General features: G+C 72.3%; 58 protein-coding genes (1 of these 58 only partly in view). 29 read left to right on the forward strand and 29 right to left on the reverse strand.

What is annotated here, in order from left to right:
• From ABZ939_RS30880 to ABZ939_RS30900, 5 genes are all read right to left on the reverse strand, one after another.
• Positions 1-951 (reverse strand): hypothetical protein (locus tag ABZ939_RS30880; protein WP_361862399.1); only part of this gene is annotated, 951 nt, incomplete at its 3' end.
• A gap of 87 nt (positions 952-1,038) precedes the next feature.
• Positions 1,039-2,010 (reverse strand): BadF/BadG/BcrA/BcrD ATPase family protein, encoded by a 972-nt coding sequence (locus tag ABZ939_RS30885; protein WP_361862402.1) that lies wholly within the window; start codon positions 2,008-2,010, stop codon positions 1,039-1,041.
• Positions 2,007-2,684: a uracil-DNA glycosylase gene (locus ABZ939_RS30890; protein WP_361862405.1), complete on the reverse strand. Its 678-nt coding sequence runs from the start codon at positions 2,682-2,684 to the stop codon at positions 2,007-2,009. Before ABZ939_RS30890 ends, ABZ939_RS30885 begins: the two co-directional genes overlap by 4 nt.
• Before the next feature lie 34 nt (positions 2,685-2,718).
• Positions 2,719-3,804 (reverse strand): exo-alpha-sialidase, encoded by a 1,086-nt coding sequence (locus ABZ939_RS30895; protein ID WP_361862408.1) that lies wholly within the window; start codon positions 3,802-3,804, stop codon positions 2,719-2,721.
• 157 nt (positions 3,805-3,961) lie between these two features.
• Positions 3,962-5,044, reverse strand: coding sequence for an NADH:flavin oxidoreductase/NADH oxidase (locus ABZ939_RS30900; protein ID WP_361862411.1), 1,083 nt, complete (start codon positions 5,042-5,044; stop codon positions 3,962-3,964).
• Between the two features lie 124 nt (positions 5,045-5,168).
• Here ABZ939_RS30900 and ABZ939_RS30905 point away from each other — a divergent pair, with 124 nt between their 5' ends.
• Entirely contained in the window at positions 5,169-5,516 is a 348-nt protein-coding gene (locus ABZ939_RS30905; protein ID WP_361862414.1) for a helix-turn-helix transcriptional regulator, read from the forward strand.
• 44 nt (positions 5,517-5,560) lie between these two features.
• On the opposite strand, the gene ABZ939_RS30910 is transcribed toward ABZ939_RS30905, so the two are convergent.
• Positions 5,561-6,955 (reverse strand): FAD-dependent oxidoreductase, encoded by a 1,395-nt coding sequence (locus tag ABZ939_RS30910; protein WP_361862417.1) that lies wholly within the window; start codon positions 6,953-6,955, stop codon positions 5,561-5,563.
• 93 nt (positions 6,956-7,048) lie between these two features.
• A complete protein-coding gene (locus ABZ939_RS30915) occupies positions 7,049-7,666 on the reverse strand; it encodes a DUF305 domain-containing protein (protein WP_361862420.1) in 618 nt (205 codons plus the stop codon).
• Positions 7,667-7,906: 240 nt separating this feature from the next.
• Here ABZ939_RS30915 and ABZ939_RS30920 point away from each other — a divergent pair, with 240 nt between their 5' ends.
• Entirely contained in the window at positions 7,907-9,436 is a 1,530-nt protein-coding gene (locus ABZ939_RS30920) for a hypothetical protein (RefSeq protein ID WP_361862423.1), read from the forward strand.
• Here the strand turns inward: ABZ939_RS30920 and ABZ939_RS30925 are convergent.
• The 4 genes from ABZ939_RS30925 to ABZ939_RS30940 form a co-directional block, all read right to left on the reverse strand.
• Positions 9,412-10,086 (reverse strand): helix-turn-helix domain-containing protein, encoded by a 675-nt coding sequence (locus ABZ939_RS30925; RefSeq protein ID WP_361862426.1) that lies wholly within the window; start codon positions 10,084-10,086, stop codon positions 9,412-9,414. The genes ABZ939_RS30920 and ABZ939_RS30925 overlap by 25 nt on opposite strands.
• Before the next feature lie 129 nt (positions 10,087-10,215).
• On the reverse strand, positions 10,216-10,893 hold the full coding sequence (locus tag ABZ939_RS30930) for a phosphatase PAP2 family protein (protein ID WP_361862429.1): 678 nt from the start codon (positions 10,891-10,893) through the stop codon (positions 10,216-10,218).
• A 46-nt stretch (positions 10,894-10,939) separates the two neighbouring features.
• The gene (locus tag ABZ939_RS30935; RefSeq protein ID WP_361862432.1) at positions 10,940-11,875 is read right to left on the reverse strand and encodes a M56 family metallopeptidase; all 936 of its coding nucleotides are present in this window, start codon (positions 11,873-11,875) and stop codon (positions 10,940-10,942) included.
• 93 nt (positions 11,876-11,968) lie between these two features.
• The gene (locus tag ABZ939_RS30940; RefSeq protein ID WP_361862435.1) at positions 11,969-12,538 is read right to left on the reverse strand and encodes a DUF5134 domain-containing protein; all 570 of its coding nucleotides are present in this window, start codon (positions 12,536-12,538) and stop codon (positions 11,969-11,971) included.
• Between the two features lie 145 nt (positions 12,539-12,683).
• Here ABZ939_RS30940 and ABZ939_RS30945 point away from each other — a divergent pair, with 145 nt between their 5' ends.
• Positions 12,684-13,235, forward strand: a complete 552-nt coding sequence (locus ABZ939_RS30945; protein WP_361862437.1) for a GNAT family N-acetyltransferase — start codon at positions 12,684-12,686, stop codon at positions 13,233-13,235.
• An 87-nt stretch (positions 13,236-13,322) separates the two neighbouring features.
• On the opposite strand, the gene ABZ939_RS30950 is transcribed toward ABZ939_RS30945, so the two are convergent.
• Positions 13,323-14,006, reverse strand: a complete 684-nt coding sequence (locus tag ABZ939_RS30950) for a glycerophosphodiester phosphodiesterase family protein (RefSeq protein ID WP_361862440.1) — start codon at positions 14,004-14,006, stop codon at positions 13,323-13,325.
• 140 nt (positions 14,007-14,146) lie between these two features.
• The gene (locus ABZ939_RS30955; RefSeq protein ID WP_361862443.1) at positions 14,147-14,854 is read right to left on the reverse strand and encodes a helix-turn-helix transcriptional regulator; all 708 of its coding nucleotides are present in this window, start codon (positions 14,852-14,854) and stop codon (positions 14,147-14,149) included.
• 83 nt (positions 14,855-14,937) lie between these two features.
• Here ABZ939_RS30955 and ABZ939_RS30960 point away from each other — a divergent pair, with 83 nt between their 5' ends.
• From ABZ939_RS30960 to ABZ939_RS30985, 6 genes are all read left to right on the forward strand, one after another.
• A complete protein-coding gene (locus tag ABZ939_RS30960; RefSeq protein ID WP_361862446.1) occupies positions 14,938-16,071 on the forward strand; it encodes an LLM class flavin-dependent oxidoreductase in 1,134 nt (377 codons plus the stop codon).
• A gap of 157 nt (positions 16,072-16,228) precedes the next feature.
• A complete protein-coding gene (locus ABZ939_RS30965) occupies positions 16,229-17,635 on the forward strand; it encodes a DUF6421 family protein (RefSeq protein ID WP_361862449.1) in 1,407 nt (468 codons plus the stop codon).
• A 29-nt stretch (positions 17,636-17,664) separates the two neighbouring features.
• Positions 17,665-18,423 (forward strand): SDR family oxidoreductase, encoded by a 759-nt coding sequence (locus ABZ939_RS30970; RefSeq protein WP_361862452.1) that lies wholly within the window; start codon positions 17,665-17,667, stop codon positions 18,421-18,423.
• Positions 18,420-19,505 (forward strand): low specificity L-threonine aldolase, encoded by a 1,086-nt coding sequence (locus tag ABZ939_RS30975; protein ID WP_361862655.1) that lies wholly within the window; start codon positions 18,420-18,422, stop codon positions 19,503-19,505. The genes ABZ939_RS30970 and ABZ939_RS30975 overlap by 4 nt, the downstream gene beginning before the upstream one ends.
• 68 nt (positions 19,506-19,573) lie before the next feature.
• The gene (locus ABZ939_RS30980) at positions 19,574-20,173 is read left to right on the forward strand and encodes a transglutaminase family protein (protein WP_361862455.1); all 600 of its coding nucleotides are present in this window, start codon (positions 19,574-19,576) and stop codon (positions 20,171-20,173) included.
• Between the two features lie 25 nt (positions 20,174-20,198).
• Positions 20,199-20,891 carry a phenylalanine--tRNA ligase beta subunit-related protein gene (locus ABZ939_RS30985; RefSeq protein WP_361862458.1) on the forward strand — a complete coding sequence of 231 codons (693 nt, stop codon included), beginning with the start codon at positions 20,199-20,201 and terminating at the stop codon, positions 20,889-20,891.
• A gap of 39 nt (positions 20,892-20,930) precedes the next feature.
• Here ABZ939_RS30985 and ABZ939_RS30990 read toward each other — a convergent pair whose 3' ends face one another.
• Positions 20,931-21,653 (reverse strand): lysophospholipid acyltransferase family protein, encoded by a 723-nt coding sequence (locus ABZ939_RS30990; protein ID WP_361862461.1) that lies wholly within the window; start codon positions 21,651-21,653, stop codon positions 20,931-20,933.
• 208 nt (positions 21,654-21,861) lie between these two features.
• Here ABZ939_RS30990 and ABZ939_RS30995 point away from each other — a divergent pair, with 208 nt between their 5' ends.
• From ABZ939_RS30995 to ABZ939_RS31020, 6 genes are all read left to right on the forward strand, one after another.
• Positions 21,862-22,188: a thioredoxin family protein gene (locus ABZ939_RS30995; RefSeq protein ID WP_361862463.1), complete on the forward strand. Its 327-nt coding sequence runs from the start codon at positions 21,862-21,864 to the stop codon at positions 22,186-22,188.
• 197 nt (positions 22,189-22,385) lie between these two features.
• Positions 22,386-22,901, forward strand: a complete 516-nt coding sequence (locus ABZ939_RS31000; protein ID WP_361862466.1) for a flavin reductase family protein — start codon at positions 22,386-22,388, stop codon at positions 22,899-22,901.
• 200 nt (positions 22,902-23,101) lie between these two features.
• On the forward strand, positions 23,102-23,887 hold the full coding sequence (locus ABZ939_RS31005) for an electron transfer flavoprotein subunit beta/FixA family protein (protein WP_361862469.1): 786 nt from the start codon (positions 23,102-23,104) through the stop codon (positions 23,885-23,887).
• A gap of 105 nt (positions 23,888-23,992) precedes the next feature.
• On the forward strand, positions 23,993-24,955 hold the full coding sequence (locus ABZ939_RS31010; protein WP_361862472.1) for an electron transfer flavoprotein subunit alpha/FixB family protein: 963 nt from the start codon (positions 23,993-23,995) through the stop codon (positions 24,953-24,955).
• Between the two features lie 152 nt (positions 24,956-25,107).
• Entirely contained in the window at positions 25,108-26,397 is a 1,290-nt protein-coding gene (locus ABZ939_RS31015) for an aldolase/citrate lyase family protein (RefSeq protein ID WP_361862475.1), read from the forward strand.
• 85 nt (positions 26,398-26,482) lie between these two features.
• Entirely contained in the window at positions 26,483-28,483 is a 2,001-nt protein-coding gene (locus tag ABZ939_RS31020; protein ID WP_361862477.1) for a protein kinase, read from the forward strand.
• A gap of 48 nt (positions 28,484-28,531) precedes the next feature.
• Here the strand turns inward: ABZ939_RS31020 and ABZ939_RS31025 are convergent, their stop codons facing one another.
• The gene (locus ABZ939_RS31025) at positions 28,532-29,566 is read right to left on the reverse strand and encodes a LacI family DNA-binding transcriptional regulator (RefSeq protein ID WP_361862480.1); all 1,035 of its coding nucleotides are present in this window, start codon (positions 29,564-29,566) and stop codon (positions 28,532-28,534) included.
• Positions 29,567-29,695: 129 nt separating this feature from the next.
• On the opposite strand from ABZ939_RS31025, the gene ABZ939_RS31030 reads away from it, so the two are divergent.
• Complete coding sequence (locus ABZ939_RS31030; protein ID WP_361862483.1) at positions 29,696-30,631, forward strand: ROK family protein; 936 nt, start codon at positions 29,696-29,698, stop codon at positions 30,629-30,631.
• A 175-nt stretch (positions 30,632-30,806) separates the two neighbouring features.
• Here the strand turns inward: ABZ939_RS31030 and ABZ939_RS31035 are convergent, their stop codons facing one another.
• On the reverse strand, positions 30,807-30,986 hold the full coding sequence (locus ABZ939_RS31035) for a hypothetical protein (protein ID WP_361862486.1): 180 nt from the start codon (positions 30,984-30,986) through the stop codon (positions 30,807-30,809).
• A gap of 203 nt (positions 30,987-31,189) precedes the next feature.
• On the opposite strand from ABZ939_RS31035, the gene ABZ939_RS31040 reads away from it, so the two are divergent.
• The gene (locus ABZ939_RS31040; protein WP_361862658.1) at positions 31,190-32,233 is read left to right on the forward strand and encodes an NUDIX domain-containing protein; all 1,044 of its coding nucleotides are present in this window, start codon (positions 31,190-31,192) and stop codon (positions 32,231-32,233) included.
• A gap of 195 nt (positions 32,234-32,428) precedes the next feature.
• Here the strand turns inward: ABZ939_RS31040 and ABZ939_RS31045 are convergent, their stop codons facing one another.
• Positions 32,429-33,109 (reverse strand): MBL fold metallo-hydrolase, encoded by a 681-nt coding sequence (locus ABZ939_RS31045; RefSeq protein WP_361862489.1) that lies wholly within the window; start codon positions 33,107-33,109, stop codon positions 32,429-32,431.
• A gap of 81 nt (positions 33,110-33,190) precedes the next feature.
• Positions 33,191-34,555: a dipeptidase gene (locus ABZ939_RS31050; RefSeq protein WP_361862492.1), complete on the reverse strand. Its 1,365-nt coding sequence runs from the start codon at positions 34,553-34,555 to the stop codon at positions 33,191-33,193.
• A 158-nt stretch (positions 34,556-34,713) separates the two neighbouring features.
• Between ABZ939_RS31050 and ABZ939_RS31055 the strand changes: the two genes are divergently transcribed.
• Positions 34,714-36,132, forward strand: coding sequence for a geranylgeranyl reductase family protein (locus ABZ939_RS31055; RefSeq protein ID WP_361862495.1), 1,419 nt, complete (start codon positions 34,714-34,716; stop codon positions 36,130-36,132).
• 61 nt (positions 36,133-36,193) lie between these two features.
• On the opposite strand, the gene ABZ939_RS31060 is transcribed toward ABZ939_RS31055, so the two are convergent.
• Entirely contained in the window at positions 36,194-36,655 is a 462-nt protein-coding gene (locus ABZ939_RS31060) for a nitroreductase family deazaflavin-dependent oxidoreductase (RefSeq protein ID WP_361862498.1), read from the reverse strand.
• 129 nt (positions 36,656-36,784) lie between these two features.
• Here ABZ939_RS31060 and ABZ939_RS31065 point away from each other — a divergent pair, with 129 nt between their 5' ends.
• Complete coding sequence (locus ABZ939_RS31065; protein ID WP_361862501.1) at positions 36,785-37,495, forward strand: TetR/AcrR family transcriptional regulator; 711 nt, start codon at positions 36,785-36,787, stop codon at positions 37,493-37,495.
• Here ABZ939_RS31065 and ABZ939_RS31070 read toward each other — a convergent pair.
• Entirely contained in the window at positions 37,440-37,910 is a 471-nt protein-coding gene (locus tag ABZ939_RS31070; RefSeq protein ID WP_361862504.1) for a BTAD domain-containing putative transcriptional regulator, read from the reverse strand. The genes ABZ939_RS31065 and ABZ939_RS31070 overlap by 56 nt on opposite strands.
• A gap of 128 nt (positions 37,911-38,038) precedes the next feature.
• Here ABZ939_RS31070 and ABZ939_RS31075 point away from each other — a divergent pair, with 128 nt between their 5' ends.
• From ABZ939_RS31075 to ABZ939_RS31085, 3 genes are all read left to right on the forward strand, one after another.
• Positions 38,039-38,938, forward strand: a complete 900-nt coding sequence (locus ABZ939_RS31075) for an MMPL family transporter (RefSeq protein ID WP_361862507.1) — start codon at positions 38,039-38,041, stop codon at positions 38,936-38,938.
• A 290-nt stretch (positions 38,939-39,228) separates the two neighbouring features.
• Complete coding sequence (locus ABZ939_RS31080; RefSeq protein WP_361862661.1) at positions 39,229-40,320, forward strand: sensor histidine kinase; 1,092 nt, start codon at positions 39,229-39,231, stop codon at positions 40,318-40,320.
• Complete coding sequence (locus ABZ939_RS31085; RefSeq protein WP_361862510.1) at positions 40,317-40,982, forward strand: response regulator transcription factor; 666 nt, start codon at positions 40,317-40,319, stop codon at positions 40,980-40,982. The genes ABZ939_RS31080 and ABZ939_RS31085 overlap by 4 nt, the downstream gene beginning before the upstream one ends.
• 29 nt (positions 40,983-41,011) lie before the next feature.
• Here the strand turns inward: ABZ939_RS31085 and ABZ939_RS31090 are convergent, their stop codons facing one another.
• Both ABZ939_RS31090 and ABZ939_RS31095 read right to left on the reverse strand, forming a co-directional pair.
• A complete protein-coding gene (locus tag ABZ939_RS31090) occupies positions 41,012-41,758 on the reverse strand; it encodes a maleylpyruvate isomerase family mycothiol-dependent enzyme (protein ID WP_361862664.1) in 747 nt (248 codons plus the stop codon).
• A gap of 220 nt (positions 41,759-41,978) precedes the next feature.
• Complete coding sequence (locus ABZ939_RS31095; RefSeq protein ID WP_361862513.1) at positions 41,979-43,205, reverse strand: MFS transporter; 1,227 nt, start codon at positions 43,203-43,205, stop codon at positions 41,979-41,981.
• Between the two features lie 128 nt (positions 43,206-43,333).
• Here ABZ939_RS31095 and ABZ939_RS31100 point away from each other — a divergent pair, with 128 nt between their 5' ends.
• Together ABZ939_RS31100 and ABZ939_RS31105 are read left to right on the forward strand one after the other, a co-directional pair.
• Positions 43,334-44,560 carry an ROK family protein gene (locus tag ABZ939_RS31100; RefSeq protein ID WP_361862516.1) on the forward strand — a complete coding sequence of 409 codons (1,227 nt, stop codon included), beginning with the start codon at positions 43,334-43,336 and terminating at the stop codon, positions 44,558-44,560.
• Between the two features lie 88 nt (positions 44,561-44,648).
• Positions 44,649-45,413 carry a class I SAM-dependent methyltransferase gene (locus ABZ939_RS31105; RefSeq protein ID WP_361862519.1) on the forward strand — a complete coding sequence of 255 codons (765 nt, stop codon included), beginning with the start codon at positions 44,649-44,651 and terminating at the stop codon, positions 45,411-45,413.
• Here ABZ939_RS31105 and ABZ939_RS31110 read toward each other — a convergent pair.
• Together ABZ939_RS31110 and ABZ939_RS31115 are read right to left on the reverse strand one after the other, a co-directional pair.
• Positions 45,386-45,985, reverse strand: coding sequence for a DUF4865 family protein (locus ABZ939_RS31110; RefSeq protein ID WP_361862522.1), 600 nt, complete (start codon positions 45,983-45,985; stop codon positions 45,386-45,388). The genes ABZ939_RS31105 and ABZ939_RS31110 overlap by 28 nt on opposite strands.
• 29 nt (positions 45,986-46,014) lie before the next feature.
• Positions 46,015-46,593 carry a TetR/AcrR family transcriptional regulator gene (locus ABZ939_RS31115; protein ID WP_361862525.1) on the reverse strand — a complete coding sequence of 193 codons (579 nt, stop codon included), beginning with the start codon at positions 46,591-46,593 and terminating at the stop codon, positions 46,015-46,017.
• Positions 46,594-46,751: 158 nt separating this feature from the next.
• Between ABZ939_RS31115 and ABZ939_RS31120 the strand changes: the two genes are divergently transcribed.
• The 3 genes from ABZ939_RS31120 to ABZ939_RS31130 are packed head-to-tail and all read left to right on the forward strand — an operon-like array spanning position 46,752 to position 50,370.
• Positions 46,752-47,033 (forward strand): SHOCT domain-containing protein, encoded by a 282-nt coding sequence (locus ABZ939_RS31120; protein WP_361862528.1) that lies wholly within the window; start codon positions 46,752-46,754, stop codon positions 47,031-47,033.
• Positions 47,030-47,812: an ABC transporter ATP-binding protein gene (locus ABZ939_RS31125; RefSeq protein ID WP_361862531.1), complete on the forward strand. Its 783-nt coding sequence runs from the start codon at positions 47,030-47,032 to the stop codon at positions 47,810-47,812. The genes ABZ939_RS31120 and ABZ939_RS31125 overlap by 4 nt, the downstream gene beginning before the upstream one ends.
• On the forward strand, positions 47,809-50,370 hold the full coding sequence (locus ABZ939_RS31130) for an ABC transporter permease (RefSeq protein WP_361862534.1): 2,562 nt from the start codon (positions 47,809-47,811) through the stop codon (positions 50,368-50,370). The genes ABZ939_RS31125 and ABZ939_RS31130 overlap by 4 nt, the downstream gene beginning before the upstream one ends.
• A gap of 147 nt (positions 50,371-50,517) precedes the next feature.
• Here ABZ939_RS31130 and ABZ939_RS31135 read toward each other — a convergent pair whose 3' ends face one another.
• On the reverse strand, positions 50,518-51,129 hold the full coding sequence (locus ABZ939_RS31135) for an ATP-binding protein (RefSeq protein ID WP_361862537.1): 612 nt from the start codon (positions 51,127-51,129) through the stop codon (positions 50,518-50,520).
• Positions 51,130-51,333: 204 nt separating this feature from the next.
• Positions 51,334-51,639, reverse strand: a complete 306-nt coding sequence (locus ABZ939_RS31140) for a hypothetical protein (protein ID WP_361862540.1) — start codon at positions 51,637-51,639, stop codon at positions 51,334-51,336.
• Between the two features lie 176 nt (positions 51,640-51,815).
• On the opposite strand from ABZ939_RS31140, the gene ABZ939_RS31145 reads away from it, so the two are divergent.
• Positions 51,816-52,946, forward strand: coding sequence for a PLP-dependent cysteine synthase family protein (locus ABZ939_RS31145; RefSeq protein ID WP_361862543.1), 1,131 nt, complete (start codon positions 51,816-51,818; stop codon positions 52,944-52,946).
• Here the strand turns inward: ABZ939_RS31145 and ABZ939_RS31150 are convergent.
• The 3 genes from ABZ939_RS31150 to ABZ939_RS31160 form a co-directional block, all read right to left on the reverse strand.
• On the reverse strand, positions 52,906-53,406 hold the full coding sequence (locus tag ABZ939_RS31150; RefSeq protein WP_361862546.1) for an SRPBCC family protein: 501 nt from the start codon (positions 53,404-53,406) through the stop codon (positions 52,906-52,908). The two genes, ABZ939_RS31145 and ABZ939_RS31150, sit on opposite strands and share 41 nt — an antisense overlap.
• A 91-nt stretch (positions 53,407-53,497) precedes the next feature.
• Positions 53,498-53,935 carry an SRPBCC family protein gene (locus ABZ939_RS31155; protein ID WP_361862549.1) on the reverse strand — a complete coding sequence of 146 codons (438 nt, stop codon included), beginning with the start codon at positions 53,933-53,935 and terminating at the stop codon, positions 53,498-53,500.
• On the reverse strand, positions 53,932-54,777 hold the full coding sequence (locus tag ABZ939_RS31160; protein WP_361862552.1) for a DeoR/GlpR family DNA-binding transcription regulator: 846 nt from the start codon (positions 54,775-54,777) through the stop codon (positions 53,932-53,934). The genes ABZ939_RS31155 and ABZ939_RS31160 overlap by 4 nt, the downstream gene beginning before the upstream one ends.
• Before the next feature lie 135 nt (positions 54,778-54,912).
• Between ABZ939_RS31160 and ABZ939_RS31165 the strand changes: the two genes are divergently transcribed.
• A protein-coding gene (locus ABZ939_RS31165) for a hypothetical protein (RefSeq protein ID WP_361862555.1) crosses the window boundary here: on the forward strand, positions 54,913-55,317 show its start. It continues 2,058 nt past the right edge of the window; only the first 405 of its 2,463 coding nucleotides appear in the window; the start codon lies at positions 54,913-54,915; its stop codon lies off the right edge, out of view.

Raw genomic sequence — 55,317 nt, forward strand, 5'->3', positions numbered from 1 at the left:
TTGTCCCCCGTGATGCGGTACTTTCCGCCCATTCCGGGGGGTGTGAGCATGCTCATGGACGCAGCGTAATGCCGCTGGTCGAGGTTGCCTACTGGCCAGCTTGCCGATCGCCGGGTAGGCGCCCAGCGGCTCGGCGGCGGCGCAGCCGGCCTCCTTGGCGGCCGCGTCGAGCAGGCCGTCGGCCAGCTCCGGACCGATCAGGTACGGGGCGAGCGCCAGCTGCACCGAGCCGGAGCCGCGCAGCTGCTCGGCGATCGCGGTGATGGAGCCCTCCTGGTCCAGCGCGGCGGCCATCACCGGGACGGCCAGCCGGGCGGCCAGGAGCATGCCGGTGATGCCGGCGGCCTGGACCGCCTCCTCGCCGCCGACCGTGGCCAGGACGATGCCGTCGGCGGCCGTGGCCACCGTGAAGAGCCGGGCGCGGTCGGCGCGGGCCAGACCGGCCTCCGAGAGGCGCACGTGCAGGGCCTCGGCGAGCAGCGGGTGCGGGCCGAGGACGTCCGTCAGCTCGGCGACGTTGCCGCTGTCCATCACGGCCTGGCGGATGCGTCGCATCAGGGCGCTGTCCGGGCCGGCGAGCAGCGGCACCACGACGGCGGCCGGGCCCTCGGGGGCGCTGACCTCGCGGCCGGCGGCCATGGCCAGCTCGTACCGCTCGGTGCGCAGCGTCTCGGCCCGCGTCAGCACGGTTCCGAGGGTCGGGTACTCGGCGTCGTCACCGTCCAGGTAGCCGATCACGGCCTCCAGGCCGGGCAGCTCGGAACGGGCGATGCTCACGACCTCCTCGGCCAGCGAGCGTATGGCGGCCGACGGCGTGCCGGGGACGGCGAGGACGAGTGCGGGAGCGCCCTCGGGAGCCGCCACGGGTTCGGGGCGACGGTGCCGTCCGGGCTGACGGGGTCGCGGCATTCGTACAGGCAGGCCGGAAGCAGGCCCAGTGGGGGAGCTCATGGCGCCGCATGTTACTGGTTTTGTCCGGCGCGCAGTGCGGTGAGGTGCAGCAGAGCGTTATCTGCCCCTCTTTGTCCGAACCGTCGTTTACCGGGTCAATTGCAGCAACTGAGGCTCCGTGGGCAGGCGGAGCGTGTCCATGGCGAGCCAGCCGGCGAGGGCGAGCGACCCGGCGAGCGGATCCCCGGCCGCCGGCGTCCGGCGGGCGTGCGGCAGTTGCTCGGCCAGCTCCGCGCGCAGCGGCACGAGGAGCGGGTCGCCCATCTTGAACAGACCGCCCGTCAGAGCCACTTCGGAAGCCTCTCCGGCCGGGCACACGGCGGCCGCGGCCTCGGCCACATGCACGGCTGCCTGTCGCAGGATCCCCGTCGACACCGGGTCGCCGGCCGTGGCGCAGTCGGCCACGTCGGGGGCGAAGGAGGCCAGCACGGCGGGCCGGTCGGGTCGCGGATACAGCACCCCCGGCAGTCCGGCGGCGGGACCGAACCGCTCCTCGGCCCGTGCGAGCAGCGCCGGCGAACCGCCGCGCCGCCCGTCGAAGGCCCGCATCGCCGCCTCAAGACCGGCCCGGCCGATCCAGGCGCCGCTGCCGCAGTCGCCGAGCAGATGGCCCCAGCCGTCGGCCCGGCGCCACGTCGTCAGATCCGTGCCGAGCGCGATCAGACCCGTGCCGCCCGCGACCACCGCCCCGGGCCGCTGCCCGAGGGCTCCCGCGTACGCGGTGACGGCGTCGGCGGCCAGCGCCAGGCGTCGTACCCCGAGCGCCTGGTCCAGAGCGCCGGGCAGGACGGCGCGCAACTCGTCGCCGAGCGTCGCCATTCCGGCGGCACCGACCGCCAGGGCGACCACGGGCCCGGCCCCGGAGCGGTCCCGCATCGCCTCGACGGCGGGCAGCACCTGCGCGAGAAGATGGGCCGCCTCGATCCCCCTGGGACCGGTCCGCACGGGCTCACGGGACGTCACGGTCTCCACGGCGATCCCGTCCGCCGGCCGCCCCAGGGCGATCCGCAGCCCGGACCCGCCCGAGTCGACCCCGACGACCCAGGCCCCGTCGGTCACGGCAGCCGCCAGTCCACCTCCTGCGCCCCCTGGCGCAGGAGCAGTTCGTTGGTCCGGCTGAACGGCCGCGACCCGAAGAAACCGCGGTCCGCCGACATCGGCGAGGGGTGCGAGGACTCGATCGCCGGCAGGTTGCCGAGCAGGGGACGCAGATTGCGCGCGTCACGCCCCCACAGCACGGACACCAGCGGCTTCCCGCGGGCGGCCAGCGCCCTGATGGCCTGTTCGGTCACGGCCTCCCACCCCTTGTCGCGGTGGGCGCCCGGCTTGCGCGGAGCCGTGGTGAGCGCCCTGTTGAGCAGGAGCACCCCCTGACGGGTCCAGGGCGTCAGATCGCCGTTCGAGGGCCGGGGCAGCCCCAGATCGGTGTGCATCTCCCGGAAGATGTTGTCCAGGCTCGGGGGTACGGGATTCACCTCCGGCGCCACGGAGAAGCTCAGGCCCACCGCGTGCCCCGGCGTCGGATACGGGTCCTGGCCGACGATCAGGACCCTCACCTCGTCGAAGGGCTGCTGGAACGCCCGCAGGACGTTCGCTCCGGCAGGCAGGTAGGTCCGCCCGGCGGCGATCTCCTGACGCAGGAAATCGCCCATAGCGGCGATGCGTTCGGCCACGGGCGCGAGCGCGTGCGCCCACCCCGGCTCGACGATCTCATTCAACGGTCGTGCTGCCACGGGCGTCACTCTACTGGCGCAACCCCTCGGCCTCTCACGCGATCACCGCCGCGCGCACGCACAGCACGTCCGGCAGATGCTCCGCCAGCAGCTGCCAGCTGTCTCCGTCGTCCGCGCTGGCGTACACCTCGCCGTTGCGGTTGCCGAAGTAGACACCCGAAGGGTCCCCGTCGTCCGTGCACATCGCGTCCCGCAGCACCGTGCCGTAGTGGTCGCCCTCGGGCAGTCCGGCCGTCAGCGGCTCCCAGCTGCTCCCCGCGTCACTCGTACGGTAGACACGGCAACGGTGCCCGGCGGGCACCCGGTCCTCGTCCGCGTTGATGGGGAACACATAGGCCACATCGGGCCGGTGGGGGTGCGCGGCGACGGTGAAGCCGAAGTCGGAGGGGAGACCGGCACCGATGTCGGTCCACTTGGCCCCCGCGTCGTCGCTGCGGTACACACCCCAGTGGTTCTGCAGATAGAGCCGGTCCAGATCGCCCGCATCCTGCGCGATCTTGTGCACGCACTGCCCGAACTCCGGGTTCGGATCGGGCAGGAAGACCGCCGACACACCCTGGTTGGACGGGTTCCAGCTCGCCCCGCCGTCCCGGGAGCGGAACACCCCGGCCGTCGACACCGCGACCGTCACCGCCTCCGGATCGCGCCGGTCGGTCAGGATCGTGTGCACGGCCTCGCCGCCCCCACCGGGCACCCAGCGGGACCGCGTGGGGTGCTCCCACAAGGGGCGGACCAGCTCGAACGACTCCCCGCCGTCGACGGACCTGAACAGGGCGGCGGGCTCCGTGCCCGCGTAGACGACGTCCGGGGAGTGCTCGGGCGCGGGGTGCAGCTGCCAGACCCGCTCCAGCGAAGCCCCCGTGTCCTTGGGGAACTTGACCGCGGGCTTCGGGGGCTCGGTCCAGGTGGCGCCGAGGTCGTCGGAGCGGAAGACCGACGGGCCCCAGTGGGAGCTGTCGCCGCCGACGAGGAGCCGGGGCGTGGACGGCCGGGTGTCGATGGCGACCGAGTAGATCGCCTGCGCGTTGAAGTGGGGATCGTCGAACTCCCACCGGCCGTCGCGCCTTCGGCCGATGAACAGACCCTTGCGTGTGCCTACGGTCAGTACTACGTCGGGCATGGCCGACACCTCCAGGACGCCGTTGTCGCGGATACGGGCCAGTCTGCACCCGACCACTGACAGCGGCCCCCGGAACGGGCTTCTCCCCAGGTCGGAGGCGTGTTCCGCGTCAACCTGGGGAGATGTCCGAAGGGAGGGGCGAGCGCTGAGCGGGGGCTCAGATCGCCCAGGCGTACTGACTCGGCGCATGGGTCTCGGCGCCCAGTTCGCGCGCCGCCCGGCGCGCCCAGGAGGCGTCGCGGAGCAGCTCGCGCCCGAGCAGCACGGCGTCCGCCTCCCCGTTGGCGACGATCTTCTCCGCCTGCTCGGCCTCCGTGATCAGCCCGACGGCGGCGACGGGCAGACCCGTCTCGGCCTTCACGCGGGCCGCGAACGGCACCTGGTAGCCCGGGCCGACCGGGATCTCGGCGGGGCCGCCGTTGCCGCCGCTTGAGACGTCGAGGAGGTCGACCCCGTGCTCCTTGAGGAGGGTGGCGAAGCGGACGGTCTCGTCGATGGTCCAGCCCTGCTCCGCCAGCCAGTCGGTGGCCGAGATCCGGAAGAAGACCGGAAGCTCCTCGGGCCACACCGCCCGTACGGCGTCGACGACTTCGAGGGCCAGGCGGGTCCGGTTCTCGAAGGAGCCGCCGTACGCGTCGGTGCGGCGGTTGCTGTGCGGGGAGAGGAACTCGCCGATGAGGTAGCCGTGGGCGCCGTGCACCTCGACGACCTCGAAACCGGCCGCCAGGGCGCGACGGGCCGCGTCCGCGAACCGGCCGACGATCTCCTGGATCTGTTCGGTCGTCAGCTCGGTCGGGACGGGGTAGCCGTCGGCGAACTCCACGGGGCTGGGCGCGACCGGCTGCCAGCCGTGGTCACCGGGAGCGACCGGACCGCGGCCGTGCCAGGGGCGCTTGGTGGCCGCCTTGCGGCCGGCGTGACCGATCTGGATGCCGGGCACCGTGCCGTGCTCCTTGAGGAAGGCGGCGATGCGGCGGAGCGCCTCGACCTGGGTGTCGTTCCAGATGCCGAGGTCGGCGGGGCTGATCCGGCCCTCGGGGGCGACGGCGGTCGCCTCGACGAGGACGAGGCCGGTACCTCCGGTGGCGCGGGAGGCGTAGTGGGCGAAGTGCCAGTCGTTCGCGACGCCGGCGTTCGGGCCGACCACCTCTGCCGAGTACTGGCACATCGGAGCCATCCACACCCGGTTCGGGATGGTCAGCGACCGAAGGGTGTAGGGCTCGAACAGGGCGACGCTCATGACGGACTCCGTTTCGGGGGACCTCGCTGGTGCTCGTACGATACCTTTCGTAGTACGGCATCTGTCAAACTACGAGGGCTCTCGTACAATGGGCGCGAACCCCTGATGAAGTGGAGCCGCCGCCGTGACGACCGCGACCAACCCTCGGGTCCTGGACCATCCCGCGCGGGAGGAGATCCGCCTGGAGGGGGTCCTGCACGCGCTGTCGGACGCGGTGAGGCTGCGGATCGTCAGCGACATGGCGCGCGAGGGCACCGAGTTGAGCTGCTCCTTCTTCGACCTTCCGGTGACCAAGTCGACGACGACGCACCACTTCCGCGTGCTGCGCGAGAGCGGCGTCATCCAGCAGATCTACCGGGGGACCGCCAAGCTGAACGCACTGCGCCGGGAGGACCTGGACGCCCTCTTCCCCGGCCTCCTCGACAGCGTCCTGCAGGCGGCCGGCGCCCAGGCGGAGCGCCTCGAGGGCTGACGTACGGGGGAGCGGCCCTGCGGACTCGCGCCGGCCCTACGCGCTTACGTGTCCTCCCGAGCCGCCGTCCGCAGTCCCGCCCAGTCCGGGATCTTCACCCGGCCGCGGCCCAGGGAGAGGCCAAGGGCGGACTCCGCGCGCTCGATGGAGAGCCAGCCGCGCCAGGCGACCGGTTCGAGGCCCTGGTCCCGCAGCGCTCCGACCGGGTCGGCGGGCACCGGCCGGCCGGCCAGCTCCGCCGCGTCGGCCAGCAGCGAGGTCACCGTCTCCTTGGCGCACGGGCGGTTGGTGCCGATGACGCCCGTGGGGCCACGCTTGATCCAGCCGGCGACGTACTCGCCCGCCGACGGCACTCCGTCCCGCAGCACCCGCCCCGCCTCGTTCGGAACCGTCCCCCGGGCCTCGTCGAACGGCAGCCCGGCCAGCGCGACGCCCTTGTACCCGACGGCCCGCAGGACCAGCTGGGCCTCGATCTCCTCGTACCGTCCCGTACCCCGCACGCCGCCGGAGCCGTCCGGCTCCGTCCGCTCGAAGCGGACCGCGGCCACCCGGCCGTTCTCGCCCAGCAGCTCCACCGGCCGCAGGAAGAACCGCAGCCGGATGCGCCGCGCCGCCTCCGCCGCGCCCGCGTCTCCGGACCCGCCCGCGTCTCCGGCCCCGGACCTGTCCGCGGCGTCCGTCGCCCACCCGCGTACGACCTCCAGATTCCGCCGGTTCACGGCCGGCAGCGCCGACGGGTCCGCGAACGAGGGATCCAGAGCCAGGTCCTCCGGCTCCACCTCCACCCGCGTGCCCGGCAGAGCTCCCAGCTCCCGCAGCTCCTTCGTCGTGAACTTGGCCTGCCCGGGGCCCCGCCGCCCCACCATGTGCACCTCGCGCACCCCGCTGGCCGCCAGGGCCGCCAGGGCCGCCTGCGGCACGTCCGTGGCGCGCAGCTCGTCCGCGCCCCTGGCCAGGATCCGGGTGACGTCCACCGCCACGTTGCCCACGCCGATCACGACCGCCGAGCGTCCGTCCAGACGGAAACCGTTGCCCGCGGCATCGGGATGCGCGCTGTACCAGGAGACGAAGTCCGTCGCCGAGTGGCTGCCCGCCAAGTCCTCGCCCGGTACCCCGAGCCGGCGGTCCCGCGCCGCGCCCACGCAGTACACGACCGCGTGGTACAGCTCCAGGAGGCGGGCCGGCGTCAGCCCGCGCACGCCGACCTCGACGTTGCCGATGAACTCGACGCGGTCGTCCTCCAGGACCGCCCGCAGGTTCTGCTGCAGCGACTTGATCTTCTCGTGGTCGGGCGCGACGCCGTAGCGGACGAGGCCGTACGGGCAGGGCAGCCGGTCCAGGACGTCGACCCGGACTCCGGGCACCACCGACTGCTGGACCAGCGACTGGGCCGTGTAGACCCCGCTGGGCCCGGAACCGACGACAGCGACACGAAGCACGGTCGTACTCCTTCCCGCCGCGGGGTTTCCCGCCGGAGGCTTCCAGCATGGCACCGGAAGCCCCGGCAGGGGAGAGACGCGACCGGCCCTTCGCTACATCGAGCGCATCCGGTTGATCTCCGCCGTCTGCTGCGCGATCACGTCGTTCGCCATCTCCTCCACCAGCACGTTGTTCCCCTGCCCCAGCACCTCGGCCGCCATCGTCACGGCCCCCTCGTGGTGGGTGATCATCAGCTTCAGGAACAGCTCGTCGAAGGCCGCGCCCTTCGCGGTCCGCAGCTGCGTCAGCTGCGCCTCGGTCGCCATCCCCGGCATGGTGTGGTGGTCGTGACCGCTCTGCTCACGCGGACCACCGTTGCTCTTCAGCCAACCCTCCATCGCGTCGATCTCCGGCTTCTGCGCCGCCGTGATCCGATCGGCCAACTTCTTGACCTGCGCCGATTCGGCCCGCTGCGGAGCGAGCGCGGTCATCGTGAGCGCCTGCCGGTGATGCACGATCATCATCTGCGCATAGGTGAAGTCCGCCGCGTTGGGCTTGTCGTCGGGCAGCAGCCGGGATGCCTCGGCGGGCGATATCTTCCGCGCCGGTTCGCCCGGCTTCCCCGGTGCCACCACCGCGGGACCCGTGGACCCCTTGCTCTGCGGCGCGCCTGTGTCCGGGGCCGACTCGCAGGCGGCGAGCGCCCATACGGCGGCGACGCTCAGCGCCACGGCGACAGCTCCACGGGTACGGCGGTTCAACAAGGCGACCTCCAGGGGTGGTTCCGAGGGACCGAGGGACAAGGGACGAGAGACAAGCGTCGGGGCACCGTTCCTAGCATGCTTCTCAGGGGCATCGAGCAAAAACATTCATGACATGTGTGTTGCCATCTGTTGAGATGTGCACGCTAAGGACGATACTGCCGGGGTCCATCACCCGTTCAACTACGAACGGATACAAGGGAGGACGGAGTGACTTCGTTGCGTACCACGCGCACCACGCGTACCCCGCGCGCACGGATCAGAGGTCTGGGTGTGGCGACCGCCGCAGCCGGACTGCTGGTCAGCCTGCTCGCGGCCGGCCCCGCGGCAGCCACACCCGACCCGGGTGACTCCTCCGCGCAGGGCACCGTCTCCTCGGAACAGGCGGCCGATGCCCGGTCCGCCATCCAGAGCGGCGAGATACCCGGCGTGGACGAGATCGTCCACAGCGACAACATCCAGCACCTCGTGAACATCCCCAAGGATGCACTCAAGGGCACGAACTCCGACCTGGCCTTCCAGGGCAAGTACGCCTTCGCCGGCAACTACGACGGCTTCCGCATCTTCGACATCAGCAACCCGCGTGCCCCGAAGACGGTCGCCCAGGTCCTGTGCCCCGGATCGCAGAACGACATCTCCGTCTCCGGCAACCTCGTCTTCCTTTCCACCGACTCCTCCCGCAGCGACAACTCCTGTGCCAGCGTCAGCCAGCCGGCCACGGAGAAGTCCTCCTGGGAGGGCATGAAGATCTTCGACATCAGCGACATCACCAACCCGAAGTACGTCGCCGCCGTCGAGACCGCCTGCGGCTCGCACACCCACACGCTGGTGCCCAAGAAGAGGGACGTGTACGTCTACGTCTCCTCGTACTCGCCCAACGCGGCGTTCCCGGACTGCCAGCCCCCGCACGACGGCATCTCGGTCATCAAGGTGCCGCGCAAGGCGCCCGAGAAGGCCGCCATCGTGAACTTCCCCGTCCTGTTCCCGGGCGAGGGCCCGGACGGCGGCGGCAACCCGGGTGGTCCCACCAACCCGGGTGTCTCCAAGACCACCGGCTGCCACGACATCACCGTGCTGCCGGGCAAGGACCTCGCGGCCGGAGCCTGCATGGGTGACGGCATCCTCTTCGACATCGAGGACCCGGAGCACCCGAAGGTCATCGACCAGGTCCAGGACAACGTCAACTTCGCGTTCTGGCACTCGGCGACCTTCAACCAGAAGGCCAACAAGGTCGTCTTCACGGACGAGCTCGGCGGCGGCTCCGGCGCCACCTGCAACGAGGCCGTGGGTCCGAACCGCGGCGCCGACGGCATCTACGACATCGTCGGCAAGGGCAAGAACCGCAAGCTCGTCTTCCGCAGCTACTTCAAGATCCCCCGCCACCAGGCGAACACCGAGAACTGCGTCGCCCACAACGGCTCGCTGATCCCGGTCAAGGGCAAGGACCTCATGGTCCAGGCGTGGTACCAGGGCGGCGTCTCCGTCTGGGACTTCACCGACTCCGCCAAGCCCAAGGAGATCGCCTACTTCGAGCGCGGTCCGCTCTCCACCACCCAGATCAGCACGGGCGGTTCGTGGTCCGCGTACTACTACAACGGCTACATCTACTCGAACGACATCGCGAAGGGCTTCGACGTCCTGAAGCTCGACGACCGTCGTACGGACCCGGCGAAGCGCATCCGGATGGACGAGCTCAACGTCCAGACCCAGCCGGACTACTTCGAGGACTTCGAGGACTGATACGGCACCCGGCTCCGTAACGCGGACGCCGTGAAGGGCATGCCGTCGGGCGGACCCCCGTCCGGCGGCATGCCCTGCTCCCAGTCCAGCCCGTAGCGGTGGAACAGCTCCGCCCGCAGCCGCGCCATCGGCATCGGGGCCCCCGGCAGCAGCACCGCCACGACGGCGCCCATCAGCAGCGCCCGCAGCAGCGGATAGTCCGCGTCCACGTTCGCGGAGCCGTACCGCGTCACCGTGTCCCGCAGCAGGAACGCCAGCCGCTGCTGCTCCGGACACTGCACGAACCCCTCGGCCTGCAGGATGCCCGCCATGTGCGTCCGCATGAGCACGGGGCGGTCCACGGCCAGCCCCAGAATCGCGTCGATGGCCCGTGCCATCCGCTCCCGGCCGTCCTCGGTCCTCGGCTCGCGCTCCAGCGCCTCCTCCAGCGTGAGGTGCATCAGCCGGTGCACCGCCGACTGCAGGAGCTGGCGCTTGCCCGGGAAGTAGTACGAGATCAGGCCGCGCGCCGAACCTGCCCGCTCGGCGATGTCGCCCAGGGTCGTCGCCTCGTACCCACGCTCCGAGACGAGCTCGACGGTCGCCTCCAGCAATCGCTCACGAGAGCGTCGCCGAAGCTCTTCATTGACCGATGGGCTACGCGGGGACATGCTTGACTCCTGCGTTGACTGGCTCGCAGCCAATATACTCATCGCAGCCTGCTGTCGCGCCTTCGTGGCTGGTCAGCGGGTTTGCCGTCTGTTCTGGGCGACGCGGGGGATCGTCCAGGACAGGCGGCTTCATGGCGTTTCTCCCATTCTCCTCCGCCCGGACCCGGGCGGACCGGGCCGTTCGATGTCCTGTCCCCACCTGCGGAACGTGATGATCGACACAACCACGAAGGAGTAGCCGAGCAGCCAGCCGGCCACCACGTCCGACGGCCAGTGCACTCCGAGATAGACCCGGGTCCAGCCCACTCCGAGCACCGACACCAGGGCGACCGACGCGATCACGCTCCAGCCGCGCCAGTTCTCCCGCCAGTGCAGAGCGAGCACCCACAGCAGCAGGCCGCAGGTCACCGTCGCCGTCATCGCGTGTCCCGACGGGAACGAGGCGTACTGCGCCGAGTCGACCGGATCGGGCCAGCCGGGCCGGGCGCGGCCGACGGCCCACTTCAACCCCTGCTGCACGCCCGCCGCCAGCAGCCCCGCCGCCGCCAGCCACTGGGCGAGCAGCCGCTCGCGCAGCGCCCACAGCACCACCACCGCGAGGGCGATCAGCCCGCGCATGGTCCATGGGTCCCACACCCAGTCGCTCAGGATCCGGTTGAACCGCGTGAACCCGGGCTCGGCGACGGCGCTGCGGTGCAGCTCGTCGGTGATCGACCGGTCCAGTGAGAGCAGTGGCGACCAGCCCACGGCCACGAGGACGAGCAGCAGCACGGCCAGGGCACCGGAGACCAAGGCGGAGGAGCGCATGAGCCGATCTTCCCCGAACCGCGCGCCCGCGCGCCGCAGACCCGGGCTATCCGAGCACCTTCAGTGCGGGGACGAAGGCCACCAGAACCGGCACCACCGGCACGAACGCCGCGGCCGCCGTCAGCCGCAGCCGCCGGCCCGCGGTGAGTCGCGGAGCGGCGGAGAGGAGACGGTTGACCCGCTGCGGAAGATCCGCGTCCGATGCGGAACCTGGCCCGAACACCCCGCGCTCCTCGTTCAGTTCCACCAGCGCCAGCGCGATCGTCAGTCGCCCGAACCGCCGCGAGGCGACATCGTCGGCCGCCAGCTCGACCAGCCGGTGCATCTCACCGCGGAAGGCCGCGAAGACCGGAATCCCCGGGAACCCTCCCGCCAGCGCCCCCGAGCAGTGCAGCAGCCAGTCGTGGCGCGCCCGGGCGTGTCCCTGCTCGTGCGCGAGCACCGCGTCGAGCTGGCGCCCCTTCAACCGGCGCAGCGCCGCCGTCGTGATGACCAGCTGCGGCGCGGCCCCCGGCAGCCACCACGCGTCCGGACGCTCGCCCTCCAGTACGACGAGCCGTTCACTGCCCGGCTCCTCGCCCGGCAACAGCGGGGCACGGACGAGCAGTTCGCAACGGCGCCGGCGACGGCGCGCCCGCGCCCGCCGGATCTCCCGGCCGAGCATCGCGCCGGTCCACAGCCCGCCGCAGGCCAGGATCACCGCGAGCGCCGCCGACCAGGGCTGATGGGTGCCCAGTTCGTACGCCTCGATCACCCCGCGCGGCGCGGGCGCGAAGATCTGACCCCGCACCACCTGCCAGGCGGCAGCGGCGCTGAACGTCATCGACAGCGCGAAGCTCAGCAGCACCGCCGCCACCACGCACTGCCACACCCAGAGGGCCACCACGGGCTCGCGTTCCGCCCAGTCGGACCGTGACAGCAGCCGTGGGGCCACGGCGGCGGTCAGGACGCCGAGCGCGAGCAGCGCGAGGGAGACCAACATGGCGTCCAGCCTATGAGTGCCGTACTACTCGGGGGTATGGCCGCGCACGCCAAGTGACGTACGCCACGGTTTCGCCACCGCTCGGTCACAGGGTCAGAGGGTCACGAGCATCGCCAGCATCGCGAGCGCCATGGACAGTCGGCACACCAGCGCGAACTCCGGCCGGTTGGCCCAGACGGCCGGCGGACCGCCCGCGGGCACCGCCACCGGGACGAGCCGCGCCCCCGCGCGGAGCACGTACACGACGTAGTAGGCGAGGAGCGCACCCGTCACGAGGGGCACGCCTCCGGTGCCGCCGGCCGCGTGCCCGCCGTGCGCTCCCTGGGCGGGGAGCTGCGCCGGGACCGCCATCGCCACCGCCATGTAGACCATCGCCAAGGAGCCCAGCAGATGGTGCAGATGGTGGCCGCCGTGCCGGACCGCCGTCAGCGCGCGCAGCGCCGCCACCCCGAACACGGCCGCGTACACCGCCCACGACCAGGGGGGCGGCGTGAGAACGGCCGCGGGCAGTGCCATCGCCGCCATCCCGAAGCCCATCACGGCCTCGCTCCCGGCCGTTCTGCGCTCCTCGCCCGCACACCGGCGCATTCTCAGCAGGCAGTACACCCCACTCGCCCCGCACAGCGTCAGCAACAGCCAGGCCGACAACGCCGGTCCGTGCACGGCACACCTCCCGTGGGTCTCCTCGGGGTCGATGCCCGCGCCCGGCCCGGCGTACGCGAGCGCACAGGCGTACGCGGGGGGAGCACGCCGCTGGGGCGTTACGCTCGGGGGGATCGTCAGCGCCCCGAGGGGAGACCCGAACAGCATGGACACCGCCACATCCCGGGACACCGGCCGGATCGTCTACCGCGACGCCGTCGAGGGCGACGTCCCGGTGCTCGTGCCGCTCGTCGAGTCGGCCTATCGCGGCGACTCCAGCCGGGCCGGCTGGACCACCGAGGCGGACATCCTGCAGGGGCAGCGGACCGACGCCGAGGGGGTGCGCGCCGTCATCACCACCCCGGGCAGCCGGCTGATGGTGGTGGAGCGCGACGGCGAGGTCGTCGCCTGCTGCCAGCTCGAACACCGGGGCGAGGCCGCCTACTTCGGCATGTTCGCGGTCCGCCCCGAGCTCCAGGGCGCCGGTCTGGGCCGCTTGATCATCGCCGAGGCGGAGCGCCGCGTGGTGGAGATCTGGGACGTGCGCGAGATGCACATGACGGTGATCTCCGTGCGCGAGGAGCTCATCGCCTGGTACGAGCGGCGCGGCTACCGCCGTACGGGAGAGATGACCCCGTTCCCGTACGGCGACGAGCGCTTCGGCCTCCCGCAGCGGGACGACCTGCAGTTCGAGCTCCTGGTGAAGCCGCTGGTCTGACACGGCCGCCCGCGACCCGCGGCCGCTGGTCCGGGACCGGCGCCCGCGACGGCCGCGGGTCTCTGTCCGCCGCCCGCGACCGGCGGCTCAGGCCGTGAAGCGGCCGGTGCGGCGGATCTCCGGATAGTCGGTCGTCGCGCCGTCCAGCTCCAGGGCGCGCACCAGCCGCAGGTGGTCCTGGGTGTTCACCACCCAGCCGATGACCCGCAGGCCCTCCTGGTGCGCGCGCTCGACGGTCTCCAGGGTGAGATGTCGGATGTTGAGGACGAGGGCGCCGGCGCCGACCGCCTGGGCCCGGTCCACGACGTCGGCGTCCCACAGGTCCGCCACGAGCGCGGTCCGCACCCCGGGGACCAGCCTGGCGATCTCCGCGAGGGCCTCGTCGTGGAAGGAGAGGACCTCCACGCGACCCACCAGGTCACGCCGGTTCATCACCTCCGCGAGCGCCTTGGCGGCGGCCACGTCCTTGATCTCGGCCTGGAGCGGGGCCCGTACCGCGTCCAGGACCTCTTCGAAGACGGGGACGCGCTCCCCGGAGCCCGCGTCCAGCTCGCGCAGCTCGGCGAGGGTCTTCTCGGCGATCGGGCCGCTGCCGTCGGTGGTCCGGCCGACGTCGGCGTCGTGCATGACGACGAGTGCGCCGTCCTTGCTCAGATGGAGATCCAGCTCGATGACGTCCATCCCGGCCTGCTCGGCCCGGACGAAGGAACGCAGGGTGTTCTCGGGCTCGACGCCCATGACTCCGCGATGACCGATGGTGAGGAAACTCAAGATCTTCTCGCTTCCGTCGATGTCCGGGCCCAGGTCCCTCCGGGCTCCCGGTGCGGCTCGTCGCGCAGCCTAATGACTTCGCCGCAAGAAGGAAGCGCACGCGCGGGGGGCCGTCGGAACGAGCCCCTCCGGCGTGATGATCAGGGCGCCAGGTTGCCCTCCGGTCCCTCCCGGCCCGACCGATCGGCCGGGTCCGCCGGGCCCTTCCGACCCGACGGATCCGCGAGGTCCGCCGGGCCCTCCACAGCCGACGGATCCGCCGGGCCCTCCCGGTCCGCCGGGCCCGCCACGCCCGCCAGGCCCTCCAGGTCCGCCAGCATCGACTCCGCCAATTCCAGTTCCGCCAGGTGCTGCCGCTCGCTCCAGCGCAGGGCCAGGGCCGGATGGCGCCACTCCGGCACGGACTCCGCGCGGGCCAGCGCGTCCCGGACCTCCTTCAGCTCGCCCCGGGTTCGGGCGATGTGCTCCTCGACGAGCGTCCGCAGCCGCTCCGGCGCGGCGAGATGCCCCAGCCAGACCCGCAGCACCAGCGGATGCTTGAGCACCACGGGCCCGCCGTCACCGCCCGCCCAGTCGGCCAGCGCCGCCCGGCCCGCGTCCGTGATCGCGTACCGCCGCTTGGTCCGCGGCTCCTCCGGACCCGACCGGGCCGACGTCACGTACCCCCGCGACTCCAGCCGGCGCAGCTCCGCGTAGATCTGGCTGATCGCCGGGGACCAGTAGAAGAAGCGCACGGACGCGTCCGCCCACTTCTTCAGCTCGTAACCCGTGCGCTCGCCGGGGAAGGAGAGCAGCCCTAGCACCGCCCAGGCGGTCGGGGGCAGACCGTGCTCCGTCTCCTGCCGCATCTCTTGCCTCTTCGAGACCTGACGACTAGTCATATGGCGAATCGAAACAAGGGCAGCGCCCCGACACAACCCCTGGAGGGCACATGAAGTTCTCCGTGATCTTCGAGGCACAGCTGGCCGACCCGACCGTGGAGCACGAGCACCAGGTCATCCACGACTGCGTCGAGCAGGCCGTCCTGGCGGAGGAGATGGGCTTCGACCGGATCTGGGCCGTCGAGCACCACTCCCTGAAGTGGTACGCCCATATGTCCGCCCCCGAGGTCTTCCTCAGTTACGTCGCCGCGCGGACGAGCCGCATCCGCATCGGCCACGGCGTGGTCTGCATGCCGTTCCGCTTCAACCACCCCGCCCGCGTCGCCGAACGGGCGGCCATGCTCGACCTGCTCTCCGGCGGCCGCCTCGACCTCGGAGCCGGGCGTGGTGGCACCGAGCAGGAGACCTCCCTGTGCGGGGTCGACCGGGACCGTACGACCCAGGAGGTCGAGGACGCCCTGCGGATCATCGGCAGGGCCTGGCAGAAGGACGAGCTGGAGTACCGCTCCGAGCTGATCAGGATCGATGCGCATCCGATCCTGCCCCGTCCCCGGCAGACCCCGCACCCGCCCCTCTTTCTCGCCTGCAGCCGCGCCGAGACCCTCACCCGCGCCGCCGAGCTCGGGATCGGGGCGCTCGTGATGGGCTTCGCCGGGCCCGAATCGATCGCCGAGATGCGCCGCGCCTACGACACCGCCCGCGCCGAGCGCACCGGCGAACAGTTCGTCTCCACCGTCGTCAACGACCACTTCTCCGTCCTCTGTCCCACGATCGTGCTCGACGACCGCGCCGAGGCCCGGCGCATCGGCATCCGGGGCCAGCGCTTCTTCGCTCAGTCGATCGGCCACTGGTACGGGGGAGCGGGCATCCCCGACGAAGCGGTGGTGGCCGGCGCGGACGAGGCCGCCGACATGCGCCGCGCCGCCGAGCAGGTCGTCGCCCGGCTCCACGAGCAGCGCATCCCGGTGCGCCCCACCGCCACGGCCACCTTCAACGCCGACCACGCCTACGGCACCGCCGAGGACGCGATCGCCTACGTGGAACGGCTCCGGGACGCCGGCGCCGACGAGATCATGTGCCTGATGCAGATGGGGACCGTGCCTCAGGAGGCCTGTCTGGAGACCCTGCGCCAGTGGGGGGAGAAGGTCATCCCGTACTTCGCCGAGGGAGCGGGCGCCCGATGACCGGCACGGCGGATGCGCGCGCCTCAACCCTTCTCGGCAGGAAAATTCACGGTGACCATGGGGGTGGCGCAGGATAATTTCTCTTGCTCCTCTTGTCTGGAGGAACCGCGGACGGATACGGTGTCTTGACGCGAGGTTCTCCTGTGGAGGAAGAGGCATGACGGAAATTCTTGTGCAGGACGTGACTGGTGGGGGGATATCCACCGCTGCTCCGGTGACGGACCACCCTGCCTGGCCCGAGCTCAAGGATGCCGTGGAGGAGATTCGTCCCTGGCAGAGCAAGGACGGGTCCATCGACTTCGAGGCCGAGGGCGCGCCGAACCGTGCTCTCGTCGAGCTCACGGTCGACCGCATCGTGGCCGCGGTCGAGCAGCTCTCGCCGCTGCTCCCGCACGACGCCGCGTACCACGCCGCGCTCGTTGCGGACCTGCGCAAATGGGCCGAGGGCGGCTTCGAGGTCCCGGACTTCCTGGACTCCCTGCTGGCCTTCCAGCCGGCCGCCGACCGGGTCGACGGGCTCCAGCACCTGGCGCTCTTCCCGATGTACACGCAGAACGGCAACCCGGACCGCAACCTGGAAGCCGTCGTGCTGCGCATGGTCTGGCCGGAGTGGCTCTCCGAGCTGGAGCGCACCCGCTACGACAACCCGCTCTTCTGCGGCATCACCTTCGAGGACTTCACCGCCGGGTACGACACCAACTCGGCCGTCCTCTTCCCTGAGACCATCGCCGTGCGTGAGGCCCCCGAGCGCTTCAGCTGGGGCGGCATCTTCTGCGACCGCGAGGCCGCCCGCTTCCGCAAGGTCACCGAGGCCGCCGTCGACATCCTCGGCATCCAGCTGCCCGAGGACATCGCGGCCATGGTCGAGGACCAGAAGCGCTGCGAGGCCGCCTTCGTGCTCTGGGACATGGTCCACGACCGCACCCACAGCCACGGCGACCTGCCGTTCGACCCCTTCATGATCAAGCAGCGCCAGCCGTTCTGGATGTACGGCCTGGAGGAGCTGCGCTGTGACCTCACCGCCTTCAAGGAGGCCGTGAAGCTCGAGGCCGAGGGCAACGCCCATGGCCGGGACGTGCAGTACGCGGTCCTCTTCGACCGGATGTTCCGCTTCCCCGTCACCGGCGACCGGAACCGCAACTACGACGGTCTGGGCGGCCAGCTCCTCTTCGCGTACCTCCACAAGCACGAGGTGGTGCGCTGGACGGACAACACGCTCAAGATCGACTGGCAGCGCGCGCCGGAGGTCACCAACCAGCTCTGCGCCGAGATCGAGAAGCTGTACCGCGAGGGCATCGACCGCCCCAAGCTCGTCCACTGGTTCAAGGCGTACGAGCTCGTCTCCACCTACCTCGCCCCGCACCCGGGATCGAAGTGGGCCAAGGGTCCGGACGCCCTGGACCTCTCCCTTCCGCCCCGCAAGCTCGTCGACGACGTGCTTCCGGACGAGTTTCCGCTCAGCATGTTCTATGAGGCCCTGTCCAAGAAGCTGAAGGACGTGATCGCCTCCACCAAGGGCATCACCGCCGCGAACGCTTCGCGGACCGAGCAGGCTGCCGCGTGAACCCAGTCACGGAGGAGGAGGGGACGCCCATGAACGGCAACGGAAACGGCGGGCCGCTGGAGGGCGCCGTCATCGCGGTCGCGGGAGCGGCCGGTCCGGCGGGGCGGGCGGCACTGATGCGCCTGGCCGACGCCGGCGCCATCGTCGTCGCCTCGGACGCCGACCCGGCGCGCCTGGCCGAGGCGGTCGACGCCGCCCGGTACGCGCACGGCGGCGCCACGGTCGTCGGGGACACCGTCGATCTGCTCGACCTCGCCGCGACCAAGGACTGGGCGGCGAAGACCGAGAAGGAGTTCGGCCGGATCGACGGCCTGGTCCATCTGGTCGGCGGCTGGCGCGGCAGCGCCTCCTTCGCCGAGGCCGACCCCAAGGACTGGGACTTCCTGGAGCGGCTCCTCATCCGCACCGTCCAGAACACCTCGATCGCCTTCCACGACTATCTGCTGCGCAGCGACCGCGGCCGGTTCGTCCTGGTCAGCCAGGTCGGCGCGCACAAGCCGGTGGCCACCAACGCCGCCTACAACGCGGGCAAGGCCGCGGCCGAGGCATGGACCCTCGCCATGGCGGACTCCTTCCGCAAGTCGGGGGGCGAGGAGGGCACGAACGCGGCGGCTGCCATCCTGGTGATCAAGGCACTGGTGCACGACGCCATGCGCGCCGAGCGCCCGAATGCGAAGTTCGCGGGCTTCACCGACGTCAAGGATCTGGCCGATGAGATCGCCGGCGTCTGGCTCAAGCCCGCACAGGATGTGAATGGACAGCGTCTGTGGCTGACCCCCAAGCCGTGACCCCGGCACTGCCCACCAGGACCGACGCGCGTCGTCACCACGACCCGTCGGTCCGGGGCTTCGCCAGCGACAACTACGCCGGCGCCCACCCGGAGGTGCTCGCGGCGATCGCGCTCGCCAACGGCGGTCATCAGATCGCCTACGGCGAGGACGACTACACCGAGCACCTCCAGCGGATCATGCACAGCCATTTCGGCCCGAGCGCGGAGGCCTTCCCGGTCTTCAACGGCACGGGCGCGAACGTCACCGCCCTGCAGGCGCTGACCGACCGCTGGGGCGCGGTGATCTGCGCCGAGTCCGCGCACATCAACGTGGACGAGGGCGGTGCGCCGGAGCGGATGGGTGGCCTCAAGCTGCTCACCGTGCCGACCCCGGACGGCAAGCTCACGCCCGAGCTCATCGACCGGCAGGCCTGGGGCTGGGAGGACGAGCACCGGGCCATGCCGCAGGTCGTCTCGATCACCCAGAACACCGAGCTGGGCACGGTCTACACCGTGGACGAGATCCGGGCCATCGTGGAGCACGCCCACGCCAAGGGCATGAAGGTGCACCTCGACGGGGCCCGGATAGCCAACGCCGCCGCCTCCCTGAACGTGCCGATGCGGGCGTTCACCAACGCGGTGGGCGTGGATGTCATCTCCTACGGCGGGACCAAGAACGGCATGCTGTTCGGCGAGGCCGTGATCGTCCTCAACCCGGACGCGGTCAGCCACATGAAGCATCTGCGCAAGCTGTCCATGCAGCTCGCGTCGAAGATGCGCTTCGTGTCGGTCCAGCTGGAGGCGCTGCTCGCCAAGGACCTGTGGCTGCGCAACGCCTCGCACGCCAATGCGATGGCGCAACGCCTCGCGGCCGGCGTACGGGAGGTCGACGGGGTGGAGATCCTCTACCCGGTGCAGGCCAACGCGGTCTTCGCGCGGCTGCCGCACGAGGTGAGCACCCGGCTGCAGAAGCGCTTCCGCTTCTACTTCTGGGACGAGGCCGCCGGTGACGTGCGCTGGATGTGCTCCTTCGACACCACGGAGGACGACGTCGACGCCTTCCTCCAGGCGCTGAAGGAAGAGATGACCCACGGGCACTGATGAATCAATATGCGGTCGACCGGAAATCTATTTGACTTTCGGTCGACCGTATTTTTATGCTCGCTCTCATGGAGCTGATTCAACAGATCCCTGAAATCTCCGTCTATATCGCCTCGGGCGAGGCCATCAACCACGATCACCCGCTCGTGCGCAAGATCGCCGGCGAGCTGCGCGCCAAGTACCGCGATGCATACTCATACGCCAGCGCAGCTTATGGATATGTGCGGGACACCATCCCGCACTCCCAGGACTCGGGGGACCCGCGCGTCACCTGGCGGGCCTCCGACGTGCTGTCCCAGGGTACGGGCATCTGTTACGCCAAGTCCCACGCCTACGCGGCCCTCCTGCGCGCCGAAGGGATCCCGGCGGCCCTCTGCTACCAGCGGCTCGCCGACGACGACGGCTCGAACCCGGTCGTCCACGGCCTGGTCGCGGTCCGGCTGCCGGGCGAGGAGAAGTGGGCCCGCCAGGACGTGCGGGGCAACAAGCCGGGGGTCGACGCCCAGTTCTCGCTGGGGGAGGAGCGCTTGGCATGGACGGTTCGACCGGAGTTCAGTGAAGTGGATTATCCGGTGCTCTATGCTGAACCACATCCGGCTGTCCTGAGCGCGCTGCAGGCCGCTCCCGACCGGCCGTACCTCTGGCGGACGCTCCCCACGGAACTCTGAATTCCGGAAACTTGAACGGCGGATCATGACCCTGACGCTCACCGTCTCCGACGAGGTGCGCACCCTCGTACCCGGCTTCACCCACCTCGCCGTCGAGGCCCACGGGCTCGTCAACGGCCCCAGCGACGAGGCCAGTTCGGCGCTGCTCGACGACGCGGCCACGCGCCTCGCCGAGCGGCTCGCCGGGCAGGCGCCGGACAAGGACCCGCACGTCGCCGCCTGGCGCGCGGCGTACTCCGCCTTCGGCGCCAAGCCCTCCCGTACCCGCAACTCCGCGGAGGCGCTTGCCAAGCGGGCACTCGCCGACGGTGGACTGCCCCGGATCAACCGGCTCGTCGACGCCTACAACGCGATCAGCGTCGCGCACCTGATCCCGGTCGGCGGCGAGGACCTCGACAAGATCCAGGGCGAGATGCGGCTCGTGCGGGCCACCGGCGACGAGTCGTTCGTGACCATGGCGGGCGGCGAGGAGACCGTGGAGCACCCCGAGCCGGGCGAGGTCATCTGGTGCGACGAGGCCGGCGTCACCTGCCGTCGCTGGAACTGGCGCCAGGGGCCGCGCACCCGGATCGACGACGACACCGTCAACGCGATCTTCCTGCTGGAGTCGCTCACGCCCATGACGCGTGAGGAGCTCGTCGCCGCCGGCACCGAGCTCGCCGAGTCCCTTGAGAAGCTCAACCCCGGGGCGCGGATCACCGTCCGCGACCCGGAGTGACGTTTCGGCGGGAGCCGTTCCTGCGGTCGGGCCGACCGGTCAGCCGGCTTCCTTGACCTGCGCCGGAGTCGGAGCCGTACCCCCGAGGTGCGCGGGCACCCACCAGGTGTCGCTCGCGTCCTTGGGGCGTACGGGATAGGCGCGCTGCGCGGCCTCCAGGAGCTCCTGGACGCGCTCGCGCAGCCGCCGGGTGATGGCACCCGCGTACTGGTCCGTGGGAGCCTCGATCGGCTCGCCCACCCGGATCGTCACCGGGATGTGGCTGCGCTTGAAGTTCCGCGGACGGCCCTTCGTCCAGATGCGCTGCGTGCCCCAGAGCGCCATCGGGATCAGCGGGACCCCGGCCTCCTGGGCGAGCCGCGCCGCACCCGACTTGAAGCTCTTGAGCGTGAACGACTGCGAGATGGTCGCCTCGGGGAAGACGCCGATGATCTCGCCGGCCTTCAGCGACTCCAGCGCGTGCTTGTAGGCGTGCTCGCCCTGTGCGCGGTCCACCGGGATGTGCTTCATGCCGCGCATCAGCGGACCCGACACCTTGTGCCGGAACACCGAGTCCTTCGCCATGAAGCGCACCAGGCGCTTCTGCGGCAGCGCGGCCAGGCCCGTGAAGATGAAGTCCAGATAGCTGATGTGGTTGCTGACGAGCACCGCCCCGCCCGTGCGCGGGATGTGCTCCGAACCCTGCGTGTCGATCTTCAGGTCGAGCGCCTTGAACATGGTCAGTGCGGCGCCGATGACCGGCCGATAGACGAGTTCTGCCATCTGAGAGGAACCCCTTCTTCTGTGCCTGGGGAGGGTTCTCCCGGCGGAAGTTACGCAGCCGTAGGTTTTCGGCTTTGGGCAGATCGTGCCCCATGTGGGCCCTCGTGACCAGTCCTGACGGCTTCGTACGGGGAGATTCTCGTCACGCCCGGTGGCCGTGGTGGGAATCGAACGGCGGCGTGGGACGCTGCACGGGGGAGTGGACAGCATGGAGAAGGACATGACGGAAGAACTGCTGGGCGCGGACCGGCTCGGGGCCGAGCTGGGAGAGCGGGCCACCCTGGTGCAGTTCTCCACGGCCTTCTGTCAGCCCTGCCGTGCCACGCGCCGCACTCTGGCGGAGGTCGCCGGAATGATCGAGGGCGTCGGACACGTGGAGATCGACGCCGAAGAACGTCTTGATCTCGTCCGGTGGCTCGGCATCGTCCGCACACCGACCGTCCTGGTCCTCGACCGCACCGGGCGGATCGTCGTCCGCGCGGCCGGGCAGCCCCGCCGGGCGGACGTCATCGCCGCGCTGGGGCGGGCGGTCTGACGTGGTGACACACCTCCCACATCCCGGTACGCACTTGACTGTGCCCGCCAACGATCGCCAGTCTGACGAGGTGCCTTCAGAAATCCTTCTCTACGGTCGGGCCCACGTGGACCTGGCCCGCAACGCGAGCGCGCGCTGTCCGGGTGTCTGAGAACCCACGGACCCCTCTCACGACGCCCCCGCAGAAGGACAATTCCATGACGGTTTCGCCCGAGCTCCGCACCATAGGCGCCCCTCGGCATGCCTCTCCCGACCTCCTCCGTTCCGTCTTCCGGCAGCACGCGGCCGGTGTCGCGGTCATCACCGCCCACGGGGACCGTCCCGTCGGCTTCACCGCCACCTCCCTCAACTCCGTCGCCGCGGAACCACCCCTGATCTCCTTCGGGGTCGGGACCACCTCCTCCAGCTGGCCCGTGATCTCCGAGGCCGAGCACATAGGCGTGCACATACTCGGCGAACACCAGCGGGAGCTGGCCGGCACCTTCGCCCGCAGCGGCGCCGACCGGTTCGGGGGCGCGACGCGCTGGAGCGTGGGACCCGAGGGCGTCCCGGTCCTGGACGGCGTACTCGCCTGGCTGGTGTGCCGGGTGGTGGCCCGTGTCCCGGCCGGGGATCATCGGATCGTGATCGCCCAGGCCGTCGCCGGAGACCCCAGCGGGGTGGGCCGGCCGCTGCTCTACCACCAGGGACGCTTCAACGCTCTGCGCGACTGAGAGTTCCCGCTCGGCGCCTGGCGCGGGGCGTTGGCAAGGTCACATGCCTGAGCGCTTGCTCACTGGTAACGGACTGGGTGTACTGACGAGTAATATTTCGGTCGGGGCGTAGGGCGCCCCGACCGGAAACCCGCCCTTCAGGCGCCTATGCTGCGAGCAACAAGGCAGCCCAGTTATGACGATGCAGTAGGAGAGCCGGCGTGAGCTTGAGGATCGTTGTCTGTGTGAAGTACGTGCCCGACGCCACCGGCGACCGGCACTTCGCCGATGACCTGACCGTCGACCGCGACGACGTCGACGGCCTGCTGTCGGAGCTCGACGAGTACGCGGTCGAGCAGGCGCTGCAGATCGCGGAAGAGGCCGACGACGCCGAGGTCACCGTGCTCACGGTCGGCCCCGAGGACGCCAAGGACGCGCTGCGCAAGGCGCTGTCCATGGGTGCCGACAAGGCCGTCCACGTCGAGGACGACGACCTCCACGGCACCGACGTCATGGGCACCTCGCTGGTGCTCGCCAAGGCGATCGAGAAGACCGGCTACGACGTCGTCATCGCCGGTATGGCCTCCACCGACGGCACCATGGGTGTCCTGCCGGCCATCCTCGCCGAGCGTCTGGGCGTCCCGCAGGTCACGCTGCTCTCCGAGGTGTCCATCGAGGACGGCGTCGTGAAGGGCCGCCGTGACGGCGACACCGCGTCCGAGCAGCTGGAGGCCTCGCTTCCGGCCGTCGTGTCGGTGACGGACCAGTCGGGCGAGGCCCGCTACCCGTCCTTCAAGGGCATCATGGCCGCCAAGAAGAAGCCGGTGGAGTCCCTGGACCTCGACGACCTCGAGATCGAGGCCGACGAGGTGGGCCTCGAGGGCGCCTGGACCGCGGTCGACTCCGCCGCCGAGCGCCCCGCGCGCACCGCGGGCACGATCGTCAAGGACGAGGGCGAGGGCGGCAAGCAGCTGGCCGAGTTCCTCGCGAGCCAGAAGTTCATTTAGCTGCCGGGGGTCCGGGGGTCGCCCCCCGGACCGGCACAGCATCTAAGGCTCGCGCGAGCCAACTCATCGCCCCCAGATTCTTCGTTCGCAGGAGATTGAAGTCCCATGGCTGAGATTCTCGTCTACGTCGACCATGTCGACGGAGCCGTCCGCAAGCCCACGCTGGAGCTGCTGACGCTCGCCCGCCGCCTCGGCGAGCCCGTCGCCGTCGCGCTCGGCAACGGCGCCGCCGACACCGCCGCGGCCCTGGCCGAGCACGGTGCCACCCGCGTCCTGACCGCCGACGCCCCCGAGTTCGCCGAGTACCTCGTCGTCCCGAAGGTCGACGCGCTGCAGGCCGCGTACGAGGCTGTCTCCCCGGCCGCCGTGCTCGTCCCGTCCTCCGCCGAGGGCAAGGAGATCGCGGCCCGCCTCGCGGTCCGCATCGGCTCCGGCATCATCACCGACGCCGTCGACCTGGAGGCCGGTGACGAGGGCCCGATCGCGACGCAGTCCGCGTTCGCCGCCTCCTTCACCACCAAGTCCCGTGTCTCCAAGGGCACCCCGGTCATCACGGTCAAGCCGAACTCGGCCCCCGTGGAGGCCGCCCCGGCCGCCGGCGCCGTCGAGGCCCTCGCGGTCTCCTTCGGTGCGCTGGCCACCGGCACCAAGGTCACCGCGCGCACCCCGCGCGAGTCGACCGGCCGCCCGGAGCTGACCGAGGCCGCGATCGTCGTCTCCGGCGGCCGTGGCGTCAACGGCGCCGAGAACTTCGCGATCATCGAGGCGCTCGCCGACTCCCTCGGTGCCGCCGTCGGCGCCTCCCGCGCCGCCGTCGACGCCGGCTGGTACCCGCACTCCAACCAGGTCGGCCAGACCGGTAAGAGCGTGTCGCCGCAGCTGTACATCGCCTCCGGCATCTCCGGTGCGATCCAGCACCGCGCGGGTATGCAGACCTCGAAGACCATCGTGGCCATCAACAAGGACGCCGAGGCCCCGATCTTCGACCTCGTCGACTACGGCGTGGTCGGCGACCTCTTCGACGTCGTCCCGCAGCTGACCGAGGAGGTCAAGTCCCGCAAGGGCTGACCTGCGGTTCTGTACGGTCCGGGGGCCGCGTGGTGATGATCACCGCGCGGCCCCCGGCCGTTTCGGACAACCATTGACGCAGGTCCTGGCCGACTATTAACTTCGCTATACGGATTGTTGATTCCGTGAAGCGGAAAACAGGAGGATGTGGGATGGGTCAGCAGGAGAAGGTGTCGACGAGCCTCGCCGGAGCGGTCAGCGAGGGCATCAGCGCCTCCCTCGCAGCGGTGGACGCCGAGCTCGACCGGCGCTACCCGGGAGACCCGGGCACCCGTCAGCCCGTCCACACCGTCTACGTCCCCGGCAACGTCTTCGACGCCGGAACGATCCGCTCCTGGGGCGACCAGGCCCTCGCGGCCCTCGACGAGCACGCGCCCGACCCGAACTCCTTCGCCGCCGTCCTGGGCCTCTCCGACGACCTCGCCGAGGACGTCTACGGCCGCGTACGGGCCAAGCTGGAGCGCGAGCCCATCGAGGACCTCCGGGTCGACTTCGAGGACGGCTACGCGGGCCAGGACGAGGACCACGACGCCGCCCGTGCCGCCCGGCTGATCTCGGAGGCGTACAAGAACGGCACGGCGGCCCCGTACATGGGCATCCGGATGAAGTGCATGGAGGCCGCCGTACGCGACCGCGGCATCCGCACCACCGACGTCTTCCTCACCGGACTCATCGAGAACGGCGGTCTGCCCGACGGCCTCGTCCTCACCCTCCCGAAGGTCACCTACCCCGAGCAGGTCTCCGCCTTCGTACGCCTCCTGGAGGCCTTCGAGAAGGCCCACGGCCTGGACGCCGGCCGCCTCGGCTTCGAGATCCAGATCGAGACCAGCCAGTCCATCCTCGCCACCGACGGCACCGCCGCCGTCGCCCGCATGATCGGCGCCGCCGAGGGCCGCGCCACCGGCCTGCACTACGGCACCTTCGACTACAGCGCCTGCCTCGGCGTCTCCGCCGCCTACCAGGCCAGCGACCACCCGGCCGCCGACCACGCCAAGGCGATCATGCAGGTCGCCGCCGCCGGCACGGGCGTACGGGTCTCCGACGGTTCCACCAACGTCCTCCCGGTCGGCTCCACCGAGCACGTCCACGAGGCCTGGCGCCTCCACTACGGCCTCACCCGCCGCGCCCTGTCCCGCGCCTACTACCAGGGCTGGGACATGCACCCGGGACACATCCCCACCCGCTACGCCGCCGTCTTCGCCTTCTACCGCGAGGGCTTCGAGGCCGCCGCCAAGCGCCTCTCCGCCTACGCCAACCACGCGGGCGGCGACGTCATGGACGAGCCCGCCACCGCCAAGGCGCTCAGCTCCTACCTCCTGCGCGGCATCGACTGCGGCGCGCTCGACACCGCCGAGGTCGACGCCCTCACCGGCCTGACCCGCGCCGACCTCGACCGCTTCGCCGCCCCGCGCCGCGGCGACCTCACGGCCACGGCGCAGTAACGGCCCCCAACCACCTCGCGGGAGCGGTCACCGCAGCCCCGTACTCTGTACGCGTTCATCGCAGGCGACAGGGAACGGGGCAGCGGTGTCTTCGGGGGAGAACGAGCGGCTCGCAGGCCGCTACAGAGTCGTGCGCCAACTGGGCCGCGGCGGCATGGGCGTCGTCTGGCGCGCCGTCGACGAGGTCCTCGGCCGCGAGGTGGCCGTCAAGGAACTCCGGACGTACAACGACTCGTCGGGGCCGGAACTGGCCGATCTGCGCCTGCGGATGCAGCGCGAGGCCAGAGCGGCGGCCCGTGTACGCCACCCCGGGGTCATCGCCGTCCACGACGTGACCGACCATCAGGGACGCCCCGTCATCGTCATGGAGCTCATCGACGGGCCCTCGCTCGACGGCGTGCTGGGCGAACGCGGCGTACTGGAGCCGCGCGAGGCCGCGGCGATCGGCGCCGCGGTCCTGGAGGCGCTCGCCGCCGCGCACGACGCCGGTGTGCTCCACCGTGACGTGAAGCCCGGCAACGTCCTCCTCGACAAGGGAGGCCGGGTCGTCCTCACCGACTTCGGGATCGCCACGATGGACGATCCCGGCGACGGCTCCACCACGCACCTCACCCGCAGCGGAGAGATCGTCGGCTCGCTGGACTACCTGGCGCCCGAGCGGGCCCAGGGGCAGCAGCCCGGACCGGCCTCCGACGTCTGGGCGCTCGGCGCCACGCTGTTCGCGGCGGTCGAGGGCTCCTCGCCGTTCCGCCGTACGTCGACCTGGTCGACGCTGAACGCCATCGTCGTGGAGCCGTTGCCGGAGCCGCGCAGGGCCGGCCCGCTCGGCCCCGTCCTCCAGCAGCTGATGGACAAGGACCCCGCCCGGCGCCCCGACGCCCGGGCCGCGGCCCGGCTTCTGGCGGCCGTGGCCGAAGGCGGTCAGGACGTCACCGCCCCGGCGCACCCCTGGGCACCGACCGAGCGCAACGCCGTGCCGCCCCGACCGGAGGGCTTCGGCCCGGCGGGCACGGGCGTAGGAGCGGGTGCGGGAGCGGGCAACGGCGTAGGTACGGGTACGGGCGTTGGTACGGGGGCGGGTACGGCGGACGGCTTCGGGCCCGCACAGCCGCACGGACCCGGGGCCTTCGGCGCAGCGTCAGGACCTGGCCCGGACGCCGGACTCGGAGTCCACGGCCCGGCCGCCGCACCTGGTCCGGACGCCGGACCCGGGGCCTTCGGCCCGGCCTCCGCGCCCGGCCCGGACGGCTACGGGCCGCCCGTGGCGGGGGCGGCATCCCCCTACGCACCGGCCGCGGGGGCCGGGTTCCCTCCTGCCGGGCATCCGACGTCCGGGGCACCGGCGCAGGGCGCCGCCGCCCAGGCGGCCCCGCCGGCACCCCGCAAGAAGCGTTCCGCGGCGCTCGTCGCCGGGGCGGTCGCGGCCGTTCTGCTGGTCGGCGGCGGCGTGACCTACGCGCTGGTCGACCGCGACCCCCGCACCGAGCAGGAACAACTGGCGGACGGCCGGACGCCGACGACTCCCGGTACGAGCCCCGGCCGGGTACTCGACCAGGGCGACCCGGGCCACCCGGACGCGACGGCGAGCACGTCGGCGTCGGCGTCGGCCACGCCCTCGAAGGCGGGCACGAACAAGCCCGCAACGCCCACACCGACGACCGCGTCGAAGGCGCCCGTCCCCGGAACGGGCGGCGGCGGCACCACCGGTGGCGGCACGAGCGGCGGTACGACCGCGACCGGCGGCGGGAGCACGAGCGGCGGATCGACCACGACGACCGGCGGCGGCTCCCCGGTGGAGCCCGCGCCCGTCTGCCACTCCAAGGGCGGCGGCAAGTACAACTGCGAGGTGTGGCGCACCGCGAAGACGTACCGCCACGACGGCGGCGAGATGGGGATCCTCAACGCCGGCACCAACTACTTCTACTGCCAGGTCGACCTCGGCCGGCGGGAGACGTACGGCCAGTGGACGAACGTCTGGTGGGCGCGGACGGACGACGACAGCGGCAACACGAACGTCTACTTCAGCGTCGTCTACATCAAGGGCGGCGACAACGACAAGCCGGTGCCCGGCCTGCCCATCTGCTGAGCGCCGCCGCCGGGGCACGGCACCGGCCGTGCCCCGGCCACGGCCCCGCTACGCGGGCGGCGGCGGGATCTCGCCCGAGCCGCGCGGGATCAGCCGGGTCTCCAGGACCACCTGGGCCGGCGGGTCGTCGATGCCGTCCAGGCGGCGGAAGAGCCGTTCCGCGGCCGTGCGGCCCAGCGCCGCCGCGTCCTGGGCGATGACGGTGATGCCGAGCAGGTCGGCGAGTTCGATGTCGTCGAACCCGACCAGGGCGACGGGGCGTTCGCGGTCGGCGAGCGTCCGGACCGCGGTGACGGTGACCCGGTTGTTGCCCGCGAACAGCGCGGTGACCGCTTCCGGTCCCGTCACCATGGCCGAGACCGCCTCCCGGACCCGGTCGGGGTGCGTCGGGCCCAGGGACACCCAGGAGTCCTCGACGGCCAGCCCGGCGTCCTCCATCGCCGCCCGGTAGCCGCGCAGACGCTCGGTGGCCGTGTGGATGCGCGGCCGGTCTCCCACGAAGCCGATCCGGCGGTGCCCGTGGGCGATCAGGTGGGCCACCCCGGCGCGCGCGCCGCCGAAGCTGTCCGAAAGGACGGCATCGGCGTCGATCCGGCCCGCCGGACGGTCCACGAAGACCGTGGCCACGCCCGCCTTGATCTCCGGTTCCAGATAGCGGTGATCGGTACCGGCCGGGATCACGATCAGCCCGTCGACACGGCGGGCGCACAGCGCGAGGGCCAACTCCTGCTCCCGGTCCGGGTCCTCCGCGCTGGAGCCGTTGATGAGCAGCGCCCCATGGGCTCGTGCGACCTCCTCGACCGCGCGGCTGAGCGGACCGTAGAACGGGTCGGCGAGGTCTTCCAGGACCAGACCCACCGACGCGGTGCGGCCTTTGCGCAGCACGCGGGCGCTGTCGTTGCGCCGGAAGCCGAGCGAGTCGATGGCCTCCTGGACCCGGCGCTCGGTGTCGGGGGTGACCCCCGGCTCGCCGTTGACGACCCGTGAGACCGTCTTGAGCCCGACGCCGGCCCGGGCGGCGACGTCCTTCATCGTGGGCCGATTGCCGTAACGGTGCTCGGGGCGGCGGGCGGTGTCGGCCACAGTGAGCGGATCTCCTCTGTCTCGTCTCTGTCTCGTCCGAGCATAGGGCCTGGACAACGTTGTCAGAGCTTGGGAGACTGTAGGTCGCAGCGATCAACCGCTCCCGCCCCTTCTGGAGACACCGCGCACATGCAGACAGACCTCGTTGTCGCCCTGGACTTCGGCGGCACCAAGATCGCCGGCGCGCTGGTGGACGGCGAGGGGCGGATTCTCGTCCGGGCGCAGCGACCCACCCCCGCGGGCGAGGACGGTGAGACGGTGATGGGCGCCGTCGAGGCGGTGCTCGCGGACCTGGCGGCCTCGCCGTTGTGGGAGTCGGCGCATGCGGTGGGCATCGGGAGCGCCGGTCCCGTGGACGCCTCCGCCGGCACCGTCAGCCCGGTCAACGTGCCCGGCTGGCGCGGCTTTCCGCTCGTCGAGCGGGTGCGCAAGGCGACCGGCGGGCGGCCGGTCACGCTGGTCGGCGACGGTGTCGCCATGACTGCCGCCGAGCACTGGCAGGGTGCCGCCCGCGGCCACGACAACGCGCTGTGCCTCGTCGTCTCGACCGGTGTGGGCGGAGGTCTGGTGCTCGACGGCCGGGTGCACCCCGGCCCCACCGGCAACGCCGGCCACATCGGTCACATCAGCGTGGACCTGGACGGCGACCCGTGCGCCTGCGGCGGACGCGGCTGTGTCGAGCGGATCGCCAGTGGGCCCCACATCGCCCGGCGCGCCCTGGAGAACGGCTGGCGGCCTGGTCCCGACGGCGACACCTCGGCCGCGGCGGTCGCCGCCGCCGCCCGGGCCGGCGACCCGGTGGCCGTGGCCTCCTTCGAACGTGCCGCGCAGGCGCTCGCGGCGGGCATCGCCGCCACCGCGACCCTGGTCGAGATCGACATCGCCGTCGTGGGCGGGGGAGTGGCGGGCGCCGGAGACGTGCTCTTCGGGCCGCTCCGGCGCAGCCTGGGCGCCTACGCCACGCTGTCGTTCGTCCGCGACCTCGTCGTCGTCCCGGCGCTCACCGGAACGGACGCGGGCCTCCTCGGCGCCGCGGCCGCCGCGACGCCCTCCGCCCGGGCCTGACGCCTCGTCATCGCGCCTCGCCACGCAGTCGCGTTCAGCCCCGGCCGGCTCCGTGCCACGCCGGCGCGTTCCTCCCGTCGGGCTCCGTGCCACGCCGGCGAGGTCATCCCCCGACCGGCTCCGTGCCACGCCGGCGAGGTCAGCCCCCGACCGGCTCCGTGCCACGCCGGCGAGGTCAGCCCCCGACCGGCTCCGGCGTCCTCTGCTGCACGATCACCAGGAACGCGTCGGACTCCAGGTCCATCACGACCTCCGCCGGAAGGCCCTCGTCCCGGCGGGCGCTGGCGAACTCCTCGGCGGGCCAGCTGCCTCGCGGGCCTCCCGCCGGAAACCACTCCAATACCGTACGGCTCATCTCCGCACCCCCTTGCCTCGCCGGTCCAACGACAGCCGGTCTCGAAGTGTTACGCACCGGCCCGCACGCGCGTTCGTGGAGTGAGGCGTCTCACACCCGTCCACCTGCCTGCTCCACGCCGTCCCGGATCCCTCCGGTTCCCCTTCGGGGTTTCCGTGGCAGGGTGTTACGGGCAAGCCACTGGGGGCTATCGAAGAGGGGGAATCGTGATCGTCTGGATCAACGGTACGTTCGGCGCGGGGAAGTCCACGACCGCGCGCGAGCTGGTCGATCTGATCCCGAACAGCACGCTGTACGACCCCGAGATCATCGGCGGCGCGATGAACTGGCTGCTTCCGCAGAAGCGGCTCGACGAGGTCGACGACTACCAGGATCTGCCGATCTGGCGCCGACTGGTGGTGGACGCCGCCGCCGCGCTGCTCGCCGAGGTCGGCGGCGTGCTGGTGGTCCCCATGACCCTGCTGCGGCAGGAGTACCGGGACGAGATCTTCGGGGCGCTCGCCGCCCGGCGCATACAGGTGCGGCACGTCCTGCTCGCCCCGGATGAAACGATCCTGCGCGCGCGGATCCGGGGCCGTACACCCGATGACTCGGACCCCGAGACCCTGGAACGCGTCCGCCAGTGGTCCCTCGACCACATCGAGCCCTACCGCGCGGCCCTGCACGACTGGCTGACCGCCGACGCCCATGTCGTCGATACCTCCGCACTCACCCCCGCGGAGGCCGCCGCGGCCGTCGCCGAGGCGGTCGCCTCCGGCACGGCCGCCCCCTGCGGCATCGTCCAGACCCCCGAACCCACCGGTGAGACGCTCGCCGCCGGGGTCCTGCTCTTCGACGAACACGACCGCTTCCTGCTCGTCGACCCCACCTACAAGCCCGGCTGGGAGTTCCCGGGGGGTGTCGTCGAACCCGGCGAGCCGCCCGCCCGTGCCGGGATGCGCGAGGTCGCCGAGGAGATAGGGCTCGAACTCGACTCCGTACCCCGTCTGTTGCTCGTCGACTGGGAACGCCCCCAGCCCCCGGGCTACGGCGGCCTGCGCCTTCTCTTCGACGGCGGCCGGCTGCCGGCCACCGATGTGGACCGGCTCCTGCTGCCAGGCGCCGAGCTCCGCGGCTGGCGCTTCGTCACCGAGGAGGAGGCGGCCGAACTGCTGCCCCCGGTCCGCTACCGCCGCCTCCGCTGGGCGCTGCGCGCCCGGGAGCGCGGGACGGTGCTCAACCTGGAGGCCGGCGTGCCGGTCGGCTGAAGCCGGCGGGCGGAAGCCGGTGGGTGGAAGCCGGTCGGCTGAAGCCGGTCGGCGGAAGCCGGTGGGTGGAAGCCGGTGGGCGGAGGCTGGCGGGCGGAAGCCGGTGGGTGGAAGCCGGTGGGCGGAGGCTGGCGGGCGGAAGCCGGTCGCCTGAAGCCGGCCGGCCGAAGGCGTCCGACGAGCCGACCCCCGGGGCTATGCGGCCGCCTCCGCCAACTGCCGGGCGGTGTCCGCCGTCACCGGGGCCCCGTGCCCGCAGCACAGGACCGACGGCTTCAACTCCGCCAGGCGCCGCATCGACTCCATGGCGGGCTCGCGGTCCGCATGGAACACGCCGAAGGTCACGCCCTGCACCGTCGCCACCGTGTCGCCGGTGAACAGGACGCCGTGCGCCGGAAGGTGGACCGCGAGCGAGCCGGGCGTGTGACCCGGCGTGTGCACCACCACCGCCCCGTCCCCGAAGTCCAGCACGTCCCCGTCCTCCAGCTCCTTGTCGACCCGGGTCGGCGGCGCCACGGGGACGGTCAGACCGTGCTCGTACAGCGGGATCTCCCAGTCGAGCAGGGCCGGTTCGGGGACCGGGGCCTCGCCCCGGATCACGGGCGCGTCGAGGCGGTGCGCCAGGATCTCGGCGCCGAACCGGTCGGCGAGCTCCTGGGCCGAGCCGACATGGTCGCGGTGGCAGTGGGTGAGCACGATCCGGCGCAGGGCGGCCGGGTCGAGTCCCGCTCCCCGTATCGCCGTCTCGATCTCCGCGGCCGAGTCCACCCAGCCGGCGTCGATCAGGGTCAACTCCTCGTCGTCCCGCCACAGATAGGCCTGGCCGATGGAGAAGTGCAGCATGTGCAGTCGAGGCGTGATCTCGATGAAGTCCATGCGGCGAACCTACGCATCCGCGCAGGTCCGCCGCGTGGTTCTACGCTCTCGGCGAGCTTCGCCGAGCGCTGAACCCGGGCCTCAGCCCTGCTTCGAGCGGGCGTAGTTGAGCAGGAAGTGCGCCTCCGCCACCGAGAGGCGCTCCAGCTCCTGCGGCGACACCGACTCGTTCACCGCGTGGATCTGCGCCTCGGGCTCGCTCAGGCCGATCAGCAGGATCTCCGCCTCCGGGTAGAGCGCGGAGAGGGTGCTGCACAGCGGGATCGAGCCACCCATGCCGGAGCTCTGCATCTCCTGGCCCGGGTACGCGATCCGCATCGCCTCCGCCATCGAGGTGTACGCCGGGCTGGACACGTCCGCGCTGAACGCCTGGCCCTGGCCGACCTGTTCGAAGGTGACCCGCGCGTTCCACGGGGTGTGCTTCTCGATGTGCGCGTACAGCAGCTTCGTCGCCTCGGCCGCGTCCTGGCCCGGGGGCACCCGCAGGCTGATCTGCGCGCGGGCCGTCGACGGGATCGACGGGGTCGCGCCGGCCACCGGGTGGCAGTCGATACCGATGACGGTCACGGCCGGGCGGGCCCAGATACGGTCGGCCACCGTGCCGTTGCCCGGCAGAGCGACGCCCTCCAGGACCTTCGCGTCCTGACGGAAGTCCCCCTCCGGGTACTGCAGGCCCTCCCACACCGCGTCCGCCGGCAGACCGTCGATGACCGTCGAACCGTCCGCCGCGCGCAGCGAGTCCAGAACGCGGATCAGCGCGGCCAGCGCGTCCGGAGCGGCGCCGCCGAACATGCCGGAGTGCAGATTGCCCTCCAGGGTGTCGATCTGGACGCGGATCATCGTCATACCGCGCAGAGTGGCCGTGACGGTGGGCAGACCCAGGCGGAAGTTGCCCGTGTCGCCGATCACGATCGCGTCGGCGGTGAGCAGCTCGGGGTGCGCCTCGGCGTACCGCTCGAGGCCGCCCGTGCCCTGCTCCTCCGAACCCTCCACGATCACCTTGACCGTGACGGGCACTCCGCCGTTCGCCTTCAGGGCGCGCAGCGCCAGCAGGTGCATGATGAAGCCGCCCTTGCAGTCGGCCGCACCCCGCCCGTACCAGCGTCCGTCGCGCTCCGTCAGCTCGAACGGCGGGGTGATCCAGGCCGACTCGTCCAGCTTCGGCTGCACGTCGTAGTGGGCGTAGAGAAGAACGGTCGGGGCACCGACAGGGCCGGGCAGCACGCCGTACACCGACTGCGAACCGTCCGGAGTGTCGAGCAGCGCCACGTCCTGGAACTCCTCGGCGCGCAGCGCGTCGGCCACCCAGTTCGCGGCCGCCTCGCACTCGCTCCGCGGGGCCACGGCCTCGTCCGCCACCGACTCGAAGGCCACGAGCTCCGTGAGCTCCGCCTTGGCGCGGGGCATCAGGCCGGCGATGGTCTCGGCGATCGGATTGGCGGTCATGGGCACGCTCCTGGTGGGTGCGACGTTGTAAGGACGTTGCCGTATGTCGGTTGTACGGCGAACGCATTGTCGATCCTACGGCGCGGGGTCTCAGCTACTGCGCCGTAGGATGCCCGAAGAGCATGGACCGTCGGTCGGATCAGGAGCAGAAGCACATCGTGAGCAGCGAGAACGCAGACGCCGAAGAGGTACGCGCGGGAGAGTCGCAGGCCGCGACCGTCTGGGACGTGGTGGTCGTCGGGGCCGGCCCGGCCGGTGCGTCGGCGGCGTACGCGGCCGCGGTCGCGGGCCGCCGCGTCCTGCTCCTGGAGAAGGCCGAGCTGCCCCGGTACAAGACCTGCGGCGGCGGGATCATCGGGCCGTCGCGGGACGCGCTGCCGCCCGGCTTCGAACTGCCGCTCCAGGACCGGGTGCACGCCGTCACGTTCTCCATGAACGGCCGCTTCGCCCGGACGCGCCGCTCGCGCCGGATGCTCTTCGGGCTCATCAACCGGCCCGAGTTCGACGCCGGGCTCGTCGAGCAGGCGCAGAAGGCGGGCGCCGAGCTCCGTACCGGCGTCACCGTCTCCCGCGTCGAGCAGCACGGCCCGGCCGTGCCCGACCGGCGGACCGTCGCCGTGGTCCTGGCCGACGGCGAGACGGTCCTGGCCCGGGCGGTCGTCGGGGCGGACGGCAGCGCCGGCCGCATAGGAGCCCATGTCGGCGTCAAGCTCGACCAGGTGGACCTCGGCCTGGAGGCGGAGATCCCCGTTCCGCCGTCGGTGGCCGAGGACTGGAAGGGACGCGTCCTGATCGACTGGGGGCCGATGCCCGGCAGCTACGGCTGGGTCTTCCCCAAGGGCGACACGCTCACGGTCGGCGTGATCTCGGCGCGCGGCGAGGGCGCGGCCACCAAGCGCTACCTGGAGGACTTCATCGCCCGTCTCGGGCTCGCGGGCTTCGAGCCGGAGATCTCCTCCGGCCATCTGACGCGCTGCCGCAGCGACGACTCGCCGCTCTCGCGCGGTCGGGTGCTCGTGTGCGGCGACGCGGCGGGGCTGCTCGAGCCGTGGACGCGGGAGGGCATCTCCTTCGCCCTGCGCTCGGGTCGGCTCGCGGGGGAGTGGGCGGTACGGATCGCGGAGGCGAACGACGCGGTCGACGCGCGCCGCCAGGCGCTGAACTACGCCTTCGCGATCAAGGCCGGCCTGGGCGTCGAGATGGCGGTCGGGCGGCGGATGCTCACGCTCTTCGAGCGCCGGCCGGGGCTGCTGCACGCGGCGATCACCGGTCTGCGTCCGGCCTGGAACGCCTTCACGGACATCACCCGCGGCTCGACCTCGCTGGCCGGCCTGGTGCGGACCCACGGGATGGCCCGGCGGGCCCTGGACATCCTGGACCGCCGACTTGAGTCGGCCGACGGCACGGCGCGCCGCGGTGTCACGGAGCCGGCCGCCGCGTCCGGTCCCGCCGAGCCGCAGGGCGCGGCGAAGGACGTCGAAGGCGGCGCGGGCGCCAAGGGTGCGGAGAGTGCGGGAGCCCAGGGTGCGGAGGGCGCCGAGGGCGTCGCGCGCACGGGAGACGCCGAGGCGTCCTGACGACGGTCGGGGCGGCGATCGGTGAGGCGCTCGGGCCGGCGGGCGGGACGGTGGTCCCGCCTCATGCGGTCGTGCTGATCCGGAAGACGGGGTGCTTGGGCGCGATCGCGCGCAGCTCCGCGTCCGAGGAGTCCGGGCCGACCCCGCCGAAGAAGACACCGACCTCGGCCTTCCAGCGCTTGAGGTAGGCGCGCAGCAGGACGGGCTTCTCGTCGTCCGACAGCTCGACGGCGGTGAACGTCTGCACCTTCTTGCCGAGGTGCAGTTCGCCGCCGCCCGCCGCGCGCATGTTGTGGGTCCACTGGACATGGCCGCGCGGGGCCACCAGGTACTCGGCGCCGTCCACCGTCAGCAGGTTGACGGGGGTGCGGCGCCATTCGCCGCTCTTGCGTCCGCGGACCGCGAGGACGCGGGAGCCCCAGACGCTGATGCCCCGGCGGGTCATCCATGTGACGGCCCGGTTGAAGACGTTGATCGTGAACCAGCCGGGCTTCATGACGTGGGCGGTGGGCTGAGCGGACATCGCATCCTCCTGGGTATCGAAGTGTGAGCACTGCTCTCGCTTGAGATCAGTGTGCACGGATTGGCGCTCCAAAGCAAGAGCAGTGCTCTCGTTTCAGTGCAGTGCTCCGAAAGATGGCAGACTGGTCCCATGACCAGCGTTCAAGGAGCCCGGGCCCGCGCCCGCATCGAGATCACCGCAGCCATCAAGGACGAGGCCCGCAAGCAGCTCGCGGCCGAGGGCGCCCCGAAGCTCTCGCTGCGCGCCGTCGCCCGCGAACTCGGCATGGTGTCGTCCGCGCTCTACCGCTACTTCCCCAGCCGCGACGACCTTCTCACCGCGCTGATCGTCGACGCGTACGACGCCGTCGGCGCCGCCGCCGAGCAGGCCCTCGCCGCCGCGGACGCCGACCACCCCCACCCGCGCGATCCCGTCGCCCGCTGGACGGCCGTCGGCCGAGCCGTCCGCGCCTGGGCCGTCGCGCACCCCCACGAGTACGCCCTGATCTACGGATCCCCCGTCCCCGGCTACTCCGCCCCGCAGGACACCATCGGCCCGGCCTCCCGCGTCGGACTGGTCCTCATCGGCATCGCCCGCGACGCCTTCACCACCGACGGCATCGCCCCGCCGCCGCTCCCCGCGGAACTGCGCCCCGAGGCCGAGCGCATGGCCGCCGACCTTGCCCCCGACCTGCCGCCCGCGCTCGTCGCCGCCCTGGTCGCGGCCTGGTCGCAGCTCTTCGGGCTCGTCTCCTTCGAGGTGTTCGGCCAGTTCAACCGGATCGTGGAGGAACGCGAGGAGTTCTTCACCGCGGCAGTCGCCCGCCTGGGCCGGGACGCCGGCCTGCTGTCCCGCGGCTAGGGGTCTTCGGCGGGTCCTGGCTAGGGCAGGTGTCGCCCCCGGCCCCGCCCGGCGCGGGCGCGAACACCGGGGCCGACCCTGGCCCCCAGCCCCGAGACCGGCGATGGGCCGCCTCCAGTCGCACCAGTTCGTGGACGCATTCGTCGTACCGGCCCTGCGCGATCCCGCCCTCCAGGCGTGCCTCGAGCACCAGCGTCCGCTTCTCCGCCCAGCGCCGCTCGGCCTCCAGATAGGGCCCGGTCAGCCCCTCCGCGTATTCGCCGCGCCACAACGACTCGGCCTCGCCCGCCAGTTCACCGGCCTGTCGCAGATCCCCGGCCTCGCGGGCCGTGATCGCGCCCCGCAGCAGCTCCCGCCGCTCGCACAGATCGTCGATCCGGGCCCCCGTCAGCCGGTAGCCGCTGCCCGTCCACACCAGTTCAGGCCCGGCCTCGCCGAGTGCGCGGCGCAGCCCGGAGACGTGGTGCTCGTCCTGCCGGCCGTGGTCCTGCTCCTGATCCAGAGATCGTCCACCGGGAGTTCGCCGCCAAACCGACCGACACCGTGCACGTCGTCGTCCCCGCGCCCGTCGACCGACCCGCGCTCACCGCCTACGCCGCCGGACTCGCCCGTGTCCCCGGCGTCCACAGTGTGGAGCCGCCCCGGTACGGGAAGAGCGGCGCGGCCCTCCTCGCCGTCGTCCCCACCCAGCGGGCGATGTACGGGGACGTGCCCGCGTTCGTAGAGCGGATCCGTGCCATCGACGGCCCGTCCGGGGTCCTGGTCGGCGGCTACCCGGCCGAGACCACCGACTTCCGCACCACGCTGCTCGACCGGCTGCCGCTGGTCGTCGGACTCGTCCTCACCGCCACCTCCGTCATCCTCTTCCTCCTCACCGGCAGCCTGCTCCTGCCCGCCAAGGCCACGGTCCTCAACCTGCTCAGCCTGTCGGTGATGTTCGGTTGTCTCGTCTTCGTCTTCCAGGACGGCCACTTCGCCTCGCTGCTCGGCTTCACCCCCACCGGCTCGATCGAGCCGAGCATCCCGGTCCTGATGTTCTGCGTCGTCTACGGCCTGTCCATGGACTACGAGGTGTTCATGCCGGCGCGCATCAAGGAGGAGTACGAGCGGACCGGCGACACGGAACGGGCCGTCGTCGCGGGCATCCGCCGCAGTGCGCCGCTGATCACCGCCGCCGCCGGGATCCTCGCCCTCAGCTTCGCCGCGTACGCGACCGGTGGGGTCGTCTTCCTCAAGGAGCTCGGCGTCGGCGCGGCCCTCACGATCCTGGTCGACGCCACCCTCATCCGCGTCGTGCTCCTCCCGGCCACCATGCGGCTCGCGGGCCGCGCCAACTGGTGGGCGCCCGCTCCACTGCGCCGCGTCCACCGCCCTATCGGCCTGAGCGAGGCGCCACCGGCGGCCCCGGCGCCTCGTGGCGTACTCCAGCGGGAGTATGTGTGATCACCACGCCCGGCTGACGCCCGCGCGGCCCGTCCGCGTCTAGCGTGGCGGGCATGGACGAACAGCGCAGACACGGCCGCGGCGACCCGCCTCGGGCGCGCGAGGGGCACGCCGACCCGCCCCGGGCGCGCGTAGAGCACTACGGCCCGCCCTGGCTGCGCGAGGGCCGTGGTGGGCCGCCCTGGCTGCGCGAGGGCCATGGGGGCCCGCCCTGGCTGCGCCGGTGGGCCGACCGCGAGCCCGGCACCGGACTGCCCTGGCGGTCCACCCTCCTCCTCGCCGCCTTCGTGATGGTGGGCTCCGGATTCGCGGCGAGGAACCAGCCGGACCGGGAGTCGCTGGACGCGCTCGGCCGTGCGCTGCTGCTCGTCGGCTCCGCGCTGCTCCTGCTGCGCCACCGCCACCCGGTCCCCGTCGTCTTCGGCACCGCGGCGGCCACCCTCGGCTACTTCGCCGCCGGCTATCCGTACGGCCCGGTCTTCCTCACCGTCGCCGTCGCCTGCTACGCGGCGATCGTCCACGGCCACCGGCGCTCGGCCTGGTGGGCGCTGGGCCTGCTCTGGGTGGGACATCTGCTCATCGCCCACTGGCTCTACCCCCACCTGCCCCCGGACGGCGACTCCGCCGCGCCCTGGGGGCAGGAGATCCCCGTCGCCTGTTTCGTCGTCGCGGTCCTCGCCGCCTCCGAACTGGTGCGTGTGCGCCGCGAGCAGTGGGCGCAGCAGCGCGCCGAACGCGCCGCGGCCGAGCGGCGCCGGGCCGACGAGGAGCGTCTGCGGATCGCCCGTGAACTGCACGACGTCCTCGCCCATTCGATCTCCGTCATCAACGTCCAGGCCGGGGTCGGCCTCGCGCTGTTGGACAGCGACCCCGAGCAGGCCCGCACCGCGCTCACCACCATCAAGGCGGCGAGCAAGGAGGCGCTGGGCGAGGTCCGGCAGGTCCTCGACACCCTCCGGGCGCCGGGCGAGGCCCCCCGTACCCCGGCGCCGGGCCTCGACCGGCTTCCGGAACTGGTCGAGCAGGCGGCGTCCGCGGGTCTGACCGTACGCACGGCGACCGAGGGGGAACCCGTGGCGCTGCCGCCCGGCACCGACCTCGCGGCCTTCCGGATCGTCCAGGAGGCGCTGACCAACGTGGTCCGCCACTCGGGGTCCCGCACCGCACGGGTCGTGCTCGCGTACCGGCCCGGCAGCGTGGAACTCCGGGTCGACGACGACGGACCGGCGACCGGCGGCGACGCCGGCGGCAGTGGCAACGGACTCGCCGGAATGCGGGAGCGGGCGGCGGCGCTCGGTGGCACGATCGAGGCGGGCACCCGCGACGACGGCGGCTTCCGCGTGCGCGCCGTCCTGCCCGTCCGTCCGAAGGAGACCCCGTGATCCGTGTCCTGCTCGCCGACGACCAGTCGCTGGTACGGGCCGGCTTCCGCGCGCTCCTGGACTCCCAGCCGGACATCGAGGTGGCGGGGGAGGCCGCCGACGGAGAGGAGGCCGCGGCCAAGGCGGGCGAACTGCGCCCGGACGTCGTCCTGATGGACATCCGGATGCCGCGGGTCGACGGCCTGGCCGCCACCCGGAGGATCACCGGAGACCCGGAGCTCGGAGCGGTGAAGGTGGTCATGCTGACCACGTTCGAGCTCGACGAGTACGTCTTCGAAGCCCTCCGCTCCGGCGCCTCCGGCTTCCTCGTCAAGGACACCGAACCCGAGGAGCTGCTGCGGGCCGTGCGCGCCGTCGTCCACGGCGACGCGCTGCTCTCGCCGGGGGTGACACGGCGGCTCATCGAGGAGTTCGCCGCCCGCTCGAAGCCCCCGGCCGCCGTGTCCGGCCTCGACGAACTCACCGAGCGGGAACGGGAGGTGATGGCCCTGGTCGGCATCGGCCTGTCGAACGAGGAGATCGCCCGGCGCCTGGTCGTCAGCCCGCTGACCGCCAAGACCCATGTGAGCCGCACCATGGTCAAGCTGGGCGCGCGGGACCGTGCCCAACTGGTCGTGCTGGCCTACGAGTCGGGCCTCGTGCGCCCGGGCTGGCTGGGCTGACCTCCCCGGAGGCCGGCCCTGCCCCGGACTCAGGACCAGGTGATGCCCGACGTCTCCCGCCACAGCCGGGCGAGCGACGCGTCACCCGTCACGGTCACCGCGTCGTCCGGCAGCCGGTTCCAGAGCGTCAGATAGAGCCGGTCGGCGGGGCCGCTCAGCTCGCAGTCGGCCGGGCCCGCAGCGTCCCGTTCCGTGCGCGGCGCCTCCGGCGACAGCCGGACGGTCCATACGTCCCCGGTGTCCGTCGCCCGGACCCGCAGGGTCTTCGGCTCCGGTGTGCGGACCCGGCTGCGGTCGCGGGCGTGGAAGGCGCGCAGCAGCTCCTCGATGCCGTCCGCGGCGAGCGTGGCGTTCACCGGGCCGGGGCGCCCCGGCGGCAGAGCGGATTCGGCGTCCGCGCGGTGGACGGTCGTCTCGTGGGCCTGGCGTCGCGCCCAGAAGGCGAGCGGGGAGGGGGCCGGCAGGAAGGTCCAGCACTCCAGCGATTCGGGCGCCGCGCGCAGGGCGTCGACCAGCAGGGCGTGGCCCTCGCGGAAGTGTGCGAGGAGCTCCGCGCCGTCGAGGTCCGGCTCGCCGCCGTCGGGGTGGTAGGCGGTGTGGCCCTCGGTGACGAAGCCCGTGGCCCAGCGGTGCACCATCGTCGTGTGGCGCAGGAGGTCCCGCACCCGCCAGCCGGGGCAGGTCGCCACCTCGGCGTCCGTGCCCGCCTCGGCCGCGGCGTCGGCCAGGGCCCTGCCCGCCGCGTCCAGAGCCTCGATGTGCTCGTCGATCTTCATGATCCCCATGCGGCGGATTCTGCCAGGGGAGGGCGCGGGCCGCGGCGGAATCGCGCCTGCGGTGGGCCCGGCCGCGCCCTGTTCCCGCGTGGCCCGCGGCACGGAGGGCCGTCCGCGCGGCCGCGGTAGGCCGGGCCCGCCCGCCGCGTGGCCCGCGGTCCGCCGGGCCCGCCCTTCGCGCGCCCCGCAGCACGCCGGGCCCGCCCTTCGCGCGGCCCGCTTACGGCTGCTCGGCCTGCGCCGGGACCCGGGCGTTCCGGGCCGCGTAGCCGATCACCGCGGCGCCGGCGGCGAGGACCGCGACGGTGGTCAGGGCGACCGGCAGGGAGAACCAGTCGGCGAGGAACCCGATCGACGGCGGGCCGAGCAGCATGCCGCCGTAGCCGAGGGTGGAGGCGGCGGCGACACCGCTCGGGCCGGCGAGCGCGCCCGCCCGGGCCACGGCCACCGGGAAGATGTTGGCGAGACCGAGACCTGTGACGGCGAATCCGAGCAGCGCGGCCCAGACGCTCGGGGCGAGCGCGCCGAGCAGCATTCCGGCGGCGGCCGTCGTTCCGCCCGCCACGAGCGTGCGGGTCTGGCCGAGCCGTTCGAGGAGCGCGGTGCCGGAGAGCCGGCCGGCGGTCATGGTCAGCGCGAAGAGGGAGTAGCCGGCCGCGGCGACGCCCGGATGCGCGTGCAGGTCCTGCTCCAGGTGCAGGGCGCCCCAGTCGGCCAGGGCACCCTCGCCGTAGGCCGTGCAGAGCGCGATCACCCCGAAGACGACGACGAGTCCGCGTGAACCGGCCCTGCCGCGGGGCCGGTCGGCGGTGGCGACGGCTTCCGGCGGGGCGGGGGAGGGCTGCCGGAGCAGTACGGGACCGGCGGCGGCCGTCAGGAGCAGTCCGGCGACCGCGAGGCCGAGGAGATGGGTCGCGGGGGACAGGCTGCCCGCGACGAGTCCGCCGAGCCCGGCGCCGACCATCCCGCCGAGGCTGAAAGCGGCGTGGAAGCTGGGCATCACGGGGCGGCGCAGGGCGGCGACGAGATCGACGGCGGCGCTGTTCATGGCCACGTTGATGCCGCCGTACGCGGCGCCGAAGAGCAGCAGGACGAGGCCGAGGGCGAGCGGGGAGTGGGTGAGCGCGGGCAGCGCGATGGAGAGCGAGAGCAGCACGGCGGTGACGACGGTGACGGCGTGGCTGCCGTGGCGCCGGCAGAGGCGCCCGGTCAGGGTCATGGTCACCACGGCGCCGGCCGACACCCCGAGCAGCGCGAGCCCGAGGTCGCTCGCGGAGGCCCCGGTCTGCTGCTTGATCGCGGGGATGCGGACCACCCAGCCGGCGAAGAGGAAGCCGTCGAGGGCGAAGAAGAGGGTCAGGGCGGAGCGGAGGCGGGACAGGGAGGGAGCGGTGTCTCCGCCAGGGCCCCCCGGAACGGCCGTCCGTACTTTGTTTAGTAGCGGCACAAACTCAGGATAGGGGCGGGCGGCCGCGGTTTTCAACTCGTGACGCCCGTCGCACGCGCAGCCGTGCCGGAGCGTGCCCACGGACCGCGCAGATCGCGAGACCCTCCGATCATGGGAGACTCGCCCCCATGAACGGCAAGGCGACGACGACCAAGACACGGCTGGACAGGGGGCGCGGCGCCCTCGGGCCCGCGCTGGAACTGGTGCACACGGGACGCGCGCCGACCCGTGCCGTGCTCACCGCCGAACTCGGCGTCACCCGCGCCACCGCCGGCGCCGTCGCCGCCGAGCTGGAAGCCCTCGGCCTCATCCGCGTCGACTCCAACCCCGGCGCCGCCGCCGGGTCCCAGGGGCGCCCCTCGCACCGCCTCGCCGTCGACGAGAAGGGCCCTGTGGCCCTCGCCGCCCAGGTCCACGCCGACGGCTTCCGCGCCGCGCTCGTCGGCCTCGGCGGCACCATCGTGGCCACCGCGCCCGGCTGCGTCACCGTCTCCGCCGATCCCGCACAGGTCCTCGGCGCCGTCGTCGACGCCGGCGCCGCCCTGCTCGAGGAGAGCGGGCGTCGCTGTGTCGGCGCGGGGCTCGCCGCGCCGTCCGCCGTCGCCGAACCCGAGGGCACCGCCCTCAACCCGCTCCACCTCGCCTGGCCGGCCGGCGCGCCGGTGCGGGAGATCTTCGCGGAACGCGTCCGCGCGGCCGGCATCGAGGGCCCGGCCTTCACCGGCAACGACGTCAACCTCGCCGCCCTAGCCGAACACCGCCACGGCGCCGGGCGCGGCGCCAAGGACCTCCTGTGCGTCGCCACCGGCCACCGGGGCGTCGGCGGTGCCCTCGTCCTCGACGGCCGCCTGCACACCGGCAGTTCGGGCCTCGCCCTCGAGGTCGGGCACCTCACGGTCAACCCCGAGGGCCGCCCGTGCCACTGCGGCAGCCGCGGTTGCCTGGACGTCGAGACCGACCCGCTCGCCTTTCTCACCGCCGCCGGACGCGACCCCGGGCCTGAGGTCTCGCTGCTCCAGCAATCGCGCGACCTGCTGCGCACCAGCCCCGACGACCCCGGCGTACGGGCCGCGACGGCGGAGCTGATCGACCGTCTGGGGCTCGGCCTCGCGGGCCTGGTGAACATCCTGAACCCGGACCGGATCATCCTCGGCGGTCTGCACCGCGAACTGCTGGACGCCGACCCCGACCGGCTGCGCGCGGTCGTCGCGGACCGCAGCCTGTGGGGTCGCAGCGGCGTAGTGCCGATCCTCGCCTGCACGCTCGACCACAACAGCCTGGTGGGCGCGGCGGAGTTGGCCTGGCAGCCGGTCCTCGACGACCCGCTGGCGGCCCTGGGCAGGCCGACGGGCTGACTCTGCCGTACGCGGGCGTCCTCACCGTGTCCCCTCGCGAGAGCTAATCGCTGGTCAAGAGGCCCATCTCGCACTAGCGTTCCGCCTCATGACCGATTCCGATCTTCCCCCGCGCCTCGGCAGCCTCACCTTCCACGGGCCGCTCTCCGAGGCCCGCGCCACCCGCCTGATCGAGCGGCTCGCCGCGGTCTCGCCCGCCACCGTGCTCGACATCGGGTGCGGCTGGGGCGAGTTGCTGATGCGTGTACTGGAGGCCGCGCCCGGATCGACCGGCGTCGGCATCGACATCAACGCCGAGGACCTGGCCCGAGGCCGGGTCCTCGCCAAGGAGCGCGGGCTCGCGGACCGCGTGGAGTTCGTGGAGGAGTCGGCGCTCGGCACCACTCGCGGGCCCGTCGACGCCATCCTCTGCCTCGGCTCCAGCCAGGCCCTGTGCGACCCCGAGCAGCCCCACGACCCGGCCGCCGCCCTGCGCGAACTGCGGCGCCTGGTACGGCCGGGCGGCCGCGTCGTCCTCGGCGAGGGCTTCTGGCAGCGCACACCGTCCGACGAGAAGCTCGCCGGGATGTGGCCCGGTGCGCACACCGGTGACCACTTCCTGCTCGGCCCGCTCGTGGACCTGGCGATCGAGGCGGGCTTCCGCCCCGCGTGGATCGAGACGGCGACCCCCGGGGAGTGGGAGGAGTTCGAGTCCGGCTACCGCCACGACACCGAGGTCTGGCTGGCCGCCCACGCCGACCACCCGCTCGCCGCCGAGACCCGCGAACGGGTCGACCGCCAGCGCTCCTCCTGGCTCAACGGCTACCGGAACGCCCTCGGCATGGCCTATCTGACGCTCGTCCCGGTGGACTGACCGGCCAGACCCGCCCGTTCCGGCGCGGACAGGTGCAGCACCTGGAACCGCTCGCCCGCGTCCGCGGACACCTCCGCGTTCTCTCCCCAGAGAGTGACCTGCAGCAGCTCCCAGTGCCGGGGATCGATCGCGAGCGCGCTCGCCACCACGCCGTCCTCACGGGCCTGGCGTGCGAGGCGGGCGCGCGCCCGCGTCACCGCCTCCGCCGGTGCGATGTCCATCGGCAGGGGCTGCCTGCGGCGCGTGGCGGTCCGCGGCGCCGACGCGGCCGCCGGCCCCTCCTCGTAGCCGAGCCCCGTCCAGTGCTGCACCACCGGCCGGCCGAAGTCGTTCACGATCCCCTGGAAACCGGGGCCCCACAGGAAGGAGTTCATCCCTTCCGGAGTGGTCCAGAGGTAGAACGGCGCGTACTGGTTCACCGGCGAGCCGTCCTCGCGTTCCCTGATCAGATACGCCTTGAGCCCGAGGCCGGGGAAGTCGTCGAGGAGATGCCCCTTGGTCGCGACCCGCTCGCGGATGATCCCCATGTCGTAGTCGGCGGGCAGGATGATCTCGTACTGCATGGCATGCATCGGGCGGTCTCCGATTCTCTCGTGTGCGCTCAGGCGGTACGGGTCGACAGCAGGGCGAGCAGGCCGCGGACGGCGTGGTCGAAGGCGGCGGGGGAGCCGGACGCGCGGGCCAGCACATAGCCGCCCTGCACGGTCGCCACGATCGTGGCGGCGAGCTCGGCAGGATTCAGGGGCCCGGTCAACTCCCCGCTGTCCAGGCCCTCCTGGACGACCCCGGTGAGGCGGCCGCGCAGCCAGTCGAGCGTCTCGTCGACCGGGGCGCGCAGCTCTTCGCTCGCGACGACGTCCGGGTCCATCGTCAGCCGCCCGACCGGGCAGCCGCGCAACACCTCGCGCTCCCGCAGCAGATACGCCGCCAGGCGGTCGTACGCCGGGCCTTCGCCGCCCAGGACGGCTTCGGCCGTCGCCCGCATCTCCTCGGCCGTGCGGCGGATCGCCGCCAGCGCCAGATCCGGCTTCCCGGCGAAGTGGTGGTACATGCTGCCCTGCCCGGCCCCGGCCGCCTGCTGGATGGCCTTGGGGCTCGTGCCCACGTAGCCACGCTCCCAGAGCAGCTCCCGGGTGGCGTCGATCAGTCGCTCGGACGTCGTCATACCGCGAGTGTACATACCAGTAGGTACAGAAGGCTTCGGATGCTCGGGAGCAGCCGGCGGCACGGCCCGTACTCCCCGTGGCGTACGGACGAAGCCGCTGACCGTACGACGACCCGGACCCCCTCCGCGGGCGAGTCTCGAAGCATCGACACACGCACGAGGAGCTGAGACACATGAACACACTCGCCCACGCCGGCCCCGGCCCCTGGGTCCTGTTCTTCCCCCTCGTCTGGGCGGCCGTGATCGTCACCGTGATCACCGTCCTGCGCCGCACCGGATGGCGCGGCCGTCGCGGCGCCGGCCCCCGCCCCGCCTACGACGAGCAGTCCCCGATCGCGCTCCTCGGCCACCGTTTCGCGGCCGGTGAGATCGACGAGGACGAGTACTGGCGCCGGCTGACCGTCCTGGAGGAGCAGTTCGGCCGCACCGCCGGGCCCAAGGGGCGTGCGGCATGAGCACCACCACCACCGCCGCGGCCGCCCGCACCGCCGCCCGCGTCGTCGACGCCGTGAAGGTCTACGGCGTCGGCGACACCGAGGTCAGGGCCCTGGACGGGGTGAGCGTCGACTTCCCGGCCGGCCGCTTCACCGCGATCATGGGCCCCTCCGGGTCCGGCAAGTCCACCCTCATGCACTGCGCCGCCGGACTCGACACCCTCACCTCCGGCGCGGCCCTCATCGGCGACACGGACCTCTCCGTCCTCGACGACCGGCGGCTGACGCTACTGCGCCGCGAGCGGATCGGCTTCGTCTTCCAGGCGTTCAACCTGCTGCCGACCCTCACCGTCGCCGAGAACATCACCCTGCCCCTGGACCTCGCCGGAACCGCCCCCGACCGCGCATGGCTCGACGCCCTGATCGACACCGTCGGCCTGCGCGACCGGCTCCACCACCGGCCGAGCCAGCTCTCCGGCGGCCAGCAGCAACGCGTCGCCGTCGCCCGCGCCTTCGCCGGCGCCCCCGACGTCGTCTTCGCCGACGAGCCCACCGGCAACCTCGACTCACGCTCGGGCGAGGAGGTGCTGCGACTGCTCGGCCGGACCGTGCGGCACACCGGCCGTACGGTCGTCATGGTCACCCACGACCCGGTCGCCGCCGCCCACGCGGACGAGGTGGTCTTCCTCGCCGACGGCCGGCTCGTCGACCGGATGACGGAGCCGACCGCCGAGCGTGTCCTCGACCGGATGAAGGCGTTCGACACCAGGTCCGCGAGGCAGGAGGCGGTGACGTCATGAGCGCCGCCCGAGCCTCCCTGAAGCTGAGCCTCTCCGGACTGCGCGCCCACAAGCGGCGCTTCGTCGGCACCTTCACCGCCATCCTGCTCGGGGTCGCCTTCCTGACCGGCACCCTCGTCATGGGCGACACCCTGCGCGCGAGCTTCGACTCGCTCTTCGGCAACGCGAGCAGCGGGACGGACGCCGTCGTCCGCAGCACGAGCGTGGTCACCGTCGAGGGCGAGAGCCAGGGCACCCGCAGGCCCGTCGACGCCTCCCTCGCCGACGAGATCGCCACGGTGCCCGTCGTCGCCGCGGTCGTCCCCCGGATCGAGGGCGCCGGGCAGCTCGTCGGCGCCGACGGCGAACCGATCGGCGGACAGGGCCCGCCCACCCTCGCCGGCAACTGGATCGAGGACGCGGAACTCAACCCGTACGCCCTGGCCGAAGGCCGCGCCCCGGAGAGGTCCGGTGAGGTCGTCGTCAATCGCGGCGCGGCGAAGACGGGCGAGCTGGCCGTCGGCGACACCACGGTCCTGCGCACCCCCGACCCGGTGAAGGTCACCGTCGTCGGACTCGCCACCTTCGGCGGCGAGGACGGCATGGGCCAGGTCACGTACACCGGGATGACCCGCGCCGACGCCGAGAAGTACCTCACGCCGAAGCCCGGAGACGCGGCGGGCATCCTCGTCCGCGCCGGGCCCGGCACCTCGCAGCAGGAACTGGTCGACGCGCTGGCACCCGTACTCCCCGCGGGCGTCGAGGCGATCAGCGGAGAGCAGTCCGCCGCGGAGAACACCGAGATGATCTCCGGGCAGTTCCTGACGCTCTTCACCACCTTCCTGCTGGTGTTCAGCGGGGTCGCCCTGCTCGTCTCCGTCTTCTCGATCCACAACACCTTCGCCATCGTGGTCGCCCAGCGAACCCGTGAGAACGCGCTCCTGCGCGCGCTCGGCGCCACCCGCCGCCAGGTCGTCGGCTCGACGCTCGTCGAGGCCGTGGCCGTCGGACTCGTCGCCTCCGCGGCCGGTCTCCTCGGCGGCATCGGCGTGGCGGCCGGGCTCCAGGCACTCTTCCCGGCGATCGGCTTCCCGTTCCCCGAGGGCGCCCTCGTGATCAGCGGCCTGTCGATGGCGCTGCCGTTCGCCGTCGGACTCCTCGTCTGCGTCGGCTCGGCCCTGCTGCCGGCCGTGAAGGCGGGACGCACGGCTCCCCTCGCCGCGCTGCGCGAGACCGCGGTGGACGAGTCGGGCGCCTCGCGCACACGCGTCCTGGCCGGCTCCGGTCTGCTGCTCGCCGCGGTCGCGGTCGTCCTCACGGGCGTCCTCGCCACGCCGTCGCTGTGGCTCGCGTCCGCCGGGGCGGTGCTCGCGCTCGCCGCGTTCGTCGTCCTCGGCCCGGTGGCCTCCTCGTACGCGGTACGGATCCTCGGCGGCCCGTTGCGCGGGGCGAACCGCGGACTCGCGCGCCGCAACGCGTTGCGCAGCCCCAAGCGGACCGCCGCCACGGCCACCGCGCTGATGATCGGCGTCGCCGTCGTCTCGCTGTTCACCGTTTTCGGCGCCTCGCTGAAGGCGACGATGGACCAGACGGTCTCGCGTTCGTTCGCCGGTGACGTGGCCGTCAGCACGCCGTCGTTCGGCGCCGGCGGCAGCGGGCTCAGCCCCCGGCTCGCACCGGCGCTCGCCGCCCTGCCCGAGGTGGAGACCGCCGTCGGTCTCGGCCAGGGCGTCGCGGAGATCGACGGCGAGGGACGCGCGCTGACCGTCACCGACCCGGCCGCGCTCGCCCGCTCCTTCGACCTCGGAGAGGTCCAGGGGTCGCTGGACGGCCTCGGCGTCGACGGCATCGCCGTCGCGGACACCGAGGCGGCGAAGTCCGGCCTGAAGCCGGGCGGCACGACCGAGCTGGCCTTCACCGACGGCAGCCGGCACACCTTCACCGTCAAGGCCGTCTACCAGCAGTCCGAGCTGGCCGGCGACTATGTCGTCAGCCGCGAGGCATGGGCCCCGCACCGCGCGCAGGACTCCGACACGCTCGTCGCCGTGACCTTCCGGGACGGCGTCTCCGCCGACGCGGGCAAGGCCGCGGTCGAGGACGTCGCCGAGCGGTACGGCAACCCCGACGTGCAGACCCGCGACGAGTACGCGGCGTCCTCGGCGGGCGGCATCGACATGATGCTCACGCTCGTCTACGCCCTGCTCGCGCTGGCCGTCCTGATCGCCCTGCTCGGCATCGCCAACACGCTGACCCTCGCGGTCCACGAGCGCACCCGCGAACTCGGCCTCCTGCGCGCCGTCGGCCAGACCCGGGCGCAGCTGAAGGCCATGGTCCGCTGGGAGTCCGTCCTGGTCGCGGCCTTCGGCACGGCCGGCGGTCTCGTGCTCGGCGCCTTCCTCGGCTGGGTGCTGGTCACGGCGTCCGACGGAGCGAGCGACAGCGCGTTCGCCTTCGCCGTACCGCCGCTGCAGCTCGGCCTCGTGGCGCTGGTCGGCCTGACGGCGGGCGCCGTGGCCGCCTGGCGCCCGGCGAGGCGGGCGGCCCGACTGGACGTCCTGCGGGCGATCGCGACGGAATGACGCCGCACCGGATCACGTATGTCGGACGCTGGATTTCGGATGCCGTATCCGAGATCTGTGACCTGCGCGCCCCGCCGCCGCCCCGCTCAGCCCGCAGATGCCGTATCCGACATCTGTGACCTGCGCGCCCCCGCCCGGCCGCCCCGCTCAGCCCGCCAGGACCGAGCGGGCGACCGCCGGGGCGCGGGCGGGCTCCGGCGGGGTCCCGAAGGGGACGCCCTCCAGGCTTGTGCCGTGCGCGCCGCGGAAGCGGGTGTGGCCGACGAAGGGGCCGTCGGTGGTCGCACCGTAGACGGCGTGCGAGCGCGAGGGGACGGCCACCGCGGGTGTCGGCGCCGGGAGGGTGAACCACACGACCTTCCCGGTCTCGCCGTGCGGGCGGATGCCCCAGCTCTCGCTGACCGCCTCGATGATGGCCAGACCACGGCCCGAGGTGGCCAACTCGTCGGTGTCGAAGCAGTCCTGGGACCTCGCGGCCCCCGCCCCGCCGACGACGACCGGTATCCGGGGGTCGTGGTCGTGGACCGAGACCGTGAGGCGGTCGAGCAGCAGCTCGATCTCGACGGTGCACATCTTGTCCGGCTGTGCGTGCCGGTGAACATTGGTCAGCAGCTCGGTCACGCCGAGCGCCGCATGGTCGATCAACGCATCGAGATGCCAGTAGCGCAGATGCGCCGATACGATTCTGCGGACCTGACCGATCCGCGACGGCAGGGCCTGGAGCTCCACCGTGCAGTGCCTGCTTGGCTCGCTGATCACGGCTGCGACTCCCCGAAGTAGGTCCGGAAGAAGACGAAGATTCGGATCTGTCATGCGGTACAGCAGGGCGGCGGGCTGGATCACAGCGTCACCGCCGGTAAACCCTCGGTGAGGTGGTTCCAGCGTGAACCAGTGGTGACCGGCTCGCAACTCGCGGCGACCCGCCGCAGGTCACCGGCGTGTCACCCGTTCATGGCCATGCGTCTACCGGCCTTTGGCCGCCCTCTTGAGCGCTTCGAGGAAGCGTCCGGGGCCCGTCGCCCGGTCCTGCGGCTTCTCCATGGTCAGGCGGTAGCGCGTCCCGTTGACCGTCGCCACCGTCTCGTCCGGCTTTGCGAACCATGGGCGTCCCGCGCGGACGGAGTCCACCGGGGCGCTGTCGATCTCACTGCCGTAACTGGTCAGCAGTGACAGCCGGCCGTCCTCGATCCGGACCTCGCCCGCCCGGGTCAGTGAGCGGGGCCAGCGCTCGATCCGTACGCCCGTGGCCGTGAACTCAGGCTCCGTCATATCGCTCCGCCCCCTTCGCACCGGTTGCTCCGACCAGTGTGCCCGGCGGGCGGCAGCCGCACCAGAGGCCCCCTCTGCAAGGGACTCCTATGGACCCCCAAAGTGAACGTTTGTGCAGGTGAGGGAGTTATCGTGACCAGTGGGGACCGTCGGGGGAACGATGAGGAGAGGGACGCATGAGCACCACGGAGAGCACCGCGCCACAGGCCGCGGTCACGATCGACGTCGATCGCAGCGACCCGGCGTACCGTGCCTGGCTCAAGGAAGCCGTCCGCAAGGTCCAGGCCGACGCCAACCGCTCCGCCGACACCCACCTGCTGCGCTTCCCTCTCCCGGAGAAGTGGGGCATCGACCTCTACCTCAAGGACGAGTCGACCCATCCCACCGGCAGCCTGAAGCACCGCCTCGCCCGCTCTCTCTTCCTCTACGGCCTCTGCAACGGCTGGATCCGGCCCGGCAAGCCCGTCATCGAGGCGTCCAGCGGCTCGACGGCCGTCTCCGAGGCGTACTTCGCCAAGCTGATCGGCGTGCCCTTCATCGCCGTGATGCCGCGGACCACCAGCCCGGAGAAGTGCCGCCTGATCGAGTTCCACGGCGGGCAGTGCCACTTCGTCGACGACTCGCGCAAGATGTACGAGGAGTCCGCGGCCCTCGCCGAGCGGACCGGCGGGCACTACATGGACCAGTTCACCTATGCCGAGCGGGCCACCGACTGGCGGGGCAACAACAACATCGCCGAGTCGATGTACCAGCAGCTGAGGCTGGAGCGCTACCCCGAGCCCACCTGGATCGTCGCCACCGCGGGCACCGGTGGCACCTCCGCGACCATCGCGCGCTATGTGCACTACATGCAGCACGACACCCGGATCTGTGTCGCCGACCCCGAGAACTCCTGCTTCTTCGACGGCTGGACGAACAACGACCCGTTCGCGACCTCCGACTGCGGCTCGCGTATCGAGGGCATCGGCCGGCCCCGCATGGAGCCGAGCTTCGTGCCCGGAGCCATCGACCGGATGATGAAGGTCCCGGACGCCGCCAGCGTCGCCGCCGTCCGCGCCCTGGAGACCGCGATCGGCCGCAAGGCGGGCGGCTCCACCGGCACCGGGCTGTGGAGCGCGCTGAAGATCGTCGCCGAGATGGTCGAGCAGGGCCGTACCGGCAGCGTCGTGACCCTGATCTGCGACCCGGGCGACCGCTACCTCGACAAGTACTACTCCGACGCCTGGCTGGCCGAGCAGGGCCTGGACATCGCGCCCTACGCCGCCGCTATCGACCAGTTCCTGGAGACGGGTGCCTGGCCGGAGTGAGCCTGCGGTCCAGGCGGCGCATGGCGTCGCGGAAGGACTTCCCGACGCCGGGGCGGGCCAGGCGCATGGCGAACAGGCAGGGCGGGGCGCCGTCGACCGCCATCGTCCAGCGGACCCGGGTACCCGGGCCGGCGGGGGAGAGCGCCCACTCCTCCAGCATGGCGCTCACGCCCGGTGCGTTGGTCTCGTCTATCCGGTAGGCATAGCGGGTGTCCGGCTCGTTGGCCACGATCGTCTCCTGGAACACGATCCCGCCCCGCAGCCGCACCGTCCGGCCGGCGCCGTCCTCGGTCGGCGTCGCGGAGGTCACCGCCGTGAACCAGGCGGGCATGGAACCGAGCTCCACCGCCAGCGAACGGTGAACCGCGGAGGGCGGGGCCGCCACGTCCGCCGTGAACACCAGGCGTACGGGCGCGGACATGGCGAAGTCGAGCTCCACGAGCCTGAGTCGGCGTGGCATGTACCGAACCTCCGGAGGGCGGGGCTGGGGGATGTCCGACGGATCAGGGCCGGACGGCCCCCGGGGCGCGCTCACGATAGCTGACACAACGTCAGCTGCCCAGGAGTCCGTCCATCGCCCGGCCGAACAACCGTCGCCCGGCGAGAGCGAGTACGGGGTCGAGTACGGCCGGAACCCCGCGTACCCGCAGCTCCTCCACCCACACCGCGCGGGAGCCGCCGCCCGGCGTCCCGTACACCTCGATCACGGCCCGGCCGAGCACCACACGGCCCCGCTTCTCCAGCCGGCAGGTGCCGGGCCGCCCGGGCGCCGGGGGCTCCCAGCCGACGACCTCCATCGGGTCGTCGACGGCCAGCCGCCCGATGCCGGTACGGGCCACGAACCGGGTTCCCACGCCCGTGGGTCCGGGGGAGAGCAGCCGGGTCCTGGTCAGCGGCACCAGGCGGCCGTGCGCGCGGAAGTCGGTGAGCCGCCGCCACACCTCCTCGGCCGGCAGGGCCGAGGTGCGCTCGACGCGGAAGAGGCTCACACCTCGTCGCCCTCGCCCTCGTCCTCGCCCGCCACCACCAGGCCCGGCAGCTGCTCCGCCATCTCCGCCCGGGTCTGCGCCGACAGACCCGCGTCCGTCACCAGCGTGTCCACCTCGTCGAGCCGGGCGAACGAACTCAGGCCCACCGTCCCCCACTTGGTGTGGTCCGCGACCACCACCACCCGACGGGCGGAACGCATCAGACGCCGGTTCGTCTCCGCCTCCGCGAGGTTCGGGGTCGAGAGCCCCGCCTCCACCGAGATCCCGTGCACCCCGAGGAACAGCACGTCGTAGTGGAGCGAACGGATCGCCTGGTCGGCCACCGGCCCCACCAGCGCGTCCGACGGGGTCCGCACCCCGCCCGTGAGCACCACGGTCGCCGCACCGGGCCGCGTCTCGCCGCTCGCCGAGCCGGCGTGGCGCGCCGTGTGGAAGACATCGGCGACCCGCACCGAATTGGTCACCACCGTCAGGTCCGGCACATCCAGGAGATGGCCCGCCAGGGCGAACGTCGTCGTGCCGCCCGACAGGGCGATCGCCGAGCCGGGCGCGACCATCCGCGCCGCCGTCCGGGCGATGTCCTCCTTCGCGCCCAGTTCGAGCGTGGACTTGGCCTCGAACCCCGGCTCGTGCGAACTCGTCTCCACCACCGGAACCGCGCCGCCGTGCACCTTCTCGACGACACCCTGGCGGGCCAGCGCGTCCAGGTCCCGGCGGACCGTCATGTCCGAGACATTGAGCCGCCTGGTCAGCTCGTTGACCCGTACACCACCGCGTCGCCGAACCTCGTCCAGAATGAGGGCGCGCCGCTGCTCCGCGAGGAGATTCTGATGGTCGCTCACCACCGGGGCCGTTCCTTCCGAAGGGGACTGGGGGATTGCCGTCGGATTCGGTGAGAGGCCGTGCACACGCGCACGGCCTTCCGCGATCCTGTTGCCTGTCGTCGAATCCTCCCACCCAGAGAGCGAGACACCGAAGTGTCCCCTGCCACACCTGACCCGAAGAGCGGAGGCGCGGCCCTCGAACTCCTCGTCCACGGTGTCGGCGGAGCCACGCCGCAGGACATGCTGGGGGATCCCCGTACGGTCCGGGTCACCGGCGACACCACCGCCGCCATGCACCGGCGCACGGACGACCTCGACGCGGAGGACCACCCCGAGCGCTACGCCGAACGGCCGGTCCCCGAGGCGTACTGCTGGTCCAACCTCACCTCCGGCAACGGCGCCCGCGCCCTGTGGCTGTTGCTCCTGCCCTTCATGGTCGCCAACCTCGCCCACTGGATGCGCCCGCCGGCCAAGGGACACCCCCGTCTCGTCCGGCTGTACGGGACGCTGGTGCGGCTCGTGGCCCTCACCCTCACCGTGCTGCTCACCGCCGCCGCC

The organism is Streptomyces sp. NPDC046712 (assembly GCF_040645695.1).
In the GTDB taxonomy this organism is placed as follows: Bacteria; Actinomycetota; Actinomycetes; order Streptomycetales; family Streptomycetaceae; genus Streptomyces.

Coding starts and splice junctions, on each gene's coding strand:
- ABZ939_RS31045 (WP_361862489.1), bottom strand. CDS start 33,109: ATGGACTTCATCGAGATCACGCCTCGACTGCACATGCTGCACTTCTCC.
- ABZ939_RS31150 (WP_361862546.1), bottom strand. CDS start 53,406: ATGCCACGCCGACTCAGGCTCGTGGAGCTCGACTTCGCCATGTCCGCG.
- ABZ939_RS31080 (WP_361862661.1), top strand. CDS start 39,229: ATGGTGGGCTCCGGATTCGCGGCGAGGAACCAGCCGGACCGGGAGTCG.
- ABZ939_RS31100 (WP_361862516.1), top strand. CDS start 43,334: ATGAACGGCAAGGCGACGACGACCAAGACACGGCTGGACAGGGGGCGC.
- ABZ939_RS30985 (WP_361862458.1), top strand. CDS start 20,199: ATGACCCTGACGCTCACCGTCTCCGACGAGGTGCGCACCCTCGTACCC.
- ABZ939_RS31000 (WP_361862466.1), top strand. CDS start 22,386: ATGACGGTTTCGCCCGAGCTCCGCACCATAGGCGCCCCTCGGCATGCC.
- ABZ939_RS31015 (WP_361862475.1), top strand. CDS start 25,108: ATGGGTCAGCAGGAGAAGGTGTCGACGAGCCTCGCCGGAGCGGTCAGC.
- ABZ939_RS30970 (WP_361862452.1), top strand. CDS start 17,665: ATGAACGGCAACGGAAACGGCGGGCCGCTGGAGGGCGCCGTCATCGCG.
- ABZ939_RS31145 (WP_361862543.1), top strand. CDS start 51,816: ATGAGCACCACGGAGAGCACCGCGCCACAGGCCGCGGTCACGATCGAC.
- ABZ939_RS30990 (WP_361862461.1), bottom strand. CDS start 21,653: ATGGCAGAACTCGTCTATCGGCCGGTCATCGGCGCCGCACTGACCATG.
- ABZ939_RS31030 (WP_361862483.1), top strand. CDS start 29,696: ATGCAGACAGACCTCGTTGTCGCCCTGGACTTCGGCGGCACCAAGATC.
- ABZ939_RS31050 (WP_361862492.1), bottom strand. CDS start 34,555: ATGACCGCCAATCCGATCGCCGAGACCATCGCCGGCCTGATGCCCCGC.
- ABZ939_RS30995 (WP_361862463.1), top strand. CDS start 21,862: ATGGAGAAGGACATGACGGAAGAACTGCTGGGCGCGGACCGGCTCGGG.
- ABZ939_RS30925 (WP_361862426.1), bottom strand. CDS start 10,086: ATGTCCCCGCGTAGCCCATCGGTCAATGAAGAGCTTCGGCGACGCTCT.
- ABZ939_RS31035 (WP_361862486.1), bottom strand. CDS start 30,986: ATGAGCCGTACGGTATTGGAGTGGTTTCCGGCGGGAGGCCCGCGAGGC.
- ABZ939_RS30965 (WP_361862449.1), top strand. CDS start 16,229: ATGACGGAAATTCTTGTGCAGGACGTGACTGGTGGGGGGATATCCACC.
- ABZ939_RS31060 (WP_361862498.1), bottom strand. CDS start 36,655: ATGTCCGCTCAGCCCACCGCCCACGTCATGAAGCCCGGCTGGTTCACG.
- ABZ939_RS30895 (WP_361862408.1), bottom strand. CDS start 3,804: ATGCCCGACGTAGTACTGACCGTAGGCACACGCAAGGGTCTGTTCATC.
- ABZ939_RS30935 (WP_361862432.1), bottom strand. CDS start 11,875: ATGTTGGTCTCCCTCGCGCTGCTCGCGCTCGGCGTCCTGACCGCCGCC.
- ABZ939_RS31090 (WP_361862664.1), bottom strand. CDS start 41,758: ATGAAGATCGACGAGCACATCGAGGCTCTGGACGCGGCGGGCAGGGCC.
- ABZ939_RS31130 (WP_361862534.1), top strand. CDS start 47,809: ATGAGCGCCGCCCGAGCCTCCCTGAAGCTGAGCCTCTCCGGACTGCGC.
- ABZ939_RS30960 (WP_361862446.1), top strand. CDS start 14,938: ATGAAGTTCTCCGTGATCTTCGAGGCACAGCTGGCCGACCCGACCGTG.
- ABZ939_RS31140 (WP_361862540.1), bottom strand. CDS start 51,639: ATGACGGAGCCTGAGTTCACGGCCACGGGCGTACGGATCGAGCGCTGG.
- ABZ939_RS30900 (WP_361862411.1), bottom strand. CDS start 5,044: ATGAGCGTCGCCCTGTTCGAGCCCTACACCCTTCGGTCGCTGACCATC.
- ABZ939_RS31125 (WP_361862531.1), top strand. CDS start 47,030: ATGAGCACCACCACCACCGCCGCGGCCGCCCGCACCGCCGCCCGCGTC.
- ABZ939_RS30945 (WP_361862437.1), top strand. CDS start 12,684: ATGGACACCGCCACATCCCGGGACACCGGCCGGATCGTCTACCGCGAC.
- ABZ939_RS30955 (WP_361862443.1), bottom strand. CDS start 14,854: ATGCGGCAGGAGACGGAGCACGGTCTGCCCCCGACCGCCTGGGCGGTG.
- ABZ939_RS31115 (WP_361862525.1), bottom strand. CDS start 46,593: ATGTACACTCGCGGTATGACGACGTCCGAGCGACTGATCGACGCCACC.
- ABZ939_RS31065 (WP_361862501.1), top strand. CDS start 36,785: ATGACCAGCGTTCAAGGAGCCCGGGCCCGCGCCCGCATCGAGATCACC.
- ABZ939_RS30980 (WP_361862455.1), top strand. CDS start 19,574: ATGGAGCTGATTCAACAGATCCCTGAAATCTCCGTCTATATCGCCTCG.
- ABZ939_RS31010 (WP_361862472.1), top strand. CDS start 23,993: ATGGCTGAGATTCTCGTCTACGTCGACCATGTCGACGGAGCCGTCCGC.
- ABZ939_RS31120 (WP_361862528.1), top strand. CDS start 46,752: ATGAACACACTCGCCCACGCCGGCCCCGGCCCCTGGGTCCTGTTCTTC.
- ABZ939_RS31105 (WP_361862519.1), top strand. CDS start 44,649: ATGACCGATTCCGATCTTCCCCCGCGCCTCGGCAGCCTCACCTTCCAC.
- ABZ939_RS31110 (WP_361862522.1), bottom strand. CDS start 45,985: ATGCATGCCATGCAGTACGAGATCATCCTGCCCGCCGACTACGACATG.
- ABZ939_RS30930 (WP_361862429.1), bottom strand. CDS start 10,893: ATGCGCTCCTCCGCCTTGGTCTCCGGTGCCCTGGCCGTGCTGCTGCTC.